Annotated in this window: 54 protein-coding genes and 1 tRNA gene (2 of these 55 running past the window's edge); 32 read left to right on the top strand and 23 right to left on the bottom strand. The window is 58.1% G+C overall.

What is annotated here, in order from left to right; genetic code table 11:
• The 4 genes from slmA to coaBC all read right to left on the bottom strand — a co-directional run.
• Positions 1–444, bottom strand: partial view of a nucleoid occlusion factor SlmA gene (slmA, locus tag G8764_RS15850; protein ID WP_166165642.1) — the 5' portion only. It extends 180 nt beyond the left edge of the window; 444 of the gene's 624 nt are visible here — the first part of the coding sequence; its start codon is at positions 442–444; its stop codon lies off the left edge, out of view.
• A 108-nt stretch (positions 445–552) separates the two neighbouring features.
• On the bottom strand, positions 553–1,452 hold the full coding sequence (argB, locus tag G8764_RS15845; RefSeq protein ID WP_166165641.1) for an acetylglutamate kinase: 900 nt from the start codon (positions 1,450–1,452) through the stop codon (positions 553–555).
• A gap of 24 nt (positions 1,453–1,476) precedes the next feature.
• Positions 1,477–3,876 carry a phosphohexomutase domain-containing protein gene (locus G8764_RS15840; RefSeq protein WP_166165640.1) on the bottom strand — a complete coding sequence of 800 codons (2,400 nt, stop codon included), beginning with the start codon at positions 3,874–3,876 and terminating at the stop codon, positions 1,477–1,479.
• A gap of 83 nt (positions 3,877–3,959) precedes the next feature.
• On the bottom strand, positions 3,960–5,153 hold the full coding sequence (coaBC, locus tag G8764_RS15835) for a bifunctional phosphopantothenoylcysteine decarboxylase/phosphopantothenate--cysteine ligase CoaBC (protein ID WP_166165639.1): 1,194 nt from the start codon (positions 5,151–5,153) through the stop codon (positions 3,960–3,962).
• 120 nt (positions 5,154–5,273) lie between these two features.
• Between coaBC and radC the strand changes: the two genes are divergently transcribed.
• The 4 genes from radC to mutM all read left to right on the top strand — a co-directional run bounded on the left by radC (position 5,274) and on the right by mutM (position 7,510).
• Positions 5,274–5,948 (top strand): RadC family protein, encoded by a 675-nt coding sequence (gene radC, locus G8764_RS15830; RefSeq protein ID WP_166165638.1) that lies wholly within the window; start codon positions 5,274–5,276, stop codon positions 5,946–5,948.
• A 229-nt stretch (positions 5,949–6,177) separates the two neighbouring features.
• The gene (gene rpmB, locus G8764_RS15825) at positions 6,178–6,414 is read left to right on the top strand and encodes a 50S ribosomal protein L28 (RefSeq protein ID WP_166165637.1); all 237 of its coding nucleotides are present in this window, start codon (positions 6,178–6,180) and stop codon (positions 6,412–6,414) included.
• Positions 6,415–6,425: 11 nt separating this feature from the next.
• Positions 6,426–6,593 (top strand): 50S ribosomal protein L33, encoded by a 168-nt coding sequence (rpmG, locus tag G8764_RS15820; protein ID WP_166165636.1) that lies wholly within the window; start codon positions 6,426–6,428, stop codon positions 6,591–6,593.
• A gap of 101 nt (positions 6,594–6,694) precedes the next feature.
• Positions 6,695–7,510 (top strand): bifunctional DNA-formamidopyrimidine glycosylase/DNA-(apurinic or apyrimidinic site) lyase, encoded by an 816-nt coding sequence (mutM, locus tag G8764_RS15815; RefSeq protein WP_166165635.1) that lies wholly within the window; start codon positions 6,695–6,697, stop codon positions 7,508–7,510.
• Between the two features lie 64 nt (positions 7,511–7,574).
• Here the strand turns inward: mutM and coaD are convergent, their stop codons facing one another.
• Complete coding sequence (gene coaD, locus G8764_RS15810; protein ID WP_166165634.1) at positions 7,575–8,054, bottom strand: pantetheine-phosphate adenylyltransferase; 480 nt, start codon at positions 8,052–8,054, stop codon at positions 7,575–7,577.
• Positions 8,055–8,165: 111 nt separating this feature from the next.
• A complete protein-coding gene (gene rsmD, locus G8764_RS15805) occupies positions 8,166–8,780 on the bottom strand; it encodes a 16S rRNA (guanine(966)-N(2))-methyltransferase RsmD (protein WP_243748838.1) in 615 nt (204 codons plus the stop codon).
• Between the two features lie 329 nt (positions 8,781–9,109).
• On the opposite strand from rsmD, the gene ftsY reads away from it, so the two are divergent.
• The 9 genes from ftsY to G8764_RS15760 all read left to right on the top strand — a co-directional run bounded on the left by ftsY (position 9,110) and on the right by G8764_RS15760 (position 17,676).
• Positions 9,110–10,063 carry a signal recognition particle-docking protein FtsY gene (gene ftsY / locus G8764_RS15800; protein ID WP_243748847.1) on the top strand — a complete coding sequence of 318 codons (954 nt, stop codon included), beginning with the start codon at positions 9,110–9,112 and terminating at the stop codon, positions 10,061–10,063.
• A 9-nt stretch (positions 10,064–10,072) separates the two neighbouring features.
• Entirely contained in the window at positions 10,073–10,762 is a 690-nt protein-coding gene (gene ftsE, locus G8764_RS15795; RefSeq protein ID WP_166165632.1) for a cell division ATP-binding protein FtsE, read from the top strand.
• Entirely contained in the window at positions 10,740–11,750 is a 1,011-nt protein-coding gene (gene ftsX, locus G8764_RS15790; RefSeq protein WP_166165631.1) for a permease-like cell division protein FtsX, read from the top strand. The genes ftsE and ftsX overlap by 23 nt, the downstream gene beginning before the upstream one ends.
• A 149-nt stretch (positions 11,751–11,899) precedes the next feature.
• Positions 11,900–12,757, top strand: coding sequence for an RNA polymerase sigma factor RpoH (gene rpoH, locus G8764_RS15785; RefSeq protein WP_166165630.1), 858 nt, complete (start codon positions 11,900–11,902; stop codon positions 12,755–12,757).
• Between the two features lie 276 nt (positions 12,758–13,033).
• Complete coding sequence (locus tag G8764_RS15780; protein WP_166165629.1) at positions 13,034–13,414, top strand: DUF423 domain-containing protein; 381 nt, start codon at positions 13,034–13,036, stop codon at positions 13,412–13,414.
• Positions 13,415–13,442: 28 nt separating this feature from the next.
• Positions 13,443–14,150, top strand: a complete 708-nt coding sequence (trmB, locus tag G8764_RS15775; protein WP_166165628.1) for a tRNA (guanosine(46)-N7)-methyltransferase TrmB — start codon at positions 13,443–13,445, stop codon at positions 14,148–14,150.
• Between the two features lie 161 nt (positions 14,151–14,311).
• Positions 14,312–14,953 carry a DUF2959 domain-containing protein gene (locus G8764_RS15770; protein WP_166165627.1) on the top strand — a complete coding sequence of 214 codons (642 nt, stop codon included), beginning with the start codon at positions 14,312–14,314 and terminating at the stop codon, positions 14,951–14,953.
• A gap of 71 nt (positions 14,954–15,024) precedes the next feature.
• Positions 15,025–16,119, top strand: coding sequence for an OmpA family protein (locus G8764_RS15765; protein ID WP_166165626.1), 1,095 nt, complete (start codon positions 15,025–15,027; stop codon positions 16,117–16,119).
• 462 nt (positions 16,120–16,581) lie between these two features.
• On the top strand, positions 16,582–17,676 hold the full coding sequence (locus G8764_RS15760; protein ID WP_166165625.1) for an OmpA family protein: 1,095 nt from the start codon (positions 16,582–16,584) through the stop codon (positions 17,674–17,676).
• A 131-nt stretch (positions 17,677–17,807) separates the two neighbouring features.
• On the opposite strand, the gene G8764_RS15755 is transcribed toward G8764_RS15760, so the two are convergent.
• Together G8764_RS15755 and G8764_RS15750 are read right to left on the bottom strand one after the other, a co-directional pair.
• Positions 17,808–18,665, bottom strand: coding sequence for a universal stress protein (locus G8764_RS15755; protein ID WP_166165624.1), 858 nt, complete (start codon positions 18,663–18,665; stop codon positions 17,808–17,810).
• A 135-nt stretch (positions 18,666–18,800) separates the two neighbouring features.
• The gene (locus tag G8764_RS15750) at positions 18,801–20,717 is read right to left on the bottom strand and encodes an ABC-F family ATP-binding cassette domain-containing protein (protein ID WP_166165623.1); all 1,917 of its coding nucleotides are present in this window, start codon (positions 20,715–20,717) and stop codon (positions 18,801–18,803) included.
• A 90-nt stretch (positions 20,718–20,807) separates the two neighbouring features.
• Between G8764_RS15750 and G8764_RS15745 the strand changes: the two genes are divergently transcribed.
• Positions 20,808–21,392, top strand: coding sequence for a TIGR02444 family protein (locus G8764_RS15745; RefSeq protein ID WP_166165622.1), 585 nt, complete (start codon positions 20,808–20,810; stop codon positions 21,390–21,392).
• Here the strand turns inward: G8764_RS15745 and G8764_RS15740 are convergent.
• Positions 21,389–22,069, bottom strand: a complete 681-nt coding sequence (locus tag G8764_RS15740; RefSeq protein WP_166165621.1) for a hypothetical protein — start codon at positions 22,067–22,069, stop codon at positions 21,389–21,391. The genes G8764_RS15745 and G8764_RS15740 overlap by 4 nt on opposite strands.
• A 208-nt stretch (positions 22,070–22,277) precedes the next feature.
• On the opposite strand from G8764_RS15740, the gene G8764_RS15735 reads away from it, so the two are divergent.
• Positions 22,278–22,790 carry a DUF4124 domain-containing protein gene (locus G8764_RS15735; protein WP_166165620.1) on the top strand — a complete coding sequence of 171 codons (513 nt, stop codon included), beginning with the start codon at positions 22,278–22,280 and terminating at the stop codon, positions 22,788–22,790.
• 94 nt (positions 22,791–22,884) lie between these two features.
• The gene (bamJ, locus tag G8764_RS15730) at positions 22,885–23,604 is read left to right on the top strand and encodes a BamJ family beta-barrel-assembly machinery protein (RefSeq protein WP_243748837.1); all 720 of its coding nucleotides are present in this window, start codon (positions 22,885–22,887) and stop codon (positions 23,602–23,604) included.
• On the opposite strand, the gene G8764_RS15725 is transcribed toward bamJ, so the two are convergent.
• The 5 genes from G8764_RS15725 to G8764_RS15705 all read right to left on the bottom strand — a co-directional run bounded on the left by G8764_RS15725 (position 23,591) and on the right by G8764_RS15705 (position 26,913).
• Positions 23,591–24,607 carry a WD40 repeat domain-containing protein gene (locus tag G8764_RS15725; protein ID WP_166165619.1) on the bottom strand — a complete coding sequence of 339 codons (1,017 nt, stop codon included), beginning with the start codon at positions 24,605–24,607 and terminating at the stop codon, positions 23,591–23,593. The genes bamJ and G8764_RS15725 overlap by 14 nt on opposite strands.
• 100 nt (positions 24,608–24,707) lie before the next feature.
• Positions 24,708–25,163 (bottom strand): sigma D regulator, encoded by a 456-nt coding sequence (rsd, locus tag G8764_RS15720; RefSeq protein WP_166165618.1) that lies wholly within the window; start codon positions 25,161–25,163, stop codon positions 24,708–24,710.
• Between the two features lie 115 nt (positions 25,164–25,278).
• On the bottom strand, positions 25,279–26,028 hold the full coding sequence (locus tag G8764_RS15715; RefSeq protein WP_166165617.1) for an LrgB family protein: 750 nt from the start codon (positions 26,026–26,028) through the stop codon (positions 25,279–25,281).
• 1 nt (position 26,029) lies between these two features.
• Positions 26,030–26,425: a CidA/LrgA family protein gene (locus G8764_RS15710; protein WP_166165616.1), complete on the bottom strand. Its 396-nt coding sequence runs from the start codon at positions 26,423–26,425 to the stop codon at positions 26,030–26,032.
• Positions 26,426–26,427: 2 nt separating this feature from the next.
• Positions 26,428–26,913: a disulfide bond formation protein B gene (locus G8764_RS15705; protein ID WP_166165615.1), complete on the bottom strand. Its 486-nt coding sequence runs from the start codon at positions 26,911–26,913 to the stop codon at positions 26,428–26,430.
• Positions 26,914–27,090: 177 nt separating this feature from the next.
• On the opposite strand from G8764_RS15705, the gene G8764_RS15700 reads away from it, so the two are divergent.
• Entirely contained in the window at positions 27,091–27,504 is a 414-nt protein-coding gene (locus G8764_RS15700; protein WP_166165614.1) for a flagellar basal body-associated FliL family protein, read from the top strand.
• A 205-nt stretch (positions 27,505–27,709) separates the two neighbouring features.
• Here G8764_RS15700 and gcvH read toward each other — a convergent pair whose 3' ends face one another.
• From gcvH to G8764_RS15685, 3 genes are all read right to left on the bottom strand, one after another.
• On the bottom strand, positions 27,710–28,099 hold the full coding sequence (gcvH, locus tag G8764_RS15695; RefSeq protein WP_166165613.1) for a glycine cleavage system protein GcvH: 390 nt from the start codon (positions 28,097–28,099) through the stop codon (positions 27,710–27,712).
• Positions 28,100–28,219: 120 nt separating this feature from the next.
• Complete coding sequence (locus G8764_RS15690) at positions 28,220–29,866, bottom strand: ABC transporter permease (protein WP_207951919.1); 1,647 nt, start codon at positions 29,864–29,866, stop codon at positions 28,220–28,222.
• A gap of 24 nt (positions 29,867–29,890) precedes the next feature.
• The gene (locus G8764_RS15685) at positions 29,891–30,940 is read right to left on the bottom strand and encodes an extracellular solute-binding protein (protein ID WP_166165612.1); all 1,050 of its coding nucleotides are present in this window, start codon (positions 30,938–30,940) and stop codon (positions 29,891–29,893) included.
• Positions 30,941–31,186: 246 nt separating this feature from the next.
• On the opposite strand from G8764_RS15685, the gene G8764_RS15680 reads away from it, so the two are divergent.
• From G8764_RS15680 to G8764_RS15665, 4 genes are all read left to right on the top strand, one after another.
• On the top strand, positions 31,187–33,208 hold the full coding sequence (locus G8764_RS15680) for an AsmA family protein (RefSeq protein WP_166165611.1): 2,022 nt from the start codon (positions 31,187–31,189) through the stop codon (positions 33,206–33,208).
• Positions 33,209–33,371: 163 nt separating this feature from the next.
• Positions 33,372–34,433, top strand: coding sequence for an A/G-specific adenine glycosylase (gene mutY, locus G8764_RS15675; protein ID WP_166165610.1), 1,062 nt, complete (start codon positions 33,372–33,374; stop codon positions 34,431–34,433).
• 101 nt (positions 34,434–34,534) lie between these two features.
• A complete protein-coding gene (locus tag G8764_RS15670) occupies positions 34,535–34,813 on the top strand; it encodes an oxidative damage protection protein (protein ID WP_166165609.1) in 279 nt (92 codons plus the stop codon).
• A 112-nt stretch (positions 34,814–34,925) separates the two neighbouring features.
• A tRNA-Phe gene (locus G8764_RS15665) sits at positions 34,926–35,001 on the top strand.
• 624 nt (positions 35,002–35,625) lie between these two features.
• On the opposite strand, the gene G8764_RS15660 is transcribed toward G8764_RS15665, so the two are convergent.
• Positions 35,626–36,348 carry an ABC transporter permease gene (locus G8764_RS15660; protein WP_166165608.1) on the bottom strand — a complete coding sequence of 241 codons (723 nt, stop codon included), beginning with the start codon at positions 36,346–36,348 and terminating at the stop codon, positions 35,626–35,628.
• A 120-nt stretch (positions 36,349–36,468) separates the two neighbouring features.
• Here G8764_RS15660 and G8764_RS15655 point away from each other — a divergent pair, with 120 nt between their 5' ends.
• The 10 genes from G8764_RS15655 (at position 36,469) to G8764_RS15610 (ending at position 47,945) form a co-directional block, all read left to right on the top strand.
• Positions 36,469–37,185 carry a transposase gene (locus tag G8764_RS15655; RefSeq protein WP_166165607.1) on the top strand — a complete coding sequence of 239 codons (717 nt, stop codon included), beginning with the start codon at positions 36,469–36,471 and terminating at the stop codon, positions 37,183–37,185.
• Positions 37,186–37,346: 161 nt separating this feature from the next.
• Entirely contained in the window at positions 37,347–39,593 is a 2,247-nt protein-coding gene (locus G8764_RS15650) for a S8 family serine peptidase (protein WP_166165606.1), read from the top strand.
• A gap of 425 nt (positions 39,594–40,018) precedes the next feature.
• Positions 40,019–41,392, top strand: coding sequence for a nucleotide 5'-monophosphate nucleosidase PpnN (gene ppnN / locus G8764_RS15645; RefSeq protein ID WP_166165605.1), 1,374 nt, complete (start codon positions 40,019–40,021; stop codon positions 41,390–41,392).
• Positions 41,393–41,733: 341 nt separating this feature from the next.
• Positions 41,734–42,726, top strand: a complete 993-nt coding sequence (locus G8764_RS15640) for a Gfo/Idh/MocA family protein (protein ID WP_166165604.1) — start codon at positions 41,734–41,736, stop codon at positions 42,724–42,726.
• A gap of 80 nt (positions 42,727–42,806) precedes the next feature.
• Positions 42,807–43,367 (top strand): DUF6151 family protein, encoded by a 561-nt coding sequence (locus G8764_RS15635; RefSeq protein ID WP_166165603.1) that lies wholly within the window; start codon positions 42,807–42,809, stop codon positions 43,365–43,367.
• 83 nt (positions 43,368–43,450) lie between these two features.
• A complete protein-coding gene (locus G8764_RS15630) occupies positions 43,451–45,433 on the top strand; it encodes an alkyl/aryl-sulfatase (protein WP_207951918.1) in 1,983 nt (660 codons plus the stop codon).
• 196 nt (positions 45,434–45,629) lie between these two features.
• Entirely contained in the window at positions 45,630–45,875 is a 246-nt protein-coding gene (locus tag G8764_RS15625; protein ID WP_166165602.1) for a diguanylate cyclase, read from the top strand.
• On the top strand, positions 45,868–46,791 hold the full coding sequence (locus tag G8764_RS15620) for a DMT family transporter (RefSeq protein ID WP_166165601.1): 924 nt from the start codon (positions 45,868–45,870) through the stop codon (positions 46,789–46,791). The genes G8764_RS15625 and G8764_RS15620 overlap by 8 nt, the downstream gene beginning before the upstream one ends.
• Before the next feature lie 234 nt (positions 46,792–47,025).
• Positions 47,026–47,427, top strand: a complete 402-nt coding sequence (locus tag G8764_RS15615; RefSeq protein WP_166165600.1) for a DUF2784 family protein — start codon at positions 47,026–47,028, stop codon at positions 47,425–47,427.
• 89 nt (positions 47,428–47,516) lie between these two features.
• Positions 47,517–47,945: a hypothetical protein gene (locus tag G8764_RS15610; protein WP_166165599.1), complete on the top strand. Its 429-nt coding sequence runs from the start codon at positions 47,517–47,519 to the stop codon at positions 47,943–47,945.
• A 375-nt stretch (positions 47,946–48,320) separates the two neighbouring features.
• Here the strand turns inward: G8764_RS15610 and G8764_RS15605 are convergent, their stop codons facing one another.
• From G8764_RS15605 to G8764_RS15595, 3 genes are read right to left on the bottom strand one after another with little or no spacing between them, the layout of a single operon-like run.
• Entirely contained in the window at positions 48,321–49,118 is a 798-nt protein-coding gene (locus G8764_RS15605; RefSeq protein WP_166165598.1) for a DUF1338 domain-containing protein, read from the bottom strand.
• Positions 49,119–49,133: 15 nt separating this feature from the next.
• Entirely contained in the window at positions 49,134–50,630 is a 1,497-nt protein-coding gene (gene amaB, locus G8764_RS15600; RefSeq protein ID WP_166165597.1) for an L-piperidine-6-carboxylate dehydrogenase, read from the bottom strand.
• Between the two features lie 21 nt (positions 50,631–50,651).
• Positions 50,652–51,782 carry a saccharopine dehydrogenase family protein gene (locus G8764_RS15595; protein ID WP_166165596.1) on the bottom strand — a complete coding sequence of 377 codons (1,131 nt, stop codon included), beginning with the start codon at positions 51,780–51,782 and terminating at the stop codon, positions 50,652–50,654.
• A 132-nt stretch (positions 51,783–51,914) separates the two neighbouring features.
• Between G8764_RS15595 and G8764_RS15590 the strand changes: the two genes are divergently transcribed.
• On the top strand, positions 51,915–52,346 hold the full coding sequence (locus tag G8764_RS15590; RefSeq protein WP_207951917.1) for an Lrp/AsnC family transcriptional regulator: 432 nt from the start codon (positions 51,915–51,917) through the stop codon (positions 52,344–52,346).
• Here G8764_RS15590 and G8764_RS15585 read toward each other — a convergent pair.
• A complete protein-coding gene (locus G8764_RS15585) occupies positions 52,343–54,880 on the bottom strand; it encodes a proprotein convertase P-domain-containing protein (protein WP_166165595.1) in 2,538 nt (845 codons plus the stop codon). The genes G8764_RS15590 and G8764_RS15585 overlap by 4 nt on opposite strands.
• Before the next feature lie 347 nt (positions 54,881–55,227).
• On the bottom strand, positions 55,228–56,504 hold the 3' portion of the coding sequence (locus tag G8764_RS15580) for a hypothetical protein (RefSeq protein ID WP_166165594.1). It continues 31 nt past the right edge of the window; the window shows 1,277 of its 1,308 coding nt (coding positions 32–1,308); its start codon lies beyond the right edge, outside the window; it ends in the stop codon at positions 55,228–55,230.

Below are 56,504 nucleotides of genomic sequence, written 5' to 3'. Positions count from 1 at the left end.
CCGCAGCCCCTCTCGCACCTCAGCTTCGCGCAAAATCTGCTTTATTTGGGTTTCCAATCGTTCAAAGAATTGCACCACCCGGGCGCGCAGGCGCTCGGTCTCACCGGTCAGGGCGTCGCCAGTGAGCAGGCGCGTGATACCGGGGTTGCGCTCGGTGAAGGACAGCAGCAGTAACAGGATTTTGTTGCACTTTTCCAGCGCCGGATTTGGCTCGGCCAGAATAAGAGTGACTCGGGAAAAAATGGTCTCTTCGATAAACTCCAGCAAGCCCTCAAACATCTTCGATTTACTGGGAAAGTGGCGGTAGAGCGCCGCCTCTGAAACACCGACTTCCCGTGCCAGTGCCGCCGTGGTAATGCGGGCACCCGGGGCCACTTCCAACATATGAGCCAGGGCCTGAAGAATCTGTTCGCGGCGCGAAACCTTGTTGCTGGACTTGGTCATAATGGCGACTGATTGACTGGATGCTATGTTTTTGGGATCGGGACAGTTGGGTGAGCCGTGTATTTTGGCCAATAGGCTCCCCGCCTGCAACGTGCGATTTATACTGTTTCAGTTTTTATTGGTGATCAGGGTACCGACCCCTTCGTCGGTAAAAATCTCCAGCAGCACCGCATGGTCCACCCGGCCATCGATAATATGAGCGCTGGTGACTCCGCCTTTGACTGCATCGAGGGCGCAGGATATCTTGGGCAGCATGCCACCGTAAATAGTTCCGTCCTCTATCAATTCGTCCACCTGGCGGGTGGTCAGCCCGGTGAGTACCTTGCCGGTTTTGTCCTGCAAGCCCGACACATTGGTCAGCAGCATTAACTTCTCCGCCTGCAGTACCTCGGCAATCTTGCCAGCCACCAGGTCGGCGTTAATATTGTAGGAGTGGCCGTCACGGTCTACCCCGATGGGGGCGATAACCGGGATAAAATTGCTGTTAAGCAGCATATCGATCACCGCCCGATTGATGGTCGACACCTCACCCACATGACCGATATCGATGATTTCCGGTGCCTCCATATCCGGCGTCTTGCGAGTCACCTTGAGTTTACGGGCATTGATCAACTGTCCGTCCTTACCGGTTACGCCAATGGCCTGGCCGCCGTTGCGGTTGATCAGGCTGACGATTTGCTTGTTGACCGAGGCCCCCAGCACCATTTCCACCACATCCATGGTAGCGCTGTCTGTGACTCGCATACCGTCGACGAACTCTGAATGAATATTGAGCTTTTTCAGCAGGTCGCCGATTTGCGGGCCGCCACCGTGTACCACCACCGGGTTCATGCCCACCAGTTTCATCAGCACGATATCGCGCGCAAAGCTGTTCTGCAGGGCCTCGTCGACCATGGCGTTGCCGCCGAACTTGACCACAATAGTGCGCTTGGTAAAACGCTGGATGTAGGGCAGGGCTTCGGTGAGTACATTGGCAACATTAATGGCTGCATCGCGACTGAGTGACATGAAATGATCCTGTGATCTGGAGTGTTAAAAGGGAAATTGCAGCGAGCTGTCGACCTTCGACAGTTCGCGTTTAAACAGGGCCTGGATAGCCTGCAATTCTTCTTCGCTGTCCGCCTCAAACCTGAGGGTCAGGGCCGCCGAAGTATTGGAGGCTCGCACCAGGCCCCAGCCCGTGGGGAATTCGACCCGCATGCCATCGAGGGTATTGGCGCTGCCATTTTCGAATTGGGCCTGTTTTTTCAGCTGCTCGATAAGGGCGAATTTATCGGCCTCGTTAACCGCTATCTTAAGCTCCGGGGTCGACGGTGGCGAGGGGAAACTGGCAAATAGCGAGTCGATGTCCTGGTCCCGCAGGGTCATGATTTCCAGCAGTCGTGCGGCTGCGTACATGCCATCATCAAAGCCGTACCAGCGATCCTTGATGAAAATATGGCCGGACATCTCTCCGCCCACCAGGGCGCCGGTCTCCTGCATCTTGGTTTTCATATTGGAGTGGCCGGTTTTCCACATGATAGGCCGGCCGCCGTAGCTGCTGACCAGGGCGTTCAATTCCCGCGTCGACTTCACATCAAACAGCACATCAGCTCCCGGATTGCCGGAGACGATATCCCGGGCAAACAGCATCAGCAGTCGGTCGGGCCAGATAATGTCGCCTTTGGGCGTTACCACCACCAGGCGGTCGCCGTCGCCGTCCAGGGCGACGCCGAGGTCGGCACCGCTGCTCTGCACTGTGGCGATCAGGTCCTGCAGGTTGGCGACGATGGTGGGGTCCGGATCGTGGTTGGGAAACCTGCCATCGACCTCGCAGTGCAGAGGCACCACTTCGCAGCCCAGCTCTTCAAACAGCAGTGGCGCCACCTCACCGGTGATGCCGTTGCCGGCATCTACCACCAGCTTGACGCTGCCGGCCAGGGCTACGTCGGAGAAAATACGATCGATATAGTCTGCAATTACCTGTTGTTCCAGGCGCTCACCGCGGCCCTGGAACAAGTCGCCGCTGCTCATGCGCTGCTTGATCCTCTGGACCCCTTCAGCCACCAGGGTTTTGCCCTGAATCACAATTTTGAAGCCGTTGTACTCGGCGCTGTTGTGACTGGCGGTCACCATAACCCCGCTGTTACTGGCCTCGAACTCGCACGTGGCGAAGTACAGCAAGGGAGTGGGCACAGCGCCCAGGTAGATCATCTGGCAACCGGTGCTGAGCACCCCTTCGATCAGCGCTTCGCACAGCTCGGGGCTGTGGCTGCGGCCATCGCGCGCCACATAGAGAGCGGTTTCCCCGGCGGCCAGGGCCTCACTGGCTACCGCCTGACCTACCAGCCTGGCAAACTCTGCGGTAATTTCCGTAGTGGCGATACCACGAATATCGTAGGCGCGAAACACGTTGCCGGGCAGTTCGATCGCGCTTGGGGGGCTTGCCGGCGGTTGGCGCTCGTCATTATCGTGCTCTTCGAGTACCAGGATTCCCGCATCTTCGCTGGATATCTGGATATCGAGAATGTCGCTGGCCCCGGCGGCAGCGGCTTTGCCCGGGTGCTTGCTGGCCAGGGTCGTCGCCCTGCTGGCGGCGACCTTGTGCCGCAGCTGCCAGACCAGGATCAGCAAGCCTGCGCCGATCAACACGTGAATGGCAATTAACAGTAGCGGGCTCTGCCGGGCTTCGGCGGCCAGTTTCGGTGAGGGCCGGAACTCTACTTGCCAATCGCTGCTGGCGACACTGACGGTGGCTGCCTGGCCGGCGTCACCACTGCCGGTCTGATAGATTACGAAGGGCCTGCCCGGAGTCTCGCGCAGCAGGCGGGCCTGGCCGAGAGACTGTTTACTGGCCATGGCCTGCAGCAGGGGCGCGGCGGGTAAGGCTGCCAGCACGGTACCGCTCACGGCGGCGTCCGCCGCGCTGGCTATTGGGCTGATAAGGAGCAGCTGCCAATCGTTTTCAACCCGTATCAACTCCGCCGCTACCGGGTCGCCCTGTTCGGCGCGGTTGATCATATCCTGCTCGATAAAACTCAGCGCCTGGTCGGCGCTGGCGGTCAGCCGGCGCTCCTTGCGATCGAGCCCGAACAGGCGAATCGACAGGGCTTCCGGGAAAGTGAGTTGCAGCGCAGTTAATGCGGTTGCGAGAGCTTCGGGGCGCCCGGTCTGGACGGCATTGAGCATTGAGTCTCGGCTGGAAAAACCGTCCAGCTGTTTCTGCTTGCCCTGAATGTAGGCGCCAATGACCTCTGCTCGCTGGCGGGCTTCCAATTGGCTAAGTTGAAGCAGTTGTTTCTCGCTCGCCGCGGCGACAAAAATGCGGTGGGTGTAGAGCGCGCTGGCGATCACAACCAGCACGACCAGCAGCATGATCGCCGCGGTCTGGCCAGGCAGGGCACCGCGCAAGGCTACCAGAGTATCGGTTCGAGCTTTTTGTTTCTCACCCACGTAAGGGATCCTTTATTTTCGGGCTGGGAGCGTTTGCGCAGCGGGTTGCCCACTGAAACATTCCCGTTTCTAGGTGTAACTGCTTATATAAGTTTAGCCAAATACGCGATTAATTCCCGTGCCAGCTGCGATTTGCTGGCTTGTGGCAGAGTGGTTTCGCCGTCCGCGGTTATTATAGTGACCGCATTCTGGTCGCTATTGAAACCGATGTCTGTGCGGGAGACGTCATTGGCAATGACCGCGTCCAGCTTTTTACGCACCAGCTTGTCCCGGGCGTAGTGAACGACATCACTGGTTTCCGCCGCGAAGCCGACGGTAAAAGGGCGCGGCTCACTGGCGGCAACGGCCGCGACTATGTCCGGGTTCTTGACCAGTTCAATGGTCATGCTGTCGCGTCCGGTCTTCTTGATCTTCTGTTCCGCCACGGTTGCCGGGCGATAGTCGGCAACCGCGGCGGAGGCGATAAACACATCGCAGCCGGCCAGGGCGTCGAGACTGGCCTGGTGCATTTCACGAGCGCTCTCGACATCGATGCGAGTACAGTGTTCAGGGGTTGCCAGGTTGCACGGACCACTGATGATCGTCACTTTGGCACCGGCATCGCGCGCTGCCGCAGCCAGTGCGTAGCCCATTTTGCCGGAGCTGTGATTGCTGATATAACGCACCGGATCGATGGCTTCGCGGGTGGGCCCGGCTGTGATCACCACAGATTTGCCGGCCAGTAGCCCGGTGGCAAAGCGGCCAGCGGTCAAGTGGGCCAGCTCACTGGCTTCCAGCATGCGGCCCGGGCCCACGTCACCACAGGCCTGGGAGCCCTCGGCCGGGCCGAAGCAGACTATGTTGCGACCCGTCAGTTGGGCCAGGTTGGCCTGGGTCGCCGGGCTTTTCCACATGGCCTGGTTCATGGCCGGGGCCAGGCAAATCGGTGCGGCAGTGGCGAGGCAGACGGTGGTCAGCAAATCGTCCCCGGCGCCGTTGACCAGGCGGGCAATAAAGTCGGCGCTGGCCGGGGCCACCAGCAGCAGGTCGGCCCAGCGGGCCAGCTCGATATGCCCCATGCCGGCCTCCGCCTCGGGGTCCAGGAGCTGGGTATGAACCGGATTGCCGGACAGCGCCTGCATGGTCAGCGGGGTAATAAATTGCTGCGCGGCAGCGGTCATAATCACCCTGACCTCGGCGCCCAGGTCCTGCAGGCGGCGCACCAGTTCGGCGCTCTTGTAGGCCGCGATGCCGCCGGTAACGCCCAGTAAAATTTGTTTGTTGGTCAGGGAACTCATGCTTTTTTCCAGCTGGTCGGAATCGGGGTGGGCGCCTAAACTGGCTTTGCCGCAAATACTGTCACAAGGTGAAGGCGGATTATAGGGAATCTTGTCTACGGATCACAGGGAGGAGTGCGCATGAGTATCAGGGATTGGCCGGAGCCGGAGCGGCCGCGGGAGAAATTGCTCAGCCGCGGCGCGGCGGTATTGTCGGACGCGGAGTTACTGGCGATTTTTTTACGCACCGGTTGCAGTGGTAAGTCCGCCGTCGACCTGGCCCGGGATTTACTGCACGAGTTCGGCGGCTTGCGCCAAATTCTCGACTCAGAGCAGGCGGCGTTTTGCGCCGCTCACGGTCTCGGTGCGGCCAAGTATGCCCAGTTGCAGGCAGTGCTGGAGATGGGTCGACGGCACCTGTCCGCGGTAATGGAGCGCGGCGAGGGCTTCTACAGCCCGCAGACGGTGAAGGATTATCTGCTCGCCGAGTTGCGCCACCAGTCTCGGGAAGTGTTCAGCATGTTGCTGCTCGACTCCCAGCACCGCTTGCTGGCTTACCGGGAGCTGTTCCAGGGCACCATCGACGGTGCCAGTGTGCACCCGCGGGAGGTTGTGAAAGCAGCGCTGGCGCACAATGCCGCGGCGGTGATCCTGGCCCACAATCACCCGTCGGGAGTAGCCGAGCCCAGCCAGGCCGATCAGCGCATTACCGAGCGTCTCAAGGAGTCGCTCGGGCTGGTGGATATACGGGTGCTCGACCATATGGTGGTGGGGGATGCCGAGGTGGTCTCCTTTGCCGAACGGGGTCTGATATAGGGCACAGGACCCGGAAGCTTGAATCTGACGCTCCGCTGGAGAAAATTGCGTAAAAAAACGCCAGAAGTTTGCTATTGGGGTAATGTTCTGGTATAAAACGCCGCTCTCCGCGACGGGCTCCGCTAAGCACGGGGTGGCATATCCGGTTTCACCCCGGTTACAGTCGCCGAATTACAGTTTTTCACCGTCGCTGCTGTGCAGTGATGAGCGATCTAAATGAGGCAAGAAAATGTCCAAGGTATGTCAGGTAACCGGTAAGCGTCCGATTACTGGTAACAACGTTTCTCACGCAAAAAACCACACCAAGCGTCGTTTTTTGCCAAATTTACATTCCCACCGTTTCTGGGTTGAATCCGAAAAGCGGTTTGTAAAGCTGCGCGTGTCCTCCAAGGGTATGCGTATTATCGACAAGAAAGGCATTGAAACTGTCTTGACTGAAATCCGCGGCCGCGGCGAAAGCGTTTAAGGAGTCTAACCATGGCAAAAGGTGCACGTGATAAAATCCGCCTCAACTCCAGTGCGGGTACAGGTCATTTCTATACTACTGACAAGAACAAGCGCAACACGCCTGAGAAGATGGAAATGAAGAAGTACGATCCCGTCGCTCGCAAGCACGTGATGTACAAGGAAGGCAAAATCAAGTAGGTGACTGCCTGGTGATTGCCTCCAAAACCCGGCTGCTGCCGGGTTTTTTGTCTCTGCAGCATGGCGCCGCCCGTCATTGCTGCCGGCATTGATCCACTGTCGTGCCTGAGCTGCCCGAAGTTGAGACCACCCGGCGTGGTATAGAGCCCCACGTCCTGCACCGCACTGTTGCGGCGGTGCGGGTGCGCCAGCCAATTTTGCGCTGGCCGGTGCCGGGGCACCTTGTTGCCACCCTTACCGGGCAGCGGTTGCTGGACCTGCAGCGGCGGGGCAAGTACCTGTTATTCCATTTTGCCAGCGGTCACTTGCTTGTGCACCTGGGGATGTCCGGCTCCCTGCGCATCGTTTCGCGGCGCGAGGACCCCGGCTACCACGACCACCTGGACCTGGATTTCGGTGAGCACAGGGTGCTGCGCTATCACGATCCGCGGCGCTTCGGTTCGGTGCTGTGGACGGACCAGCCCTGGCAACAGCACCCGCTGCTGAGCCAACTGGGTCCGGAACCACTGCAGCCGGAGTTCGATGCGGATTATCTCTACCAGCGCTCGCGCCGTCGCAAGCAGGCGGTGAAAACCTTTGTAATGGACAGTAAGGTTGTGGTCGGCGTGGGTAATATCTACGCCAATGAGGCGCTCCACAAGGCGGGAATTCGGCCGACTCGCGCCGCCGGGGCTATCTCCAGGCAGCGCTACCAGCGCCTGGTGGAGGAAATCAAGTCCACTCTGGCCCAGGCTATCGAGCAGGGTGGCACTACCTTGCGCGATTTTGTCGGTGGCGATGGCAAACCGGGTTACTTCAAGCAGCAGCTAACCGTCTACGGGCGTGCAGGTGAGCCTTGCAAGGGCTGTCGGCGACCGCTGCAGGAGTTGCGCCTGGGGCAGCGAGCCACCGTTTACTGCAGTCACTGTCAAACCTAGCCTGGCAGTTTCAGGCAGCGAGGCTTTGGCCTGGCATTTGCGGGGCTGGGGTGTGGTCGCAATATCAGTTGCCGTATTTTTCGTTCAGTTTCTCCATCACCAGTGGGTGGACGAATTTGCTGACGTCGCCGTCCAGTGAGGCGATCTCGCGCACCAGCGATGATGAGATATAAGACAGGTGTTCCGCCGGGGTAAGGAAAATACTCTCCATGCCTTTGGAGAGCGCGCGATTCATATTCGCCAGCTGGAATTCGTATTCGAAGTCGGATACCGCCCGCAATCCGCGCAACACAGCGGTGGCGTTCACCTTTTTGAAAAAGTGTGCCAGCAGGATATCAAAGCCGATCACCTGGACGTTGTTGATGTGGCCCAGCACTTTTTCTGCCAGCTCCACTCGCTCCTCCATGGTGAACAGGGGATTTTTACGGGTATTGGCAGCAATTGCCACGGTGACGGTGTCGAACAGGCGACAGGCTCTCTCCACCAGGTCGACATGGCCGTTGGTGATGGGATCAAAAGTGCCGGGGTAAACCACGTGTTTCATCAGCGTAATCTCACATTTGTGCGGTATTGTCGCGCATTGTCGCATGGTAGCAGGGGCGGGATGTTATACAATTTGGACGAAGAGTACAAAACCCGGGCGTTTTACAGGTAGTCAGCTCCCCCCGGAAACGAGTCGATAGAGCCTTATACATACCTCCCCGGCGCGCTTTTCCCGGTGCAGGTGCCAGCTTTGCGGCACCACGAGGGCGTAGTCGTGGGGCGCTTCTATATAGACCAGGGCGGTGGTGGAGAGCCAGTGCTTCGCTGTCAGCAGTTCGATAACGGGCTGCCAGAGGTCGGCGTCAAAGGGCGGGTCCAGGAACACCAGGTCATAGCGGGCGGGCGGCGTTTGTTGCAGCCACTGCAGGGTGTCGGCCTGGGCCAGTTCGGCATTGTCCGCGGCCAGCAGCGCCAGGTTGGCGGCCAGTTGGCGGGCGGCCTGCGGATTGAGTTCCAGCAGTGTGGCGCTGGCGGCGCCGCGGGACAGAGCTTCCAGCCCCAGGGCCCCGGAGCCACTGAACAGATCCAGGCAGCGAGCTCCTTCTATCTCTCCCAGCAACCAGTTAAACAGGGTTTCGCGGATGCGGTCGCCGGTGGGGCGCAGGCCGGCCACGGGTGCAAACATGAGGCGCCGACTGCGCCATTTACCAGCGATGATGCGCAGTTGGTGCAGCGCCCGCTCGGGCGGTTTGGCGCTGCTTTTGGGGCGGTTTTTACGACCGTTCAAGCGGGACTCCGACTGGGGTAAGTGACGCAGCGCAAAGGGCTGACACGACAAAGGCTGCAAGCGGCCAAGTATGCCGGTAAAATGCTGCGCTTTCAGCATTTGGCTGTATTGTAACGGGATTGAGGTAGGCAGTGACCAGCGAAGCAACTAAATCGACAGCGAGTTCCGGCAGCGGGCCGAATTTCTGGCAGCGTAATTTCCCCACCTTTATTCGCCTGTTCCTGTTCCTGTTCGGCTGGATGGTAGGCCGTCGACCCGAGTCGGAGCAGTCAGCGCCAGTCTCGGCCGAGCGCCAGCCGCCGCCAGGCAATCGTGATGACGGCGAGGTGATGCCCGCGGAAACAGCACCCGCTGAGCCTCAACTCAACCTCTGGGCGCGTATGCAACAGGGGTTGTCGCGCACCAGCAGTAACTTTGCCGAGGGGCTGGGCAACCTGTTCCTGGGTAAAAAGGAAATTGATGAAGAGTTACTGGAAGAAATTGAAACCCAGTTGCTGATGGCCGACGTGGGCTATGAAGCTACCAGCGAAATCATTACCCGCTTGACTGAAGCCTCCGAGCGCAAGCAGCTGGCCGATGCCGATGCTCTCTATGCTGCCTTGAAGCAGGCGCTGGCGGATATGTTGGGTAAAGTGCAGTCACCGCTGCAGTTACCGGCGCAAAAGCCCGCAGTAATTCTGGTGGTTGGGGTCAATGGCGTTGGCAAGACCACCACCATCGGCAAGCTGGCCAATCGCTATCAGCGCGAGGGCAAGAGTGTGCTGTTGGCCGCAGGGGATACCTTCAGGGCGGCCGCAGTGGAGCAACTGCAAATCTGGGGTGAGCGCAATAAGGTACCGGTGGTGGCCCAGCACACCGGCGCCGACAGCGCCTCGGTTATTTTTGACGCCATTGACTCGGCCCGGGCCAAGGGCATTGACCTGGTGATTGCCGATACCGCCGGCCGTTTGCACAACAAGAGTAACCTGATGGAGGAGCTGGCCAAAGTGAAACGGGTCATGGCCAGGCTGGATCCCAGTGCTCCCCATGAAGTACTGCTGGTGCTTGATGCCGGCACTGGCCAGAACGCTATCAGTCAGGCCCAGGAATTTATCGAAGCGGCCGGGGTAACCGGGTTGGTGCTGACCAAACTGGACGGCACCGCCAAGGGTGGGGTTATCTTCGCCCTCAGTCGCAAGTTCAACCTGCCAGTGCGTTTTATCGGCGTCGGTGAGGGGCTTGATGATTTGCAGCCATTTGTCGCAGAGACCTTTGTTAAAGCCTTATTCAACGAGAGTAAGTGATCACTTTTTATGATTCGATTCGACGAGGTCAGCAAGCGCTATCCGGGTGGCTACGAGGCTCTGGACAGGGCCAGTTTTGAGGTGGCAAGGGCCGAGTTTGTGTTCCTGACCGGTCACTCGGGCGCCGGCAAGAGCACCTTGTTGAAATTGATCATGCTGATGGAGCGGGCTTCCCAGGGGCAGGTGCTGGTGGACGGCAAGAATCTGAACCGCCTGTCGGCGCGGCAAATTCCGCAGCTGCGCCGGCGTATCGGCGTGGTGTTTCAAAACCATCAACTGCTGTTTGATCGCAGCGTTTACGACAACGTCGCACTGCCATTGGTGATCGAGGGCTACGCGCCGAAGGAAGCCGCGCGGCGGGTCAGGGCGGCGCTGGACAAGGTCGGTTTGCTCAATAAAGAGAAGCAGAACCCGATTGTGCTATCCGGCGGCGAACAGCAGCGGGTTGGTATTGCCCGGGCTGTGGTCAACAAGCCCAGATTGTTGCTGGCGGATGAACCTACCGGCAACCTCGATCCGGCCCTGTCGGCGGAGATCATGACCCTGTTCAAGCAGTTCAACGACGTCGGCGTTACCGTTTTGATCGCCAGTCACGATGTGGCCCTGATCAGAAAATTGAATAAACGGGTCCTGGGCCTCAACCAGGGTCAATTGGTCCACGATGGAGTATTGGCAAATGCGGCCGCCGGTAAAAACTAAAACCCGGGCTGCTGCGCGACCTGCCACCAGGAGTGAAGCCGGGGCCAGGGCACGCAAGCTGGGGGTCGGCGACCGCTGGCACAGCTACCTGGATCACCACCGCAGCAGCGCCGGTGACAGTCTGCGGCGCCTGCTGGCCACCCCCCTGCAGAGCCTGATGACCTGGATGGTGATTGCGGTGGCGCTGGCACTGCCGGCCACCCTGCTGGTAGGCATGGACAACCTGCGCAGTCTCGGCCAGCGCTGGGACGGTGCGCCCAAATTGAGCGTATTTGTCAGCGCCAATGCCCGGGAGCCGGCGATCACTGACCTGCGCCGGCAGCTGCAGCAAAATCCGCTGTTGGCTGAGGTCACGTTTATTACCCCGGAGCAGGCATTACAGGATTTTGAGCGGGAGTCGGGCATGGGGCAGGCGCTGCGCCTGCTCGATAGCAATCCGCTGCCGGCCACATTCCTGCTGGTGCCGGCACTGTCGGTGCCGCCGCAGGAGTTGATCCAGCTGGGCGACAGCTTGCGCGCCTCAGCGGTGGTGGACGACGTAGTTTTCGACCGCGACTGGGTGGAGCGCCTGCACCGGATCCTGGCCCTCGGCACCCAGCTGGTGTGGGTGCTGGGCGGCCTGCTGGCACTGGGAGTATTGCTGGTAATCGGCAATACCATCCGCCTGGCCATTGAAAGCCGGCGCGATGAAATCATTATTATCAAACTGGTGGGGGGCTCCAATGCCTTCGTGCGGCGCCCCTTCCTGTATACGGGGTTCTGGTACGGCTTTGCCGGGGGCGTTCTCGGGTTGCTGTTGCTGCTGTTGCTGCTGCTGTTACTGGCCGGCCCGGTATCCTCCCTGGCGGCTGCCTATCAAAGCGATTTTCGGCTGCTGGGTCCCGACCTTACAATTGCCCTGCTGATGCTGGGGGGTGGCGCCCTGATGGGCTGGCTGGGGGCCTGGCTTGCGGTCAGCCGCCACCTGGGGGAGATCGAGCCGAGGTAGGTCTCCAGTACTCTGTTGAAATGATCTAACTTGTTGACTTTAAAAGACTTTATCGTCGAGTGCGGAACTTTTGCAAAAGTTGGAAGTCTTACCCGCAGAGTGCTAAACTCTCCGGGTTTAAATTTAACGTCTTGAATAGAGGATGTCGTATGGGAACTAGCTTACAGCCTGCAGGTTTATTGGCGCCGGGGGCTAACCTTAACGCCTACATGCAGACCGTAAACGGTTTTGCGGTTTTGTCAGCGGAAGAAGAAAAGCAGCTGGCGGAAGACCTCTATTACCGCGATGACCTGGAAGCTGCACGGCGCCTGGTACTGGCGCACCTGCGTTTTGTGGTGCATATCGCCAAGAGTTACTCTGGTTATGGACTGGCTCAATCCGATCTTATTCAGGAAGGCAATGTCGGCCTGATGAAGGCGGTCAAGCGCTTTAATCCTGAAAAGGGTGTGCGATTGGTATCCTTTGCCGTGCATTGGATCAAGGCCGAGATGCACGAATTTATCCTGCGCAACTGGCGTATCGTCAAGGTCGCCACCACCAAGGCGCAGCGCAAACTGTTTTTCAATCTGCGCGGTGCCAAAAAGCGTCTGGCCTGGTTGACCAATGATGAAGCCAAAGCCGTTGCCGAAGACCTGAATGTTGATCTCGACCAGGTGCGGGAAATGGAGGGCCGTTTGTCTGCCTACGATGCGGCTTTTGACGCCGGCACAGATGACGATGACGACACCGCCTACCAGGCGCCCGCTTATTACCTGGAGGATCGACGCTACGACCCGGCCACCCAGCTGGAAGATGCAGACTGGGAAGACAGCAATGTCAGCAGCCTGGTAGTTGCGCTGGAAGGGCTGGATGAGCGTTCCAGGGACATCATCCAGCAGCGCTGGTTGAATGAAGAGAACAAGGCCACTCTGCATGACCTCGCTGCCAAGTACGGCGTCTCGGCAGAGCGTATTCGCCAGCTGGAAAAAAACGCCATGAAGAAAGTGCGTGTGGCGATGGAAGCTTAGGAAAAAGATCGACAGGACAGTCTGCAGTGAGGTGCCATCAAGGCGCAAAAGCAAGGTTCGGGGGCTCGACCTAAAGCTCCGATTACTGAATATGCAGTACTAAAAATTCCGTTGTAAAAAGCCGCGTTTACCCGCGGCTTTTTTTTGCCTGCGGCAGGCATGGCGAGCGGCGCCTTGACGGCCGCTGTCTTGATTCGCTGCCTGGTACCGCAGCTAGCCTGTCAATTTTTGACGTGGGGCAATACAATGCCGGCTTTATTGAGTCAGGATAGGACTATGGTCAAACCGTTTGTGGTAATAGCGGCAGTGAGCGGGCTGCTGGCGGTGGTATTGGGAGCCTTCGCCGCCCATGGATTGAAGGGCAAAATAGAGGCGCCGTTGCTGGCAGCGTTTCAAACCGGCGTCCACTACCAGTTCTACCACACCCTGGCGCTCTTGCTGCTGGCATTGTTGTCGCTGCATCTACCCCAGTCCGGGGCGCTCTACTGGAGCGGCTGGGCGTTTATCGCCGGCATAGTTTTATTTTCTGGCAGCCTCTACGGTTTGGCCCTCGGTGGCCCGAGCTGGCTGGGCCCGATAACTCCGCTGGGCGGTTTGAGTTTTATACTCGGCTGGCTCTTGCTGCTGTTGGGCAGTTGGCGCTTAACGGATGTCTAGTCCAATCGTGGAGAGAGAAGCAAAGACGATGAATGATACCCTGGACTTCAAGCCGGAATTCAAAAAAAAGGCCATTCGCAGCTATGTGATCCGCGGCGGTCGCATTACCGCGGCGCAGAAAAAGGCCTTCGATCTCTACTGGCCGGACTATGGCTTGAGCCTGTTCGATGGTCCTCTGGATATTGCCACCTGTTTTGGTCGCGAGGCGCCAGTGGTACTGGAAATTGGTTTTGGCATGGGGGATTCGCTGCTGCATATGGCGCGCAACGAACCCGAGAAAGACTTTATTGGCATCGAAGTCCACCCGCCGGGAGTTGGCTGCCTGATTAATAACGCGGGCAAAGAAGGGTTGAGAAATCTGCGTATCTATATGGCTGACGCCCTGGATGTACTGCACGATTGTATCGCCGACGCCAGCCTGGATCGCTTCCAGCTGTATTTCCCGGATCCATGGCATAAGAAAAAGCACAATAAGCGCCGCATCGTTCAGTTACCATTCATTGCTGCCTTGCATAATAAGCTCAAACCTTCGGGTATCATACACATGGCAACCGACTGGGAAGCTTACGCAGAACATATGATGGAAGTGTTGACCCTGTCGCCGGGGCTGGTCAACGTCGCCGGGGAATACCTGTTTGCACCGCGGCCAGACTATCGGCCGATCACAAAATTTGAAAAGCGTGGTGAAAAGCTCGGGCACGGTGTCTGGGACCTGGTTTTTCAAGTCCAGCGCTGACACCTTTTGTCGTGTAAAGCCGCAACATAAGGGTTTTCTAATTAATTTTTTTGTGCGTTAATCCACTTGTGAACGGCGACAGCACCTTGAGGTGCCGTGTAAAGCTGCAGTTCAGCGATGAAATTTTTCAAGCTGGCTTAATGTAATATTGGGGACAATTCATGTTGGCGCGATATCTGTTGTTGACGATACTGGTGGTGGGGCTTGCCGGTTGCGCAAAGACCTATTACAGCGCCATGGAGACCATAGGCTTTCACAAGCGGGATATTCTTGTCGACCGAATTGATGATGTCAAAGAGGCGCAGCTTGACGTCAAGGAGCAGTTTGCCTCAGCGCTGGAACGGTTTTCCCACGAACTCAATTTTGACGGCGGTGAGCTGGAAAAAACCTACAAGATCATCAGCGAGGAATACGAAGCCAGCCAGGAGCGCGCGGATAAATTAAGCGCTCGGATCGAGAGCGTGAACGAGGTGGCGGAAGCCCTGTTTGACGAGTGGGAAGATGAACTGGATGAGTACACCAGCAGCAGTTTGCGTCGTGACAGTGCCGCGCAGCTGAAGGACACTCGGCGGCGCTATCAAACCATGTTGACGGTTATGCGTCGCACAGAGCGGAAAATGGCCCCGGTCCTGGATACCCTGCGGGATCAATCCTTGTACCTGAAACACAACCTTAATGCCCGCGCCATTGCCTCTCTTAAAAACGAGTTTGGGAGTTTAAAGAAAGATATTAATTTGCTTATCAAAGATGTAGAAGCTTCAATCGCCGCGGCAGAGTCGTTTATGGCGACCCTCAGGCAGTGAAGGGATTTCAACAGAACTCGCCTGCGCGAGTGCAATTAACTAAAAAAGAAAAAACAGCAAGGAGAAGTACCATGAAAACTACATTCAACAAGTTGGCCGCTGCCATCGGTGTAAGTTGTTTGATAGCCGCTCCCACCGTGCTCGCCGAAGGTTCAAAATTTGAATTGAACGGCGCCGTGGGCCACTACCTTTTTGATGATGATCGTCGCTTGACCGATGAGCCATTCTGGGGTCTGGGGGTAGGTTACGCCATCGACCCCACCTGGACCGTCGAAGCCTGGTGGACGAAAGCTAATTCATCGTTCTTTGGCGTTGATGTAAATCCGGAAGAAATGCGCCTTGATGCGCTCTATCACCTGGAAGAGCAGAACGGACTTACCCCGTATTTCGTCGCCGGTATTGGCGATGTGACCTACGACGTGAAGAACAGTGCTGACCCCCACGAGACCCGTATCAACCTGGGTGTGGGCTTGAAGAAGGCGCTGACTGATCACCTCAACTTGCGCGGCGACGTGCGCATGTTTAACAGCCTTGACGAAGAGATGACCGATTTCGGTATCCAGTTGGGCCTCAACTACGCCTTCGGCAAGGCCACCCCCAAGTTTATCGACAGCGATGGCGACGGTGTTGAAGACGGCGCTGACGCCTGCCCCAACACTCCGGCCGGTGCCAGTGTTAACGCCCAGGGTTGTCCGCTGGATAGCGATGGCGACGGCGTCTACGACTACAAGGACAAGTGCCCCAACACGGCCAGAAACCTGAAAGTTGATGCCAGCGGTTGTCCGGTGAAGCTGACCAAGGCCGTATCCATCGAGCTGAAAGTGAACTTTGACAACAACAGCGCCGTGGTCAAGCCTGAGTACCTGGCGGAAATCAAGCGTGTATCTGACTTTATGCGCCAGTACGCCAACACTGTAGTGGAAATCCAGGGTCACACCGACAGCAGTGGTGCCGCTGACTACAACATGCAGTTGTCCCAGCGTCGTGCCGAAGCTGTTGCCAAGAAACTGGTGAGCGAGTTTGGTGTTCCGGCCGGTCGTGTGACTGCCAAGGGTTATGGCAAGAACATGCCAGTAGCCAGCAACTCCACCAAGGAAGGCCGTGCTGCCAACCGTCGGGTTGTTGCTCAAGTCCAGACCAAGGTAGAGACCATGCAAACTCGTTAATCCGTCAGCGGGTTGATGGTTAAACCAAAGCCGCTCACGCAAGTGGGCGGCTTTTTACTTTTCCGGTGTAACAACTATTCCAGAGGTAAGGGAGTGACGACTGCCAGGCCGTCCACGTCGAAGTGATGCAGTTCGTAAAAACCAAAAAAGTATTCAAAAAACCCTGGCGTTCAGGTTTCATTCAGAGAGGTTCTGCATAATAGGCACCAATCTTCTGGATACAATCAGTAACCCCCATGTAAAACCCACATCTAATAACAACCTGTCACATACCTGGGTCATCAGCTGCCAACGAAATGCGCTTGATGGGGCCAGAAAAAAGAATCTTTCTTTATTTAACTGTTTAGAAGCTTCAATCGCTCTGGAGGCGTCGTGCTTAACGACACCCGGGCGGTGAAAGGAAAACCGTAATTCGCTCAGGCGAAAAATTTTATCACTATGAAAATTGTAAGGAGAAGTTTCATGAAAACTCAATTTAACAAGTTGGCCGCTGCTATCGGTATAAGTTGTCTGGTAGCCGTTCCGACCGTGTTCGCCGAAGGTTCAAAAATCGAATTGAACGGCGCCGTGGGCCATTACCTGTTTGATGATGATCGTCGCTTGACTGACGAGCCATTCTGGGGTCTGGGTGTAGGTTACGCCATCGACCCGAACTGGACCGTTGAAGCCTGGTGGACGAAAGCAAACTCATCGTACTTTGGCGTTGATGTAAATCCGGAAGAAATGCGCCTTGACGCTCTCTATCACCTGGACGAGCAGAATGGCATTACCCCGTATTTCGTCGCCGGTATTGGTGATGTGACTTACGACGTGAAGAACAGTGCTGATCCACACGAGACCCGCATTAACCTGGGTGTAGGCTTGAAGAAGTCACTGACTGATCACCTGAACTTTCGCGGCGACGTGCGTATGTTTAACAGCCTTGACGAGGAGCAGACCGATTTCGGTATCCAGTTGGGCCTGAACTACGCCTTCGGCAAGGCCACCCCCAAGTTTATCGACAGCGATGGCGATGGTGTTGAAGACGGCGCTGATGCCTGCCCCAACACGCCGGCCGGTGCCAGTGTTAACGCCCAGGGTTGTCCTTTGGATAGCGATGGCGACGGCGTCTTCGATTACAGGGACAAGTGCCCCAACACCGCCAAGAACCTGAAAGTCGATGCCGATGGCTGTCCGATCAAGTTGACCAAGGCCGTATCCATCGAGCTGAAAGTGAACTTTGACAACAACAGTGCTGTGGTCAAGCCTGAGTACCTGGCGGAAATCAAGCGTGTGTCTGACTTTATGCGTCAGTACGCCAACACTGTAGTGGAAATCCAGGGTCACACCGACAGCAGTGGTGCCGCTGACTACAACATGCAGTTGTCCCAGCGTCGTGCCGAAGCTGTTGCCAAGAAACTGGTGAGCGAGTTTGGTGTTCCGGCCAACCGTGTGACTGCCAAGGGTTATGGCAAGAACATGCCAGTAGCCAGCAACTCCACCAAGGAAGGACGTGCTGCCAACCGTCGGGTTGTTGCTCAAGTCCAGACCAAGGTAGAGACCATGCAAACTCGTTAATCCGCCAGCGGGTTAACGGTTAAATAAAAGCCGCTCACGCAAGTGAGCGGCTTTTTATTGCTTGGTACTTTGACTGCCCAGGTATTCATAAACGCCGTTGTAAGGCGGAGCAAGGCGGTTGGTCGCACCGCCTAATTGACCACCAGGATGTCCATATCCAGTTGATCCAGCACTTTCTCCGCGGTGTTCCCCAGCAGCGCGGCGCGCAAGCCACGGCGGGCAACCGTGCCGATGATCAGCGCATCGGCGCGCAGCTCGCTGGCCATTTCAATGATCACGTCCCGTGGATTGCCCTTCTTTATATGCACCCGCTCTGGGTCGACGCCGAAGCGCGCGCCGACAGCGGCTTCATTGGACAGCTCGTCATCGTCGTCCTGCAAGAGCTGCAGCGCGTCCGCGGCGTCGGACCTGTGTTCCAGCGCCGCGATGATGTGCAGTTGTGACTGGGTTGCCTGTGCCAGGCGCTGCGCCTCTTTCATGATGGCGCTGTTCAAGGTCTCGTGCTCCCCGTCGTTGGCGTCGAGGGCCAGTGCTGCCACCAGGGTTTGCTCCATCCAGGGGGCACTGTCCTTGACCAGCAGGGTGGCGCAGGGCGACTTGCGCAAGAGGGTGTAGTCCGACGACTTCTTCAACTGTCGCTGCAGGCGACTGTGGTACATGGAGGATTTGATCACCAAATCTGCACCCACCCGGACGCAAGCGCGGACCACCGACTCTTGCCAGTCCTGGTTCCAGTAGGCTTCTGTGGTCACTTCCAGGCCTTCGGCGCGCAAAGGGGCTGCCAGGGCTTCCAGGGCCTCCCTGTTTTCCTGCAGCAGAGTATGTTTGGCCGCCTTGCGCGAGCTGAACTCCCCGATATCTTCCAAATAATCACAGCAAAATAAATGCAAGCGCCCGCAGCTGTCCACGGCGATTTGCTCGGCTCGCTTCAGGGCTTTTTGTTCGCTGGTGGTGGGGTCGATCACGACCAAGAGGGTTGCTGACACCATAACCTGACTCCTGTGGTAAGTTGTCACAGTACTTCGTCAATATGTCACAGTGCCCACAACAAGGACAGGCTGAAACCGCGCAGGTTTGTTCCAGATCAATAAACGCCGGTTTATTCGCGGGGGTAGTAGCAGGGATTACTCCGCCAGCGCCTGGTTTAGTTCCGCTTCCATGGCTTCGTACTCCTCACTCAGTTCCATCCAGCTCTCTTCAGCGGCGGCCAGCTTGGTGCGCAGTTCCCCCTGCTGCTGCAGCAGTGCTTGCAGGTCGCTTTTGCGCTCACTGGTGTAGAGGCTGGTATCAGTCAGTTGCGTTTCGAGCTGGTTAAGTTGCGCCTGCCATTTGTCCACGGCTTTCTCTGCCGCCTGGACTTTTTTGCGCAATGGCTGCAGCTGTTGGCGCAGGGCAGCGCTCTGTTGCCGCTGTTGCTTGCGATCGGTTTTGTTCTCCCTGTCATCCGTGCCGGTGACGGATCCGGGTGCCGGTTCCTGGCGCTGCTGCAGCCAGCGGTGATAGTCATCCAGGTCGCCGGCAAAGGCTGTCACCTGGCCTTCGGCCACCAGCAGGAAATCGTCGACGGTGTTGCGCAGCAAATGCCGATCATGGGAGATGACGATTATGGCGCCATCGTAGGTTTGCAGGGCCAGGGTCAGCGCTTCGCGCATTTCCAGGTCGAGGTGGTTGGTGGGTTCATCCAGCAGCAGCAAATTGGGTTTTTGCCAGGCGATCAGTGCCAGCGCCAGGCGCGCTTTCTCGCCGCCGGAAAAGTGTCGGATGCCATCAAAGGCGCGGTCGCCCTGAAAGCCGAAGCTGCCGAGAAAATTGCGAATTTGTTGTTCGCTGGCCTGGGGCGACAGGCGCTGGATATGCAGCGCCGAGCTGGCCTCCAGGTCGAGCGCCTCGAGCTGGTGCTGGTTAAAGTAGCCGATGGCCAGGTGTTCGCCACAGGTGCGTGCTCCGCCCAGCAATTCGATATCACCTACCAGGCTTTTTACCACGGTGGATTTACCGGCCCCGTTGGGCCCCAGTAAACCGAAGCGACTGCCGGGCTCGATGCGCAAATTCACCTTGTCCAGAATCGGTTTGCCGGGGTAGCCCAGGGCGGCGTCGCTTAGCTGCAGCAGCGGCTGTGAGGTGCGCTCGGCGCAGGGAATGGTAAAGCTGAACGGCGAATCCACGTGGGCCGGGGCGATGATTTCAAGACGCTCGAGGGCTTTCAGCCGGCTCTGTGCCTGGCGCGCCTTGCTGGCCTTGGCGCGGAAACGGGCGACAAAGCGCTCGATTTCCGCCACCTGGGTTTGCTGGCGTTGGAACATCTGCTGCTGCTGGGCCAGCTTTTCCGCCCGCTGGCGCTCGAAGGCCGAGTAGTTGCCGTTGTAAAGCTGCAGCTTTTGCCGGTCCACGTGGACAATGTGTTTGACGGTATTGTCGAGAAAATCCCGGTCGTGGGAAATCACCAGCAGGGTGCCGCGAAACTGCTGCAGGCGCTGTTCCAGCCACCAGGTGGTATCGAGATCCAGGTGGTTGGTGGGCTCATCCAGCAGCAGCAAGTCTGCAGGGCACATTAAAGCCTGCGCCAGGTTGAGGCGAATTCGCCAGCCACCGGAAAAATCACTGACGGCGCGCTGGTCGTCGCCGGGACGAAAGCCGAGGCCATGCAGCAGCGCCTGGGCCCGGGACTCGGCGGTATAACCGTCGATGATTTCAAAATCGGCGTACAGCTTGGCCAGCTCTTCGCCCTGCTCCGGCGGGGTGCGGGCGATGCGGGTCTGCAGTTCACGCAAGCGGGTATCACCGTCGAGTACGTAATCCAGCGCCTGCCGATCACTGTGGGTGATCTCCTGGGCCATGTGGCCAATACGCCAGTGCGACGGCACCGAGCAGTCGCCCTGATCCGGAGCGAGATGCCCGGTCAACAACTTGAACAGAGTGGTCTTGCCGCTGCCGTTGGCTCCGATCAGCCCCACCTTGTGTCCGTCGTGCAGGCGCAGGGAGGTATCTTCCAGCAATATCTTGCTGCCCCGTTGTAAACTCAGCTGGTTCAGTGTAATCATCGGTGTTTTAAATATTGGCAGTTATCGAGTTAGCGGAGTCGGCCTGCACCGCGGCAGGGGCTTCAGGCTGGCGGTAACCGGATTAAATGGATGCCATTGAAAAAGGTGCAGATACCCCGCCGTTCCCTGTGGCCATTTAACCTCGCACTTTACCAGACTCCCGGTATGGAGTCGCTATGCATTGAGCTGCAGGATCGGCACGGAATCAATGTCAATGTCCTGTTGTGGGCGCTGTGGCTGGACCAACATGGCGTGCCCTACCGGAGAGATTTTTACGACCGGGCGCAGCGGACTATTCATCCCTGGCACAGTGCTGTTGTAGTGCCGCTGCGGCGCTGGCGGCGGCGCCTGCCCAAGGGTCGATTCACGCTGGGTCTGCGGCGCCAGGTCGGCAAGCTGGAATTATGGGCGGAAAAAAAAGAGCTGGCCCGATTGCAGCGGCTGACAGCGGAGTTCGAGCGCGAGTTACTGCTGCAGTCGTTGCCCGCCAGCTTCGACGCTAGCAGTGCCAACAAGAGCTACGCGCGCGAGGTGCTGGCTGACTGCCTTGACAACTATCAGGTGCGCTTGCGCGAGGTGCTAGTACGTCGGGGTGATGCCGCTGCCAGTGCACTGCAACGGTTGCAGCGACCGCTCCCAACTAGTGACGGGAGCGGTGGCGCGGACAAGATCTAATCGTCACCAAACAGGCTCGGGCTGGTCGCCGGGCTGTCAGCGGGCTCGGGGCTCTGCACTGCAGGCGCTGCCGTTAATGGTGCCGCTGCCAGCTGCCCGCTGGCGCTGCTTTTGGGCGCTGCACTGTTCGCTGCCTCAGCGGCAGCGTTGCCGTTGTTGGCGGCCGAGCGTGCTTTCAGCATGCGTTTGATGTTCTCTCTTTTGAGTGTGCTTTTCTTGCGTACCGGGGCCTTTTTGGTCGCTTTGGCGCGGGATTTCTTCGCCGCCGCTTTGGCCAATTCTACCTCTGCCTTGGCTGCCGCTTTGGTCACAGCCATAGCGACTTTGTAAGACTGCTTGAGTGTGGCGAGTTCGCCCTTGGCGGCGGCCACCGCTTCTTTCGCTTCAGCTAATAGCGCTCTTTGGGCACTGACCAGTTCTTTGCCGCGCTCTACCCGGGTAAGGTTGGCTGCGGTTTTCTTGCTTTTCAGGCTGGCCTTGGCCGCGCTCAGTTTGCTCTTTGCTGTATCCAGTTTCTTGCTCGCCGCGGCCTGTTTTTTGGTGGCCGCTAGCACGGCTTTTTCTGCGTCGGCGAGTTTTTTAATGCGGGCTTTTTCCAACTGGGTGTTCAGTTTTGCCAGCTGTGCTTCGAGGTCGGCAACCGGATCGACCGGACTTTTGGCTTTACGAGCGGCCATTGAATCTCCTCCATTATTGCAGGTGTGAATGACAGGTGTAGATTTATCCTGCGCATGATACTCGTATCGAAGCGGTTTTTATACGCTTGCCCAAGGCAGAAATATAAACGGAGTGGCGGAAAGTTTTCGCTCGGCGCGGAGGTCGGCTAAGATATAGATGTGATCTAAATTCATAAACCCGGTGATGGGCTGGCGGGCGCCGAGACTCATGAAGCTGTATCTGAAATTCCTGGTCTGTATCCTGGTCATTGGCCTGGCGGCACCGTTCTTCCTCAAGCGTGCCGACGGTCGGCCGTGGATGGACGCCGGGCAACTGCTGCCCGACCTTGCCGCCTGGCGCCAGGCGTTGCAACCCTACTGGCGGGCACTGACCGAGACGGGGGCGAGCGACGCGGCCGAAGTTGCCGTGCCGGCGGGATCCCAGCGGGTATACAAGTGGCGGGCGGCGGATGGCAGCTGGAATTATTCCGACCAGCGACCGGACGCCAGTCTGGATACCGAGGTCCAGTCGGTCATTGTCAACCCGTATACCAACTTGATAAAAGGCATCGAACTGCCGTCAAGGTCACAAAACCAGACTGAGAACAGTGTGGCTGCGCCGCCAGATGGGTTACCATATCCGCTCAGCGTGCAACCGTCACAAATTAAAACCCTGCTGGAAGACGCCAGGGAAGTGCGGCAGCAAAGCGAGCAGCGGCAGGAATTATTGGAAAAAATTTAATCCGCCATGAACGACTGCGCTATCTTCTGGTCAGAAGACGCAGTATTAATCGATCGCCTCCGCGGCGAATAGTATAAAACATCAGGAAACCAATATGTCCCGAAAGCTTTTTATGGGTGCTGCCATGTCGGCGGCGCTGACCATCGCCGCTGTGCCGGCTACTCTGGCCGCTGAAATGACGACCCTTACCGAGCGTGTCAGTTACGTGCTCGGTTACAACATCGGTCAAAACTTCAAGCAGGACCAGGTGGATATCGACATCAAGGTGTTTGCCCAGGCGCTCGCGGATGTGGAGGCGGGCAAGGAGCCCAAACTGACCCAGGAAGAGATGCAGATGGCGATGCGCTCACTGCAGGAGTTGATGCAGGCCAAGCGCAACCAGGCCATGCAAGTCGTTAGTGAAGCCAACCAGAAAGAAGGGCAGGCATTCCTGCAAGCCAACGCCAAGAAAGCCGGCGTGGTCACCACTGCCTCCGGCTTGCAGTACAAGGTATTGACCAAGGGCACCGGCCCCAAGCCAACCGCGGCCAACCAGGTCACTGTGCACTATAGCGGCAAGTTGCTCGACGGCACTGAATTCGACAGTTCCTACAGCCGCGGTGAGCCGGCCACCTTCGGCGTTACCCAGGTGATTCCAGGCTGGACCGAAGCGCTGCAGTTGATGTCTGAAGGGGCGAAGTGGGAAGTGTACATTCCATCCAACCTGGCCTATGGCCCAGGTGGCGCCGGTGGCGACATTGGTCCCAACGCGACCCTGGTGTTTGAAATCGAATTGCTGAGCGCTAACGCCAACGCCAACGCTAACCCCCAGTAAGGCGATGCACGAAACCATCGGATGCCACCGCAATATACTGGTTGGCGTTCTTGCCAAAGCCCACCGCCAGCACCGCTGCTCCGGTGGGCTTCCAGGCGTCCCGCTTAGGTAATTGCCAGCGCTGCAGCTGCTTCAGGCTGCGCGTGTCCCACAGTTGCACCGTCTGGTCCGGCCGCCCGGTGAGCAGCAATTTGCCATCCTGGCTAAAGCTCGCTGCGGTAAAGCGAATACCGCGGTTGAGTTTTTCTGCCGCCAGCGGCACTTCACCAATGACCTTGCCACTGCGCGTGTGCCAGAGCAGCGCCTTGTCGTATTTTGCCGCCGACAGGGCCAGTTCCCCGTCGCCACTCAGAGCCACCATCTGCACGTCGTCGTCGTGCATAATTTGCTGCAACGGGTTACCACTGGCCACGTCCCACAGGGTTGCGCTGTAATCCTCGGAGCCGGTCAGTGCCAGCCGACTGTTGTCGCTCAGGGCAACGCTGCGCACCCGGTTTTTCAGGTGAAAGGTGCGCTTGATGCCGCCGCGCTGGATATCAAACAGCACCGCGGTGTGGTCGGCGAGCCCGAGCAGGGCAAACTCGCCATTGGCACTCAGTGCCACCGACAGGATTTCGCCGGGGGCATTCCAGTAGCGGGTCGCCTGTCCGTCCTGCAGGCTCCAGAGCACCATGGTGTAGACGTCTGCGGTCAGTGCCCAGCGGCCGTCGGCGGAAAAATCACTGGCGATAATGGTGGTCTGCTCGCCTGCCTTGTGGTTCCAGTCGTAGAGTCGCTCGCCATCGCGGAGGCGCCACAAGCTGCCGCCGTGATGGATCGAGCCGATGCTGGCGTACTCGCCATCCGCCGATACGGCAGCGGCCTGGGCGCCTTTGACAGCCACTTCAATACTGGAGCTCGGCGGCTGGCCGGAGCTGCAGCCGAGCAGCCAGCCAAGCAGCACTGCGGCAGCAGCCGGCAGACTCAAACTGCGGCGCAGGGAAAAACTAAACGGGGGGTTCATGACACGGGTTCCTGCTGATAAATAACGCCCATGGCGGCCGCTAATGGTTAGCGGCGGCAGGGTGCAAAGTTAGACGGTGTGTCTTCTACCGGACACTACATTAGTGTAGTCGGTCTTTGTGGGCGTTGTGCAGGACTTCGATCATTCGATCTTCGGCTTCAAAGCGGGTGGCCAGGGTTTCACCCAGCTGGGACAGGTCCTGGGCAAGGCTGCTCAGGTCATCGGTTTCCTGGTACTTGTCGTTAAAATCGAGGATGTGCTCGGTGGTGTTGTCGATGTCGGCAAACAGTCCCTTGGCCTCGGCCAGCGCCTTGTCGTTGGCGAAGTCCTTGCCCTCTTTGATGAGCTTGTCGTAAATCTCAAAATGGCCTGCAGAAATATAGTCCACCAGCAATTGGCAGGTACGCTGCAACTTGGCGGCGGCCTGATCGCCGTCCGGTTCATCCGAGAGGCTGCAGTAATCGACCAGCAACAACTGTCGCTCGCGCAGCCAGCGGTCAATGGTGTCATTGACGCCACCCCATTGTTCTCGGGCCGATTGCAGATCTTCAAGCATGGCGTTATTCCTCGGACTGGATTGTTGTATTTGTGCTTCCTTACCCAGCATTGTACAACGGATTCAGGTCCCGCGGGATGACCGATTTGGCCATTCGCCGGGCGCGCGTCGGCGCTTAGAAAAGCCGCACTGCGTAGGGCAGGGTCAAGGCGCTGAAAATGCCGGTCAGGCCCATACTGAGAGTGGCAAAGGCGCCGGCGGTCGGGTGTATCTCAAAGCTGCGGGCTGTGCCGATGCCGTGGGCATTAAGGCCCAGGAGCACTCCCTGCAGGCGCATATCGCGCAGCTGCAACAGGTAAAATACCAGCGGACTGAGCAGGGTGCCGATGACGCCGGTAAAGACCACCACACCGGTGGTGAGGGTGGGCAGGGCGCCGATATTCTCGGCGATCCCTATGGCGATGGGGGTGGTAACGGATTTCGGTGCCAGTGACAGCAGCACCAGGCGGTTGGCGCCCACCAGCCAGGCAATGCCCACAGCGCTGAGGGCCGCCACGGCGCTGCCCAGCAGCACCGTCAGCAGCACCGGCAGGGCCAGCTTGCGGATGTGGTGAAACTCCTGGTACAGGGGAATAGCCAGTGCCACGGTGGTGGGTCCAAGCAGGAAATACAACAGTTGATTGGCGGCCACATAGTCGCGGTAGGGGATGTCGCTGAGCCACAGCAGCAGGGCGATAAACGGCGCACTGGTGGCAATCGGGTGGACAATGGCGCGCCGCCCGCAGCGCTGGTACAACCACAGCGCGGCCTGGTAGCAGGCCAGGGTCAGCAGCAGCCACAGCAGGGGGTTGCTTGGCAGGGAGTTACTTTGCAGGAAATTGTCTGGCAGGAAATTGTGCGGCAGCAGGCCCCGGATAGCGTCCATACTATTGATCCGCCGGGTTGCGGGCAGGGTTTCGGACTTGAGTGCGGGTTTGAGTGGAGTCTGGACTGCGAGCCAGTGACTTGAGCAGCCAGCCGCTGAGCAACATGGCAACCAGGGTGCCTGCCACCATGGCGCTGATCAACGCCGGCAGGTACTGGTGCAATTCGGGGGGGAGAAAAAACAGGCCTACACCGGCGGGCAGGAAAAACAGGCTCAGGTACTGAATCAGGTTGTGGCTGACCACACTCAGGTCTTTTGAGGGGCCACCTTTTATCGCCAGCGCCAGCCACAGCAGGATCATGCCTGCGACCGGACCGGGCACGGGGCTCTGCAGCAGTGCAACCAGGGTCTCCCCCAGCAACTGGAACAGCAGTATAACGATTACGCCCTTGAGCATGACTATTTGCGCAGCATCTGCCAGGCGTAAATGCCGATCAGGCCGGCAAAACATACCGCCACCCAGGCCGGCATGCTCAGGCCCAGCAGGGACCAGGACACGTCGGCGCAATTGCCATCGCCCTGTAACAGCAGCGAGAGTGCCTGCTGCAGCGGGAAATTTTCCAGCATATAGCCGAGGCCCGGTCCGCACGCCGGCACCTGGTCTTCCGGCAGGCTCTGCAGCCAGACGTGGCGCAGCGCTACAGCGCCACCCACCGCGGCGCAGACAATGCCCAGCAGGCTATACAGGCAGCGACCGAGGCGGGCGGGGTTGTGCAATGCCGCGAGCAGGGCCACCAGGCCGGCGGCGATAACGAAGATGCGCTGGGTGATGCAGAGCGGGCAGGGGTGCATATCCATGCCGTACTGGAAGTAGAGAGCGATCAAGATTAGGCCGACGCAGCCGAAGAACATAAGAAGAAAGGTGGAGCGAATACTGGGGATCATTGTATGTCCTCGCGAAAATCGGGCTACACTAGGATAAAAAGCTGTGTAACTCAATGGGTTATCGGTATCAGTGGCTAGTTGGCGGCGAGCGGGGTGTAAACCGCCAGTGCCGAATAGCAGGGCCCGAGACAAACAAGATCAGACTATCGAAAGTCGAACAAATTCAGAGGAGACCATGTGTTGAGGAAAAATTTCTGGCTGCTGCCGCTATTGTTGCTGCTGGCCGCAGGCTTGAACGCCCAGGAAGAGGGCGAGGCCAGTGGCGCAGTACGGGCGATTTACATTCCGCTGAAGCCGCCGTTTGTGGTCAATTACGGCGGCCCCGGGCGCCTGCGCTATATGAAAGTGGAAGTATCGGTGCGCCTCGCCAACCCCGGTGCGGCCAACTCCATTCGCCACCATATGCCCTATATTCGCAACGATTTAATCTTGCTGTTCAGCCGCCAGAACGAGGAAACCCTGGACACCGTCGAGGGCAAGGAGCAATTGCGGCAGCAGGCCAAGGCGGCAGTGGAGCGGATTCTCAAGGAAGAGGATGACGAAGACGGGCTGATGGATTTGTACTTTAACCAGCTGGTGTTGCAGAAGTAGGCGCCAGGCCTGGTACCGGGATAGTTCCAGAATTTTTTTTTTCGGGATCGAAACAGGTATAGGTGCTAGTGCAAGTGGGGCTGGGCGAGGTTACGGGCCTGGCCGGCTGCCGACATTCTGCCGGCAGCCACGGCGCTCGACCGGCGCCTCGTTAATTACTATTTACGCTAGCGGCGCTCTCTAACAACGTCGCACGCAACAGCGATTATTCGTCGTCGCAGACGGCCTGGTAATCGGCGGCGCTGAGAGCGGCGTCCAGTTCGGCTACATCGGTGGGCTTGACCTTGAAAAACCAGCCTTCGTCGTAGGGGGATTCATTGACGGTTTCGGGGGCGTCTTCGAGGGCTTCGTTGACTGCGATCACTTCACCTGTGACCGGCGAGTAGATGTCGGAAGCCGCCTTCACAGACTCCACCACCCCGGCCTCTTCGCCGATGCTTACCGAACTGCCCACTTCCGGTGTCTCCACATAGACCACATCGCCGAGGGCTTGCTGGGCGTGATCGCTGATGCCAATGGTGACGGTACCGTCTTCTTCTACTCGGGCCCACTCGTGGCTACTCAGGTATTTCAGTTCCGGGCGAACTTCGCTCATGGCGTATTCCTCAAAAATCAGGTTTGGGCAAATTTGTGCATGGCGGGTGCCGCTCAACGGGGTGGCCAGTGCGTCAGGCGGGCTAGTTTAGCGGTTTTTAAATCGCGGTGAAATGCCCTATCACGCTTCCGCGCCGCGGCTGCGACGAATCATGATGATCACCGGCGGAATGCTGATGATTACCAGGGTCAGGGCGGGCAGGGCAGCCCGCTCCCACTCCCCTTCTGCGGTCATCTCGTAGATGCGCACGGCCAGGGTGTCCCAGCCGAAGGGGCGCAGCAGCAAGGTGGCCGGCATTTCCTTCATGGTGTCCACAAACACCAGCAACAGGGCGGTGAACATGCCCGGGGTCAGCAGCGGGATGTAGATGCGGCGCAATACCTGCCACTGGCTGGAGCCGAGGGTTTGCGCCGCCTCCTGGTAGCTGGGCTTGATGCGCTCAAACGCCGACTGGATGGGGCCGAAGGAGACGGAGAAAAAGCGGATCACATAGGCCAGCAACAGCGCCAGCAGACTGCCCACCAGCAGTTGCTTCGGTGGCAGGCCAAGCCAGTCCCGCAACGGGGCGATGATCTGTGCGTCCACCGCCGCAAAAGCCAGCATGATGCCCACCGCCAGCACCGAGCCGGGCAGGGCGTAACCGAGGGTGGCAATGCGCTCCGGTGTGTTGAGCTGGTGCCGGTTTTCCAGCTTTTGCTGGTAGGCCACTAATAGCGCCAGGCTGGCGGTGATTGCTGCCGCCAGGCCGCCGAGGGTAAAGGTGTGATTGATGAGGCGCCAATAGAGTTCATTCATATCGGCAGCGGCGGTTTCCCACACCCACAGTATCAACTGGGCCACGGGTACCAGAAAGGCAATCAGTACCACGCAACTGCAATAGGCACTCGCTAGCCAGGCTTTGCCGCCGCGCAAGTGATAGCGATCGCCGGCCTGGCGCCGCTGGCTCTGGTGCAGGCGCACATTGCCGCGGGCGCGCTGCTCGCCGTAGAGGGCCAGGGCGACGAACAGCAGCAACAGGGAGGCGAGTTGCGCTGCAGCGGTGAGACTGAACAGGCCAAACCAGGATTTGTAGATGGCAGTGGTAAAGGTGTCGTAGTTGAAAATCGCTACGGCGCCAAAATCTGCCAGCGCCTCCATCAGGGCCAGCGCGGTGCCGGCCGCGATCGCCGGCCGCGCCATGGGCAGCGCCACCCGCCAGAAACCGCGATAGGGGCTCACGCCCAGCAGGCGCGAGGCGTCGAGCAGGTTGCGGCCCTGGGCCAGGAAGGCGCTGCGCGCCAGCATATAGACATAGGGGTAGAGTACCGTGGTCATGACAAATACCACTCCGGTGCCGGAGCGGATATCGGGAAACCAGGCGCCGCTGCCGAACCACTGCCGCCAGAGTGTTTGCAGCGGCCCGCTGTAACTCATCAGGCCGAGGGCGACAAACGCCACGACGTAAGTGGGGATCGCCAGTGGCAGCATCAGCGCCCAGTCGAGGTAGCGCCGGCCGGGGAATTCGCAGATGGATACCAGCCAGGCCAGGCTGACCCCGAGCAGGATGGTCCAGGCGCCCACCCCGACCAGCAGGAAGGCGGTATTGCGCAGCAGCCGCCCCAGTTGGGTATCGATCAGGTGCTTCCAAATCTCGGTCTGGTCGCTGCCCCAACTCAGGAAGATGACCGATACGGGCATCAATACCAGCAGGGCCACCAGCATCGACCACAGCTTCCAGCCCCGCCGGTGTGCAGCGGATGAGGCGTAACGGCTCAGGGTCTGGGCCATGGGGTCGAGTCGCTGGCGATCAGTTTAGAAATAGCCGGCCCGGTCCATCAGCTTGACCGCCTCCCCTTGCAGCCGGCCGGCGGCTTCGACGTTGAGAGCGTCAGCTTTGAAGTCACCCCAGGAGCGCACTTCGGCGGAGGCCGGCACCGCCGGGTTGGCCGGATACTCCTGGTTGATCTCGGCAAACTGCCCCTGGGCCTCGGTGGAAGACAGCCACTCGAGGAACTTTTGCGCTTCTTGCGGCTGCTTGGCGTATTTGGTTACGCCGGCACCGGACACATTGATGTGGACGCCGCGGTCGGCCTGGTTGGGCCAGAACAGGGCCATTTTCGCGGCCGGATTGGCCTTCTTCAGGCGGCCGTAGTAGTAAGTGTTTACTATCGTGACATCGCACTGGCCGGCGAGCACGGCTTCCATGGCGGCGTTGTCATTGGAGTAGGGTGCGGTGGCCAGGTTCTCGACCCAGCCCTGCACCACTTGCTCGGCTTTGGCCTGGCCCAGGCTCTGGATCATGCTGGCCACCAGCGACTGGTTATAGACCTTCTTTGAGGTGCGCAGGCACAGGCGACCATTCCAGCTGCTGTCCGCCAGCGCCTCGTAGGTGCTCAGCTCCGCCGGCTCGACCCGGTCGGTGGCGTAGGCGATGGTGCGGGCGCGCACGGACAGGCCGGCCCAGCGATTTTCCGGATCGCGCAGGGTGGCCGGGATATTGGCTTCCAGCACGGGCGATTGCAGCGGCTGAAACAGGTCCAGTGAAGCTGCCAGCCACAGGTTACCCACATCGACAGTGATCAGCATATCCGCCGGCGTGGCTTCACCTTCCGCCTTCAGGCGCTGGATCAGCGGGCCGGCCTCGTCGGTGATGTAGCGGATTTTAACTCCGGTCTCTGCGGTGTACTGTTCAAACAGCGGCTTCACCAGGTGTTCGTTGCGTGAGGTGTAGACCGTAATGGTGGGCTGCTTGGACGTGGCATTTGCACTGTCACCCTGGTTGCTATCACAGCCGCTGAGGAACGCGGTCAGAAGCAGGCTAAATATGAGAGCGAGTGGTGAGCGCAGTAGTGACAGGCGCATAGGTTCCCCTGGAAAGTGCAATATAAGAAGATGGTGAAATAGGCCACGAATGATAGTGATTCTTATTTGTGCTTGCAATTGAAGTTTTGGTTTTCTTTGTTGCAGATCAATAGGGCCAGGCTGCCAGAGAGGGTTTGGCGGCGCCGGCGGCAACTTGTTACACTCTCGCGGCTGCGCTGCGGCGGCCGGTCGGTTTGAGAGTTTATGTCCCGCTGGCATTCACCCTGCTCCAGAGAATTAATAATCATGTCGCGAATCTTCAAGCTTGTGGCCGCCCTGGTGGGCATTCTGCTGCTGTTACTGGCGGCACTGGTGTTCTATATCACCCAGCTGTTTGACCCCAATGTGCTCAAGCCGGAGCTGGAAAAGCTGGCTCGGGAGCGGGGCATTGCCCTGTATATGCCGGGACCGATCAGCTGGCAGTGGTATCCGTACCTGGGGCTGACCCTGGACAATGTCCGCGTGGGCGCTGAACCCCTGCTGGCGGTCGAGCGCCTGAGCGCGCGCCTCGAGATCAGGCCCCTGTTACAGCGGCGGGTGGTGATCAGTGCACTGACCGTGAGCGGAGCGCAACTGGACCTGCACCGCAATGCCCGGGGCGTGGCCAACTGGGAAGAGTTAAGTGAGGCCATGGCAGCTGCCGACGCCGCGGCAACGAAAGCAACCGCTGCCAAGCCAACTGCCCCCACTGAAGCGGAGCCGCCGGCTGGCCAGAGCCTGCAGCTGTCCATTGTCGAGTTGCGGGTCGATGGCGGCCGCGTGCTCTATCGGGATGAAGCGGCCGCCACCCGGGTGCAACTGAGCGACCTCGAGCTCGAGGTCGACAACCTGGCCCTCGGCGGCGAGACCTTCCAGATAAGGCAGGGGGCAAAAGTGCAGTTCAATGACCTGGCGCCGCTGCAGATTGGCATCGAAGGGCAAGCGGGGTTTGATCTGCGGCAGCAAATCCTGCTGCTCGACAAGATCGAACTGCAGGCCAGCGCCGGCAAACACCCGCTCAATCTCAGCCTGAGCGGGCAGGTTGCACTGCAACCGCTGGCGCCCGAGCTGGCGGTAACACTCTCGCCTTTTGCCCTGCGGCAATGGCTGCCGGCGCTGGGGGTGAGCCTGCCGGTCATGGCGGCAGATGATGCCCTTAACCGCATTGGCCTGAGCGCTGCCATAAAAGGGGCAGAGGGCAATTGGCAGGTGAATGATTTGGCCCTGCAGCTGGACGAGTCCACGTTTAGCGGCCAGCTGCGGCTCAGTGACAGCGGCGCGATCAAACTGGGGCTGCGCGGCGACCGCTTTAACCTCGATCGCTATCTGCCGCCAGCGGCGCCGGAAACAGCCGTGGCTGGGGCGCCGGCGGCGGAACAGCCGCTGGATTTCAGTGCCCTGCAGGATCTGCAGGCGCAGCTGGAGCTGGCTGTCGACCAGTTGCAGGCGCGACAACTTCAATTCAGCGCGGTGCAGTTGACCCTGGCCGCGGCCGCCGGGCAGGTGTCCCTGTCGCGTTTCCAGGCCGGTTTCTACCAGGGGGCACTGCAGATGCAGGCCAATCTCGACGCGCGCAAGCCCGCCGCGGTGTTCAATGCCAGCGGCCAGATCAACAGTGTGGCGCTGCAACCGTTACTGCAGGCCCTCGCCAGCGAGGCCCGTTTGTCCGGCGCTATCAGCGGTAACTGGAGCGCCAACAGCAGCGGCAGCCGGGTGTCCGAGTTGCAGCAAAAACTGGCCGCCAACCTCGACCTGAACGCCGCCAGCCTGTTGCTGGCGAGCGTGGATGTGGAACGCAGCGCCTGTGAACTGGCCGCGCTGGTCAACACAGAAGCAACACCGGAACTGGCATGGAAAGGCGCCACCCAACTGCGCGATATCAGCCTGCAAGCCAGCGTTCAGGGGGAGCAGGTCAACCTCAAGCAGCTGCAGGCCGGGGTGGAAAATCTGGCCCTGAGCGGCAAGGGCAAACTGGACTACGGCAGCGGCAGTTTCGAGGTGCCGCTGGAGGTGCAGTTTGTCGGCGAGGTGGATGCCAGCCGCAAGTGCCAGGTGCGCGAGCGCTGGCGCAACAAGCCGTTACCGCTGCGCTGCAAGGGCAACCTCAACGAGCTGTCGGCGCGCACCTGCCTGCCGGACCGCAAGCGCCTCGACGACCTGCTGCGCGACGAGTTGAAAGATCGCGCCCAGGATAAAGTGAAAGAAGCGGTGCAGAAAAAACTCGGCACTGAGAAGGGCGAGGCGGTGGACCAGATTCTGCGCGGTATTTTTAATCGTAAAGACAAATAACCGGACATCCATGTGAGCGACTTAACTGGACACCCATGGGTATTAACTGGACACCCAATTGAAGCCATGCAACTAAGTACCTGGACACCCATGGTACGCAAATAGCTGGATATCGAGGTTAAGCCACTAAATCAGAACCAGCCAACGAGAGTAGAAATTGCCTTTGAATAACGATCACTTTGTCGAGCGCGTGCTGGCCTGGTTTGACCAGCACGGGCGCAAGAACCTGCCCTGGCAGCAGCGACCCAACGCCTACCGGGTGTGGGTTTCGGAGATCATGCTGCAGCAAACCCAGGTGGCCACGGTCATCGACTACTACCAGCGCTTTATGGCCCGCTTCCCGGATGTGCAGGCGCTGGCGGCAGCACCGGTGGACGAGGTGCTGCACCTGTGGACCGGGCTCGGCTATTACGCTCGGGCCCGCAACCTGCACGCTTGCGCCAAAACCGTGGTCGAGCAGCACGGCGGTGAATTCCCCGCTACAGTTGCAGAGCTAGAGGCTCTGCCCGGTATCGGCAAATCTACCGCCGGCGCCATCGCCAGCCTGGCCCTGGGCCAGTGCGCGCCGATTCTCGATGGCAACGTCAAGCGGGTACTGGCGCGCTATTTTGCCGTACCCGGCTGGCCCGGCCAGTCCGCGGTGCAGGCGCGCCTGTGGCAGGTGGCAGAAGAATTGACCCCCGCCAGCCGCTGCGACAATTACACCCAGGCCATGATGGACCTGGGCTCGCTGGTCTGCACCCGCAGCAAGCCGGCTTGTTCGCTCTGCCCGCTGCAAGCAGACTGTGTCGCGCGATTGCAGGGCAACCCCACCGATTACCCCGGCAAGAAGCCGAAAAAAGACAAGCCGGTCAAAGCCGTGCAACTGCTTATGCTGCGCAACCCCGCCGGTGAATGGCTGCTGGAACAGCGCCCGGCCAGCGGCATATGGGGCGGCTTGTGGAGTTTTCCGGAGCTGGCGCCAGAGGCCGACGGTCGCGATTACTGCCGCGACGTTTTGCAGGCCGGGGTGACCCGGCTGCAAGCCTGGAGCGAGTTTCGCCACACCTTCAGCCACTATCACCTGGACATCACCCCGCTGGAGATCGAGATCGACAGCCTGCCGGCGGCGGTCGGCGAGCGCGCGGTTTGTTGGTATGATGTGCACCAGCCGCCGGCACTGGGCCTGGCCGCGCCGGTGAAACTGCTGCTGCACAAGCTGCGGCAACTGGAGCCGTTGCTGTAGTTGCGTGTTAGCTGGGCGGTAGCCGGGCGATCGATGGCCGCATCGGTAAATTGGCCGCATCGGAAATCCTGAATATTAACCCTTATCACTGGAACCACTCTATGAGCCGCAAGGTCTTTTGTCGCAAGTACCAGCAAGAACTCGACGGGCTCGACGCGCCGCCGTTCCCGGGCCCCAAGGGCCAGGCCCTGTATGAAACCGTCTCCCGCCAGGCCTGGAGCGAGTGGCTCAGCCACCAGACCATGCTGATCAACGAAAAACACCTCAACCTGATGGACCTCACCGCCCGCGCCTACCTGGCGGAGCAGCTGGAGAAATTCCTCGACGGCGGCAGCTACGACAAGGCCGAGGGCTTTGTGCCCGAGGGCGAAGACAAGTAAATCGGTAGATTTCAGTAACTTGGCAAAGAAATCCGCCGCGGGGGTCTTGACTCCCATCCGGTGAACGGGTTTAATACGCGCCTCTTGAGGATGCCAGATCTTTCAAGAAGTTGCCCAGATAGCTCAGTCGGTAGAGCAGGGGATTGAAAATCCCCGTGTCGGTGGTTCGATTCCGCCTCTGGGCACCATCATTTCAAAGGCCTAGCCAATCGCTAGGCCTTTTTTGTATCTAGCCCATTAAGTGCATTAAGTGGGGTCAGATGAGACTTTCATAAGTGGGGTCAGATGAAACTTTTGTCTTCGCCTTCTTGCAACCCCGAACGAGTCTGGTGCTATATCAGCGATGATGCAGGTGCTCGGCCGACGCTATGTCAGGTTCGTTAATCGTGAGCATTATCGTAATGGCGCCTTATGTGAAGGCAGGTTCAAATCCAATTTGGTCCAATTAGACACTTTTTTATTGGTTTGCCAACGATATATTGAGCGAAACCCTGTAAGGGCGGGCATGGTTGACGATCCGGCTGACTATATCCGGTCGAGCTACCAGGCTATGTCTTGGGGAAAGCGATAAAAATGCATTCACCCCATCAGGAGTATTTAGCATTAGGGCAGTTAGATGCAGGAAGAGCCCAAGTTAATCGAGAGCTACTTCGATCCCATGTTGATGTCAATTTAACGACCGAAATTACGCCTGCTTTGAACAAAGGGATGGCATTAGGCAGCGATCGCTTTAAGGATGAACTTGAAAAGCTCCATGAGCGCAGGGTCAGCCCGGCGAAGATGGGTGGGCCAAGGTTTATAGGCCAAAAGTTTCATCTGACCCCACTTAATTGAAATTTCGATTTGCCAATCACCAGGAAAATGGCCGTAGATATGCCGGCAGATCCGAACACCATGCACATTACCATGATCTGGTAACGCGCCGCGATTAAAGGTGACACGCCGGAAAGAATCTGGCCGGTCATCATGCCTGGCAGGGATACAAGGCCCACCGCAAACAGGGAATTAATAATTGGAATCATGGCCGCCTGAAACGCTGTATTTCTTGCACTCGTCCAGTCCATTTTGTGATTTAACTCGGCCTGCAAACGCTCCGCTGCCAGACTCACACTGTTCATGGAGTTGGCGAATATCATGCCGGCCAGTGGGATCATGGTTTGGGGCAGGAACCAGGGGTCGGTGGCCAGTACGCCCTGCGTCACAAGTCCGAGCGTGAACACTCCCCCGATCAGTATCGCCAGAAAAGAGCTGGTGAAGAGGCTGTTGCGCATCTCACCTGCCGCGCCCAGGGCAATCCAGCTGGACGCTGCTACCATCACCGCCAGAATCAGCACTATGACCATGGCGCTGTCGGATTCGAAAATATAGGCCAGAAAATAACCAATCAGCAGCAACTGCGCCAGCATTCGACCGATGGCATACACGGCCCTGTTTGCCGCAAGGCTCCATTTGAACATGATCGCTATCGCCGCCAGTACCGGGACGAAAGCAATCGCCAGGTTCAGCAGGGGAATGTTCTGGATCGTATTGGTCATGTGTAATTCCTTAATAAGTGGGGTCAGATGAAACTTTTGTCACCTCACTCCCTGCCGGTTTGCATTCTGCCAATTAATCCGTAACCTGTTCTTTCTGTTATTGGTTAAAAGGAATTAACCATGGCTAGATTACCAAGGCTCAGCCCTGTGGGTATCCCACAACATATTATCCAGCGAGGCAATAACCGGCAGCCTTGTTTTGCTTCCGAGCAAGACTTGGCGGTGTATGCCAGTTGGCTGTCGGACTATGCCGCCCAGTATCAAGTCTTGTTGCATGCCTGGGTCTTTATGACTAATCATGTTCACATTCTAGCCACCCCGAACGAGCCTGGTGCTATATCAGCGATGATGCAGGCGCTTGGTCGGCGTTATGTCAGGTACTTTAATCGCGAGCATCATCGTAGTGGCACCTTGTGGGAGGGCAGGTTCAAATCCAACTTGGTTCAATCAGACACTTATGTATTGGTTTGCCAACGATATATTGAGTTAAACCCTGTAAGGGCGGGCATGGTTGACGATCCGGCTGACTATATCTGGTCGAGCTACCAGGCTCATGCTTTGGGGAAAACGATGAAAATGCATTCGCCCCACCAGGAGTATTTAGCATTAGGACGGTTGGATGCAGAAAGAGCCCAAGTTTATCGAGAGCTATTCCGATCACATATTGATGTCAATTTAACTGCCGAAATTACGTCTGCTTTGAACAAAGGAATGGCATTAGGCAGCGATCGCTTTAAGGATGAACTTGAAAAGCTCTATGAACGCAGGGTTAGGCCGGCCAAGATGGGTAGGCCGATGGTTAATAAGCTAAAAGTTTCATCTGACCCCACTTTGTGAATTTTTCACACTCCGAAGCAGCAATTTTTCACGGTCTTCCACCGCGCACAAGTTCACTATGAACTCGCTACCCGCGGGTGTTGCTCTATGGCGCTGGCGGTGAGCCGGGCGGGCAAGAAGCCGGCCTGACTTTCATTCACTTGCCGCGGACGGTCATCGCCATGAAAAACTCACAAGTTGTTGCCAGCAAAAATGTCGCTATAAATACGGTTCTCAAGCCACTCACCCAGGCGGTGTTGATTGCGATGTGTTGCAACGCAACTGCAACACTGGCGGATACGGATATTAAAAAAGAAGTTCCGGTTGTGGAAAGGGTGGTCAAGATAGACCCGATTCTGGAACGCCAGGCGCAGAAGCGCTCGGTGTTGTCAGTGATCATCGTGTTTGGCGAGCAGCCGCAGCGCGAAATTGCGCGTCGACTGAACGCGCGCTACGAGCCTGAAATTGATGCCCTGGCGGCCAAGGTGCGTGCCATTTACGACCGCTACCTGACCCGGGATTCTATCGCCAGTAAGGATGAAGAAATCAAGCACAGCGAATTGCTGGCCCAATATGTGAACAAGACCGACCGCGCAGAAATCCTTGCGCTCAATAAAGAGCGCGAGCAACTGGTGCGCCAGTTGCGCCAGAGAATAGCAAAACAATCGGCTGCCGCGATCCGGAAGAGCCAGGAACCCTACATTGATCTGCTGCAGAGCTACGGCGTAAAAGTGCAGCAGCGCCTGGTTACACTCAACGCCGTTGGCGCCAAAATTCCAGCCAACATACTCAAGGAAATCGCCAGCATCGATGGTGTTGCCGAAGTGGTGTATAACCGCCCCGGCAAGCCTGAGTTGAGCAACCAGGCCAGCTCGCTGGGTGCGCCCAGTTGGTGGTCTACCGGCTTTGACGGTGGTATCTGGGATGTGGGCGTACTTGACTCCGGTGTACTGGAAACTCACGACGCCCTTAAAAGCCACACCTTTTACGAAAACTACGCGCCCAATGGTAACCACGGCACCGGCGTTGCCTGTATGTACGGCAGCACCAACAACACCAACAAGGGGCTCGCTTTTGGGCTAAACAGTATAATCGTTGATAACGCCGGCAATGAGGCCACGTCTATGGCCGGCGCTGACTGGATGCTGCGCTCGGCGGGGGACGACCCCGAAGTAATCAACTACTCCTGGGGCAACGGCGCCGCCACCGGCAGTGACTGGCACGCGTTTTCGCGCTTCGTCGATGCGGTGGTGTACGACTACAACACCAACTGGGCCAAGTCCGCTGGCAACAATGGCTTTGGCACCAATACCATGACCGTGCCGGCCAACAACTATAACGGCCTCACAGTTGCCAATATGTGGGATAACAACACCGTATCGCGCAGCGACGATGTAATCTGGGGAACCAGTAGTCGCGGTCCCACTGTGTTGAACCGGAAAAAGCCGGACCTGGTGGCGCCCGGTAATCAAACCATGACCTGTAACAACAGCGGCGGCTACTCCAATCTCGGTGGTACCAGTTCGGCGGCGCCGAAAGTGGGGGCCGGTACCCTGCTGTTGACCGATGCGGGTAACTGGGACCCGCGCTCGATCAAGGCGGTGCTGATCAATACTGCGGATTCCTGGGAGGACAACAACACCCAGACTACCGCCGACGACGGCGCCAAGGTCGGCAAGGAGTGGAACAAGACCTATGGCTGGGGCTACCTGGACCTGGGCCACGCCCATTTTCATCGCAACGATTATTTCACCGGCAGTGTCAAGCCCAAGGGCCAGAGCGGCGATTACAAACTCTACAAGGGGCATATGTACAAGGGTGACAAAGCCACCCTGGTGTGGGAGCGTGACGTGGATTACAACAACGCTGCTACGCCCACCAGTTACCGCTCACTCTCGGACCTGGACCTGAAACTGTACGCCAAAAATTCTAACGCCCTGCTGGACTCGGACACCACCATTCGCGACAACGTGCACCAGGTAGCCGCCAGCGCCAGCCAGCCGGTGGTGGTCAAGGTGTACGCCTACAGTTCGTCTTTCGACGGTGCCAGCAGGGAGAATTTCACCCTCGCCACCGAAGAGAATTTCTCGCCGGCCACCGGGCCGCAGCTCACTACCAGCGTTGCAACAGCGTCGCGCATACTGCGCAACTCGATTTTCGTTTACCGGGTGACGGTTAGAAACAGCGGCGACCTGGATGCGCACGACCTGAAGGTGCGATTGAAGTTGCCGCGCGGATTTTCCCTGGTGTCTGGTGCTGCTAATCGCTCCCTGCGCACCCTGGCCGATGGCACTAGCAGAACGTTTAGCTGGAAGATCAGGGCACCTTTATTTGCACCCGCCACCAGCCGCATTCGGGTACTGACCTCCAGCAACTCCTACGGCGAGCAATTCAATACGGCGGCGACGAAAAAAATTGCTGTCTACTAATCCATTTTTTATAAACTGAGTTTTATTTTGAAGATCCCTGGCGACTACCGCCGGGGATTTTGTGTTGGCAAAGGCAAAGGCAAAAAGCTCGCATCATTTTATGCGTGAGGCAAATTTCTTCTGCCACTATCGACGCCATGGATCATTTCATTACGTTCGTAAATGAACCTTGTATACTGTTGCAGTGCCTTAGCCGCGGGCATCTCCCTTGCAGTACAGCAGCAATTAAACTCACCGGTAAATTTCCGGGCCGCGGTAACATTTCATAAATACAATTCAGGTACGCTTAACCAGGCGTCGCTGGCAGCCATGAGCCGGATCTTCGTCTATTCACTCAAAGCTCAATAGCACTCGATATTCTTCGGTCATGGTTATAGACTCATCCCAGATCAAACTCAAAAACAATAAACAGGCCCGCTACTGCAATGGAGAAGATCCCCCACGCCATCATTCATCCGTTCAAGTCCCTCAACCTGCTGTCGCGGGAGGAGATTGAACGCCTTACCAGCACCCGTCCCGATCTGTTCGAACTTTTTCGCAACTGCGCCCTGGCGATCCTCAATACCGACAGCAACGAGGATGACGCTACCCGCATTTACGCCAGCTTTGCCGACTTTGATATCCGCTTGGCGCCCCGCCCCCGCGGCCTGAGGCTGGAAGTCTTTAACGCGCCGGCCCAGTCGTTCGTGGACGGGCGCATGATTCGCGGTATCCAGGAGCACCTGTTCTCCGCCCTGCGGGATATTGTCTACACCGACATCAAGATCAACACCAGCCAGTCGCAGTCGCCCCAACCTGGCCAGATCACCAATAATGTCTTCCGTATTCTGCGCAACGCCCGGGTGGTGCGACCGGATCTGCCGCCGCGCATGGCGGTGTGCTGGGGAGGGCATTCGATTTCGCGGCAGGAATACGACTACGCCAAGCAGATCGGTTATGAATTGGGGTTGCGCGGCGTGGATATCGTCACCGGCTGTGGTATTGGTGCCATGAAGGGTCCCATGAAAGGTGCCGCGGTGGGGCACGCCAAACAGCAGTATCGCGAAGGACGTTATATCGGCATCAGTGAACCGGGCATTATCGCCTCGGAGTCGCCCAATGCCATAGTCAACGAGCTGGTGATTATGCCGGATATCGAAAAGCGGCTGGAGGCGTTTGTGCGCCTGGCCCACACTATCGTGGTGTTTCCCGGTGGAGTGGGCACCGTGGAGGAAATTCTCTACCTGCTCGGTATAGTCATGCAGCCGGACAACCGCGAATCCATTCCGGTGGTGTTTGCCGGGCCGGAAAGTGCGCGTGAGTATTTTCATTGCCTGGAAAGCTTTCTGGTGGAGTGCCTTGGTGAACGAGTACGGCAATATTACCAGTTGTTTATTGGCGAGCCGGAGACGGTCGGGCGCGCAGTCAAACAGTCGATTCAGGAAGTCCATACCCGACGCCGTCGCTCCGGCCAAGCCTATTATTTTAATTGGGAGCTGCAAATCGACCAGTCGCTGCAACAGCCGTTTTTACCGACCCACGAAAATATGGCAGGCCTGCGACTGGATCCGCGCCTGCCTGCTCATGAACTGGCAAGCGAATTGCGCCGCGCTTTCTCTGGCATGGTGGCCGGCAATCTCAAGCCCTTCGGGGTGCAGCAGGTGAAAGCTCACGGTCCCTATCGATTGCATGGCGATCCGAAGCTGATGCAGAGCATGGACACGTTTTTGCAAATACTGGTGCGCGAGAAACGCATGAAACTCGACGATGGCGGCAGCGAGTATCGGCCCTGTTACCAGATTGTAAAGCCCGCTGACTGAGCACCTTTTGATGCCGCTGCGCCTGATATTAAGCAGGATATAGTTACCTAATTATCACTAAAGCCAAGCGTCGTCCAGCTGGCACTATGGTAGGCCTGGCCCCTGGAGCCAGGCCGGGAGAAAAGCTGATGTCCCAAGGTTTAAGAGGTATATGTCTACTATCGCCGAGAGCTGGCTTATTCATAGGGGTAATTAGGTATAGTTAAGTGATTCTATTTATCGTAAAGGGGATTCGATCCCGCTCCAAGTAAGCAGCGGAAGGCACACGGGCCCCTTACTTTGTTTGCCGTCATTTCCGGCGCAGTTGGTCCGCCGGGGCTAGCGCATTAAAAGGAGAAAATATGAAGGTTGCATTAATAGGCATGGGAATGGTCGCCGCCACTCACCTGGCCGCAATTGAAGCGTCAGGCATTGTAGATCTCGCCGGTGTGTACGTGCGTGACCCGGCCAAGGCCGGAGGCTTGCACAGGTTTGGCTCGGTGCAGGAGATTGCTGACGACCCAACGGTTGATTTTGCGATTCTCCTGACGCCACCCTCTACCCGGGCCGAAATGGTTACAACTTTGGCCAGGGCCGGCAAACCAGTTTTGATGGAAAAACCGATCGAGCGCTCCCTGGCAGGGGCCAGGGCGGTGGTCGCAGCCTGCGCCGGCATCCCCACCGGCGTGGTGTTTCAGCACCGCTTTCGGCAGGACGTCTCCAGGTTGGCCTCGATGCTAAAGGCGGGTGATTTGGGTGAGGTGGCGATGGTCGAAGTCATTATCCCCTGGTGGCGCCCGCAAAGTTATTATGATGAACCCGGTCGCGGAACCTTTGCGCAGGACGGCGGCGGCGTGTTGATCACCCAGGCGATTCACGTGCTGGATTTTGTGATGTCACTGTTGGGACCGGTAAAGGCGGTGCAGGCGATGGCGCGTACAACGGCGCTTCACAATATGGAGACCGAGGACTTTGTCGCCGGCGCTCTTGAGTTTGACTCTGGCGTCGTTGCATCGCTAAGCGCTACCACGGCCAGCTTTCCGGGCGGCAGTGAGGTTCTGCGGATTCACGGCTCGCAAGGCTCGGCGCAACTGTCAGGCGGCGCGCTGGAAGTCAAATGGCGGGACGGCAGCACAGCGGAGTTTGGCGATGCCGGCGGCAGCGGTGGCGGCGCCAACCCGATGGCGTTCACCCATGCGTGGCATCAGGGCGTGATTGAGGATTTTGCCACCTCCCTGAGCGAAGGGCGCCCCGCGCGAGTCACCGCACAAGAGGCTTTGTCAGTCCACGCGCTTATCGAGGCACTGCTGGCGTCATCTACGCAAGGTCGCAGGGTTGAGGTGGAGAACGTCTGATCCGGTCAAAGAGTGTTCCGATTCACCGGCGGCATTTGCAAGCGCAGTTTTTTTATTGAAATATTTTCGGGAATATCACTATGAATATAACTTGCGATTGCGGTGCCTTTGTCGCCAGATTGGAATCCTTTCCGAAACATACGCCGGGGCGGTTGGTGTGTTACTGCGATGACTGCCAGGCTTATGTTAAAAAAATCAAGTGTTCCGATGTGTTGGATGACTATGGCGGAACGGAAGTTATCCCCGCTTACCCGAAGGAAGTTGAGATTGTTCAAGGTCTCGATCAATTGAAATGCTACCGCCTGAGTGAGCATGGAACCTATCGCTGGGCGACGTCATGCTGCAACTCCCCCATCCTGAACACTCGCCCGGGATTTCCTTGGGCAGGAATATTGCACACGGCTTATACCCGTCGCAATCCAACGGCATTATCCCCATTGGGTGAAGTCAAAAGTCGTATCTATGGCAAGTACGCGTTGCCTGGGGCGCCGTTCAGAATTTCCAATACAATAGGCTTTAGGGATATGTTGGTTGTGATGCCGTTTATTCTGAAGGGGAAAATTCTGGGGATGGGTAAAGAGTCACCCTTTTTCGGGCCAGATAATTCAACTCCCCTATGTGTGCCAGAGTTATTACCTTAAAAATCCGCGCCTGAATTGCGCGACAATACCGGCCAGTGGCAAGGCCGGCCGGAGGGCGACTGCACACAGAGAGGATAATAACTATGCCAATAACTATGACTTTCAACCTGTCCACCCCCAAGCGCCGAATCCTGGGGTTGCTGCTCGCCACTACTGCAACCTTCAACGCCGGGGCAGGGCAGCCCGCCTCCGAACACACAGCGAGCAAGAATCGCGCGCTTATTGGCAGCCTGCCGTTCGACGATGAGCGCGACTTCGAGTTCGCCACTCGCGGCTTGATCGCCAGGCCCGATGTTATGCAGATCCGCAACGAGGCGGGTGAGCTGATCTGGGACATTACCCGCTTCACCTTCCTGGCAAAGGACCGGCACCTGGATACCATTAACCCCAGCCTGCAGCGCCAGGCGGTGCTGAACATGAACTACGGCCTGTACCAAGTCACCGACGGCGTCTACCAGCTACGGGGCTTTGACCTGGCCAATATCACCTATGTGCGGGGTGAGACCGGCTGGATCGTGTTCGACCCGTTGACCGTGCCGGAAACCGCCAGGGCGGCACACGCATTCGTCAGCCGCCATTTGGGCGAGCGGCCCATTAGGGCAGTGGTCTACAGCCACGCCCACGCCGACCATTTTGGTGGCGTGCGCGGCATCGTCACCCAGGCGGAGGTCGACAGCGGTGATGTGGCAATTATTGCCCCGCGGGCGTTTATGGAGCACGTGGTCAAGGAGAACCTGCTGGCTGGTAATGCCATGATCCGGCGCGCGTCCTACCAGTATGGCAATGTGCTGCCGCCGTCACCCACCGAGCGGGTGGATGGCGCCCTCGGTAAGGGGTTGCCGCTGGGGCGGGTCTCGCTGATAGCGCCGACGCGGGTGGTGGAAGAGGATATCGAGACCCTGGTGGTCGACGGGGTGACGATGGTGATGCAAAACACCCCGGATACCGAATCGCCGGCGGAAATGAACACCTGGCTGCCCCAGTTCAAGACCCTGTGGGTGGCCGAAAATGTGGTCGCCGGGCTGCACAACATCTACACCCTGCGCGGTGCCCAGGCCCGCGATGCCCAGGGCTGGAGCAAGTACATCAACCAGCTGATCCACCGCTTCACCGACAATGTGGAGGTGATGATGGCGTCCCACCATTGGCCCCGCTGGGGGCGTGAAGAAATTGTCGACACGCTGGAAAAACAGCGGGATATGTACGGCTTTCTGCACGATCAGGCACTGCACTGGGCCAACAAGGGGGTGACCATCAACGAGATCCACAACCAGTTTGTGGTGCCGCCGGAACTGGCCGACGAGTGGTACAACAAGGGCTACCACGGCAGCTACAGCCACAATGTTCGCGGCGTGATCAACAAGTACATCGGTTACTACGACGGCAACCCGGCGACACTCAACAAGCTCAGCCCCGCCGCTGCCGGCAGCAAGTATGTGGCGCTGGCCGGGGGCCCGGACAAGTTGCTGGCCGAGGCCGGAAAAGCCTACGCTCGGGGTGAGTACCGCTGGGTGGCCGAGCTGGTCAACCACCTGGTGTTTGCCGAGCCCGGTAATCGCGCCGCCCGGGAGCTGCAGGCGAACGCCTTCGAACAGTTGGGCTACCAGGCAGAAAACGCCGGTTGGCGCAACGCCTACCTGGTGGCGGCCTCGGAGCTGCGCCACGGCATGCCCAGTGTTATCAACGCGGTGCAGATGGGGGCGGATCTGCCCGCCGCGGTGGATACGGAGCTGATGCTCGATTACCTGGGTGTGCGCCTGAACGCGGAGCGGGCCCGGGGCCACGCCATCACCATCAATCTGCAGTTGCCCGACCGGGGCGAACAATTTGTGCTGGCGCTGAAGCACTCCCACCTGAATAACCTCAGGAATGCCCGGGCTGACGACGCGGATCTCAGCCTAACCCTCGACCGCGCCGCGCTGGACCAGCTGTTGCTGGGCGCCGACTCCCTGACTGACTTGTTGGCCTCCGGGGCAGCGACCGCAAGCGGCAACCCCGAGGTATTTAACCAGCTGCTGGCCATGCTGGATAACTTCGATTACTGGTTCGAGATCGTGCGACCCTAGCCCCGAAGGGGGCTGCCGCTTTTATCTGCAGTGAATGCAAACCATCCGCACTCTCGAAAAGTAAAGTGCGCAAGCAGACATCGATAGTAATAGCTGCTTTGCCTTGCTGTTACAGTGCGCTAACATAATTGACCTGTAGTGATTAAGCCGTTCTATTTTTATGTAGGCTTCCGTCCGCTATGGTGTCGCTACTGGCATGTTGGGGGAATCTTTCAACCAACGGATCAAAGCCGGGTTGAATATCGGCAACAAATTAAGTCAGCGCCTGGCTGACGAGGCGATCGATCTGGGACAGGGTGAATCTATCACACAGAGTGTGAGTGCCGGGCTCGCAACACTGGAGCAAGACAAACTTTTGGAAAATTTTGTCTCTCGTGCCGACGGCGCTTTGTACGAGGCAAAGCGCGGGGGCAGGGATCAGGTGCGCAGCAGTGATGCCTGATAAGACTACTCCACAACATGAAGTTGGGAAGCCGTCTGGATTCTCCGCGGAGTTGAACAGAGAGAATTTTTTTTCAAAACCCAAACTCGCCATCACCACAGCAGTGGTGATGGTAGCTTTCGCCGCTAATTCAATACTTTGTCGAGAGGCGCTTGCCTCTGGATTGATAGGGGTTGCGGATTTTACGCTGGCACGATTGGCTTCAGGCGCCGCGATACTTTGGCTGCTGGTAGCGTTTAAACGCAGGCGCTTTGCGATCGCTGGTGACTGGCTATCCGCTGCTGTACTCTTCGGTTACGCCTCCTGCTTTTCATTCGCCTACGTGGCCCTGAGTGCCGGAACCGGTGCTTTGCTGCTGTTTGGCGCTGTGCAAATCACAATGATTTCCTATGGACTTGTGTCTGGTGAACGATTGACGGCATGGCAATCAATGGGAGCACTATCTGCATTCGCAGGTTTGGTTTGGTTTATGCTGCCGGGCGTTCAGGCACCGCCGATAGCAGGGGCACTATTGATGATTGCTGCGGGCGTATGCTGGGGTATCTACTCGCTGCGAGGCAGAAACGCCAGCGACGCAACTGTCGCTACTGCCGGCAATTTCGTCCGCTCGCTGCCGCTGGTAGTTGTTTTGTATCTGTTGGCTTCGGGAGGAGGTGAACCGGCAGCCGGGCTGGGCTGGATCTACGCTTTGGCATCCGGTGCGCTGGCGTCCGGACTGGGTTATGCCCTTTGGTACTCGGTGCTTCCTTCATTGTCGGCTGCAACATCGGCGACCGTTCAGCTAAGTGTGCCATTGATTGCGGCCGCTGGCGGTTGGATTTTTCTGGCAGAGGCTTTGACAGCTCGATTGCTGGTTGCTTCAGCGATTGTGCTTGGTGGAATTTTTATTTTTATCAACAGCAGGCGTCGTGCGTAAGAGGCTATACGTAAGCCACCCAACCGGAACGCTGCAGACGGTGTTATCGGAGCTCTGGCCACTGGGCTGAATATCCACCATAATCGGCTGATAACTTGACCTGCAAAGGCTTTAATTCGGTCCTTATGCATTCCGGCACTTTACAGCTGGCCCCGAACTTTATTACGGCCGGAAGTTCAACCTGATAATCGGTGTGTCGTGTGCTCTACAGCGTTCTGCTTGAGGTAGAAAATCGTGTCAAAGGAAACGTTGTTCCTTCTGTTGGCGGATGCGATTTTAGTTGTGCACGTAATGTTTGTGTTATTCGTGACGCTTGGCCTTTGCGCCATTTACCTCGGGTACTTTTTAAGCTGGCATTGGGTTAAAAACAGAGTCTTTCGTATAATTCATTTGCTCGCTATTGGTATTGTCGTTCTGCAATCATGGGCAAGTGTCATTTGTCCTTTAACCAGTTGGGAAATGGCGTTGAGAGAAGCAGCCGGTGCTGAGGTCTATTCAGGCTCTTTTATTCAACACTGGTTACACAGCTTGCTTTACTACAGTGCACCGGATTGGGTATTCGTTGTGCTTTATACGCTCTTCGGCGGCCTGGTTATCGCAAGCTGGTATCTGGTGCCGCCGGCGCGCATGAGGTAACAGGAATCTGGTAAAGAACTGTTTTTTCTGCCACTCCGGTGTGAACGCCGGTAATTGAAACTGGATGGCAAATTAAAAAGGAAAATAAAATGAAACCAATAATACTGTTGGCAATTCTGGTTGCCTTGACTGGGAATGTAGCTGCAAGTAGCGTTTGTGAAATAGCTTCGAGTGAATTTATAAAAGCTGTCGAGGTTTACCAAAAAGAAGGCAGCACGGCCTTTGTGAAACGGTTGCTGAAAAACGGGCCGTTGGAAAACGACACAAGGTCGTTGAGCCAGGCACAGTCTTTAGGGCAAATCGAGCAATTTTTTGGCTCGGTAGAAACAGCGTCTATTTTGAGCGCGAAAGAATTGGGGTCACGATCGTGCTATATCATAGGCATACTGGAGTACCAGAACGGCCCTGCGTTTGCCGTTGCCAACTACTACAACGGTGTCAGGGGTATCGGCGCGACCTCGATGTTTTTTCGAACTGAGCCGGAAAAGATTTTACCCAAGCAGTTTCTGGTCGAGTGAAAATATAAAAATTCAGAGTGGCTAAAGCTGTTTTTTCTGATAATTGACTGCAATTGGTCTGCGCCGCATATATGGGGCAGTACCAGTATGGTCTATTAACTAGTACAAATTCATAACTCGAATTTACCGCGACTACCGCGTCGTCAGTGATAGAACCGTAAACTGATAGAACCGTAAACTGATAGAGCCGTGAACAGCCATATCAAAGCTGCGCCAGAAGTTGCAGCCACTGTTACCGGGTGAGGAAATCATTTATTCCGTTTACGGCATGGGCTACAAGTTTGAACCCGTGACAGGGTGAGCTCACGTTTCATTTGCAGCTCAAGTTAATAACTCGCCAGTTACAAATCACCCATTGTAACTCACCCTTTGTAACTACATCGCCGCCGTCGATTCAAAAATCTTGTCGGCATTGGCGCTGACGAAACCCTGGTAGAGTACGCCGTTGGCGTCGGGGTAGCGCTTGGCAAATTCGTAAAAGCAGGTGGGTACACTGTGTTTTTCGCCGCCGGCAAAGGTCACTTCCATGCGCTCCGCCATGGTCGATCCCTGTTCCAGCAAACACTCGGGCGAGCCCTTGACGCGGCCGCCGCTGCTGTTGATGGTAAAACCGGCGTCTTCGACCCGTTGCAGTAGTGCGCGGATATCCTGGCTGGAGGTGAGGTGGTTGATGCTGACCGTGAAGTGATTGACGCGCAGGCCGATAGTCACCAGCCAGGCGGCGTATTCACTTTCAGCCAGCAGCGTTTGGTAGTCCTGCAAGCTGGGCATGTCCCAGTGGCGACCCGACCAGAAAATGGCGGGTGTTAATAGTGTCATTTCGATTTGCGCGCAATAGCGAGCGAGAATGGCCTGGGCCTTGTTACTTAGCTTGTGGCGCTCCAGTTCGGACAGGAAGATTTTCGGTACTTTCGGGTCCGGGTGAATATAGCTGCGGGCACGGACTTTCTTTTCGATAAACTGGTAATCTTCCTGCACCTTATAACCCATCCCCAGCACAACGGGTTGCAGTGCCGTCAGGTCGAGCGGGCATTCAGCAAAGGTGCGGAAGGCGACATGGTCGTTGATCACTTCGACGTCGGTCTGTAAAAACAACTGGCGAATGGCACTAGCTTGCGGGGCGATGGCCAGGTAATCCTGCCACAGCGTTGCAAAAAATGTTTGCACGTTCATAGCAACCTCGCTTGCTCACAGGTTGAATTCAATTCCCTGCGCCAGCGGTAATTCGCGGGAATAATTCAGGGTCGAGGTGACCCGGCGCATATAGCCTTTCCAGGCATCCGAACCGGATTCGCGACCGCCGCCGGTTTCTTTTTCGCCGCCAAAGGCACCGCCGATCTCGGCGCCACTGGTACCGATATTGATATTGACGATGCCGCAGTCGCTGCCCGCTGCGGAGCGAAACAATTCCGCTTCGCGCAAGTCGGTGGTGAATATCGCGGACGACAAACCCTGGGGTACGTCGTTGTGTTGTTCGATGGCCGCCGTCAATTCCTGGTAGCGATGGATATAGAGAATCGGGGCGAACGTCTCCGTTTGCACGCTGCGGCTGCCGTCCGGCATCTCCACCAGCGCCGGCTTGACGTAGTAGCCGTCGGGGAATTCATCCGCCAGCACCCGCTCGCCACCAAAGACAGTGACTCCGGCCTTGCGGGCGCTGGCCAGGGCGGCTTGCATGGCGTCAAAGGCGTGTTTGTCGATCAGCGGCCCAACCAGGTTGGCCGGCTCCAGTGGATCGCCAATGGGCACGCTGGCGTAGGCCTGTTGCAGGGCGCTGAGCAGCGCCGGGTAAATGTTTTCGTGCACAATCAGGCGCCGGGTGGATGTGCAACGCTGGCCGGCGGTGCCGACGGCGCCGAAGACAATGGCCCGCACCGCCATGTCCAAATCGGCGGAGGGGGCCACAACAATGGCGTTATTGCCACCCAGTTCGAGGATGGCGCGGCCAAAACGGCTGGCGACCGCCGGGCCGACCTTGCGTCCCATGGCGGTACTGCCGGTGGCGCTGATCACCGGCACGCGCCGGTCATTGACCAGTTGCGCGCCCACGGTGCCGGCGCCGATCAGCAGTTGCGATAAGCCATTGGGCACGTCACCCAGCTCGGCCATGGCCTGCTGCAAAAGTTTCTGGCAGGCGAGCGCGGTGATGGGGGTTTTCTCCGACGGTTTCCAGATCACACTGTTGCCGCAGACGATGGCCAGTGCCGCGTTCCAGCACCACACCGCGACCGGGAAATTGAACGCCGAGATGATGCCCACCGGGCCGATGGGGTGCCAGAGTTCAGCCATGCTGTGGCCGGGTCGCTCGGAGGCGATTACCAGGCCGTGCAACTGGCGCGACAAGCCCACCGCAAAGTCGCAGATATCGATCATCTCCTGGACTTCGCCCAGCCCCTCCTGGTAGATTTTGCCGCACTCGAGAGTCACCAGCGCGCCCAGCGCTTCCTTGTTCTCGCGCAGCTTGTTGCCCAGCACGCGGATCAATTCGCCGCGCCGCGGTGCCGGCACTGTGCGCCACTGTTCGAACGCCTGCCGGGCGCTGGTGATGGCCGCCTCAATATGCTCGGCATCGCTGCTCGGCAGGATACCAATTGGTCCGCCGTCGATGGGACTGCACACCACCAGGTCGCCGGCGTTAACGGCATCTTGCAGATCGAGTTTGGTGAGGATGTCGACGCTGTTCATAAACCACTCCTGTAACAGTTTTTATTCAACAACTTCCGCTGCGGTGGCACTGGCCGCGCCGCCTTCGGGTTCAGCGGGCTGTGCGTAATACTTGCCAAAGCGGTTGTTGATAAAGTCGCTGAACAAAATATCCTCCTGTTTGACGAAGCCCTGCTGCGGCAGCTTGCCCGCGGCGAGCAGGTCCAGCACCGCGCAAATGGAGGCCGCGGTGGTGATCTGGATGGCGCTGAACAATTGCCCGTTAAGGGTCTTGTTGTAGACCTTGTGGGCGTAGGACTTCTGCACCAGGTGGCCCTTGTCCTTGCCACTGACATTGACAAAAATCAGCACCACATCCTGGTAGGTAATGGGCAGGGCGTTTTCCAGGATGTCCTTCATGAGTTCCGGGCGGTCGCGCAGGCGCAGGTCCTGCAGCAACAGTTTCATCACATCCCGGTGACCGGGGTAGCGCACGGTGCGGTAGTTCAGGTTGCGCACCTTTCCCGCCAGGGTATCGCACAGGGTGCCGAGCCCACCGGAGGTGTTGAAGGCCTCGTAGTTGATGCCGTCGAGGGAGAAGGTCTCGATATCTTCCAGCGGCGCCACATCCACCAGTTTGCCCTCGACTATGGCCTCGCAGGGCTTGCAGTACTCGTTGATCAAACCCTCGGTGGACCAGGTCAAATTGTATTTGAGGGCATTGGTGGGGTATTTGGGCAGGGCACCGACCCGCATATGCACGTTTTCCAGCGAGTCGAACTGCTTGCTCAAATCGTAGGCGACGATGGAAATAAAGCCCGGCGCCAGGCCACACTGGGGAATCAGGGCGCGCTCGGATTGGTGCGCCAGCGAGCGCACCAGCTGGGTGCTGGCGATGTCTTCGGTGAGGTCGAGGTAGTGAATTCTGGCCGCCACTGCGGCCTCAACGATGGCGCGGGTGAGATAGAAAGGCCCGGCGTGGAGGACCGCGTATTTATCTTGCATGGCCTGCTGCAGTGCGCCCTGGTCGCTGGCATCGAGCAGCAACTGCTCGACCCCGGCCCGGGCCGGCAGATGATGGAGGCTGGCCTGGTCTGCGTCCGCCACGGTGACCCGGTAGTCGCCCGAGCTGACCAGCAGCTCGGTAATGGTGGCGCCGATTTTACCGGCACCGATCAGCAGTATATTGTGCATCGCCCACCTCCTGGCAGCTCCCGGACAGGGGTCACTGCCACTGCAGATTAATACGGGACAACGCCATTTGTAACAGCTAAACTGCGCAAAAAGGTCAATATTCTTTATCACTTCGACGATAAGTCCGCCACTATGATTATGGATGGGAACGACAAGCGCCTGTTGCAGTTACTGCGCGATAATGCCCGCCAAACCACCACCGAGCTGGCGCGCCAACTGGGCCTGTCCCGCACCACGGTAAAAGACAAGATTGCCCGGCTGGAAGCGCGCGGAGTGATCACCGGTTACACCATTCGCAGTGGTGAGGATTATCAACAGAACTGGATCAGGGCCCAGGTGATGATTGTGGCCGACGCCAAACAGGGTGCTGCGGTGATTCGACAGATGAAAAAAATCGATGCCGTGCACCGGGTTTATACCGTCAGCGGCATCTACGACTTTATCGTCGAGGTGAAGGCCGAGTCCACCCAGCAGCTGGATGCGGTGCTGGACCAGCTCGGCGCTATCGACGGCGTTGAAAAAACCCTGTCCTCGGTGCTGCTGTCCTGCAAGTTTGAACGCTAACTGGCGTAGGTGAGTTGCAGCGACCAGCGCCGTAAGGTGCCGGTGTCGAGGCCTTCGAGATCGGCGACTCGCAGTACCCAGTTGCCCTGCACCGGTTCGCCGGTAAGGGCGGCCAGGGCCGCAGAATTACCGGAGCTCAGCTGCAGCAGTAAATTGCGGGTGCGGCCGCCAGCCCTGTCGTGCAGCAGGGTGCGCTGCCCGGATGGCGCCAGCAGCTCCAGCCGCAGATCGCCGATGTAGGTGTGCTCAATGTCCACCTCAACAGCCAGCGCCTGCACCGTGCCTTGTTCGCTGAAATTGAGGCTGCTACCAATGCCGGCGGCGTCGGCGTCGGGAATGGGGCGCGGGGTTGTATCCTCACGGCTGGCTTGCAGGTTGCGCGCTGCCAGTTCCAACTCCAGGCTCCAGCTGTTGAGGGTACCCACGTCGCTGCCGGCCAGGTCGGAAACTCGCAGGGTCCAATCGCCGTTGATGGGCTTGCCAATCAGTGGTGCCAGCGCCTCGCTGGAGGCGGCGTCATAGGTGACTTTCAGGTGGTCTTCGCCCCTGCCACTGCGATTGTGCAACAGGGCCCGCTGGCCCTGGGGGTTGATCAATTCGACCCGTAAATCACCGCGGTAGGTGTGCTCAATATCCAGCGCCACTTTGATCGCCCGGGCCACGCCGGGGCGCGCAATACGCAGCACACTGGCGATACCGGCGGCATCGTTGTCGGGAATAGCCAGTTTCGGTTTGGCTTCAGCGCGCACCACCGATTCGGCTTTATCCAGTTCGATGGCCAGGCCCCAGCTGTTGAGGGTGCCGGTATCGGCATTGGCCAGGTCGGTAACTCGCAAGCGCCAGCGGCCCTTGGCGCTGCTGCCAAGCAAATCCACCAGAGCGTTAACGGCCGCCGAGGACCAGGTCTTGCGCAGGTCATCGCTGTTGCCGCCTGCGCGGTTGTGCAAGGTGACGGCCTGCCCGGAAGGGGCGATCAGCTCGACCCGCAAGTCGCCGACGTAAGAGTGGGAGATATCCACACTGACGGCGATTTGGCGCACAATGCCGGCGCGGTCACTGTCGATAACGCTCTCAATACCGCCGGCGCTGTTGTCGGGAATGGCTTGCCTGGGCTCAGCGCCCAGTTGCAGTACATCGGTATTGGAGGTTTGCTCACCGGCGAATTCAACTGCCAGGGAAATGATGCCGGAGCCCGCTTCGCGCTGGATGTTTTTCAGGCTGATGCCGGAATCCTCGCCGTCGGGAAAGCTGGTGGAGATGGTGCCGCGGTCGGTCAGGTCGGTGCGATTGGAGCTGCCCGGAAACGGATCGCCGGCGTCGCCGGTATTCCAGTCGTTGGGGGTTTCCAGCTGGCGCCGGCCATCGGCTTGCACCAGCAGCAGGGCCGGTTTTTCCGGGGCGAACATATCGGCGCTTTCGTCGATCTTCCACACCAGCAAGCCCTCGCCGGGCAGGTCGGAATCGAAACCGGATTTGGCGCGATTTTCCAGCAGCAAATACTGGCCGCGGCGGTATTTCGGGCTGACGATTTTCAACACTTCACCAGTATTGGCGGTGTAGGGCTTGAGGCTGAATTGGCCGGAGCTGTGCACCTGGGTGACGGTGATCCAGTTGTGTTGGGTCTTGTGTAGCGCCGCCGGGTGGCAGGGGCGATGGCCATTGCCGTTGTAGGAGCCACCGGCCATCAGGTCCCAGCTGCCGGAGCCGTCCCACTCCTTGCCGTCCTCGCCGTAATTGGGGTCGTAAAAGTCCTCCCACTGAAAGGCCAGGTGTCCCAGCTCGTGGGCGCAGACCCCCACCTTGCAGTCGTGGGGTACGGTCAGGTAGGTGCTGGCAAATAAATTGGGGGCTACCTCGATGGCCTGGCGCATATTCCATTTGTGCGACCAGATATGGTTGCCGCGAATATTGGGGTGCAGGGTCTCGGCGCCAAGACCGGCGTGGATGATAAACAGCGCCGTCACCGTGCCGTCGTCGAGGGCGTTGAGATTTTGCTCAAACACCACGTTGGCCTGCAGTGCCGCGCTTACGGCATCCTCCACCATGCGCGGCGCATTGCGCGGATAGGAGCGCCACTCGGTACCGGACTCGCCGTTGCAGTAAAAACTGTAGTTGTTGGGCAGGCGCAGCCAGCCGTGCACAGTGCCGCGAATGTCCACCTTGCCCAGGGTCAGTTCGCGATAGTAGTCGCGCATGCTGCCGGTGGGGTGGCTGTCTTTGGAAAACAGCAGTTGCTGGTAGTGGGACACCGGCAGGTTGCCGGGGCGGTCGGGAAAATCCACCAGCAATACTTTGATCGGCAGCGGGCCCAGGATTGGCTTGTCGGGCACGGAGATCAGCTCCAGCCCGTGGTGCCCGGCGCGCATGCCGGCGGCGTCGTCCATACCGTGCACGTCGGCGGCGGGGTTGGTGTAGCCGATACTCTGCAAGTACTGGCCAAAGGTAATGCCGCTGCCCTGGGCGATGCGCAGGTAGTCGGCGTAGATTTGGGCCATGATTTCGGGGGAGGGGGGAACGCGATGTAATTTGCTCATAACCAGGTATCCCTTCGCTGAACAAAGTGTGAAACTAATTGTTGTTAGAGTTGGGCCAGGTACTGCACCAGATCCTGAACAATGTACTAACTAAATTAATGTACTAACGAAATTAATGTACTGACTCATGTTTCGAATTATATAGAGCGCAGTACAGTGAACAGGGCTTGGAACAAGGCTTTGCAGCAGGTGCGGAATAAACGACTCGGCACGCTGTTTTCAGCATAAACCCCTGCTATTTGAATAGCCACCGGTTTCGATGCTTGCACCGGGTGGGGGAAAAATTTTGGCGTTGATATTTTCTTTTATATTCTTTGCAGCGACTACCGGGCTCAATCGATAGTCGATCAGGTCGATGGCAGGGCCTCGTTGTCAGTATTGATTTGAGTGACCTTGAGTCCTGCCGGGTTGGCCTGTTGATAATACTTTTTCAGCCGCGACTGGGCGGGGCGTTTTCCCGAGCTGGAACGCTGGCCGGCTTGAGGTTTGAAAGCCGCTTCGCCGTCGCCCTGCCACTGGCGTTGCAGCGGCTGCAGGTAGTGGGCATTGAGCAGGTGGCCCCAGCCATCCTCACAGACAAAGCGCTGGCCGGCGATGCGGGTGCTGCCCGGGCCCGACGGGGGGGCAAACAGGCCCAGCCGCGCTACCAGGTCCTTGCTGTTGCCAAAGTGCTCCATATAGGGTGCTGGCTGTTGGCCTTCCAGCAGCACTGGCATGTCGGTGGCGCAGGTGGCAAAGCAGTAAATTTCCAGCTTTTTTAGCTCGGCAAGAGTGAGTGCCGGTAGCCCCAACACCGAGTCGGCAGACCAGTCCAGCCAGTATTGTACCGAATCGACTAATTGCTGTTTGCCGCTGCGGCTGACCTGGTCCAGGTTGGCCAGCAGGCCGCCGGCGGGTCCGCTGGCCTGTTGCATCACCCGGACAATGGGCTTGTGCAGGCTCGCCAGTGAACTTTTCAACAGGTCGGCGGCGCAGCGGGCCTCGGGGCTCGATTCGGCTTCCGTGTCGCTCGCTTGGGTGGCGACCTGCTCTTCCAGCAGTTGCCGCAACATGGCCACAAACACCGCGGCCAATATCGTGCCCTGGGAGTGGGCGATCAGTACCACACGGTCGATATCCGGTCGCTTCAATTCGGAGTAAAAAGCGGGGAACAGTTTCTGTACTGCTTCGGTAGCACCGAGCCAGCCTTTGCCCACTGCACATTCCGCCAGGTCGAGCATAAAGCCGTGGGTCTGGTTGTGTAATAACGTCAATTGGCGCCCGAACAAGCGGTACAGGTAGTCGGCATTCAGCTCGGCGACGGCCCGGTCGGCGCATATGCCGTTGACAAACATCCAGGACTCGTTGGGGTAGTTACTGCCGGCGCTGGAGGTGGCGGGGTACAAACCGGTCGAGGAGGTGCGAAACAAACCCGTGCGGGTGACCAGCGGCGGCAGCCAGTCGGGCTTGCCGGGCCAGGCCGGGAGCAAAATGGCCCTGGCGGTGGCCAGGTTGGCGGGGAAGTGTTCCCGCTCCATCAATTGCAGTTCGGTATTGGCATTGTTGCTGCGTTTCCAGCTGCTGGTGTTGCCGAGCAGGGAGCGCAGATAGTTGGGGGGTGAAAACTGCAGTGCCCTGGCAATAT

Origin of the sequence: Pseudomaricurvus alcaniphilus, assembly GCF_011440395.1 — a bacterium.
In the GTDB taxonomy this organism is placed as follows: domain Bacteria; phylum Pseudomonadota; class Gammaproteobacteria; order Pseudomonadales; family Cellvibrionaceae; genus Pseudomaricurvus; species Pseudomaricurvus alcaniphilus.
This window is presented reverse-complemented; position numbering and strand designations above follow the sequence as displayed.

What these genes read in the sequence shown, in the direction of transcription:
- argB (WP_166165641.1), bottom strand. Translation starts at nt 1,452, where the DNA reads ATGTCACTCAGTCGCGATGCAGCCATTAATGTTGCCAATGTACTCACC.
- coaBC (WP_166165639.1), bottom strand. Translation starts at nt 5,153, where the DNA reads ATGAGTTCCCTGACCAACAAACAAATTTTACTGGGCGTTACCGGCGGC.
- radC (WP_166165638.1), top strand. Translation starts at nt 5,274, where the DNA reads ATGAGTATCAGGGATTGGCCGGAGCCGGAGCGGCCGCGGGAGAAATTG.
- rpmB (WP_166165637.1), top strand. Translation starts at nt 6,178, where the DNA reads ATGTCCAAGGTATGTCAGGTAACCGGTAAGCGTCCGATTACTGGTAAC.
- rpmG (WP_166165636.1), top strand. Translation starts at nt 6,426, where the DNA reads ATGGCAAAAGGTGCACGTGATAAAATCCGCCTCAACTCCAGTGCGGGT.
- coaD (WP_166165634.1), bottom strand. Translation starts at nt 8,054, where the DNA reads ATGAAACACGTGGTTTACCCCGGCACTTTTGATCCCATCACCAACGGC.
- ftsY (WP_243748847.1), top strand. Translation starts at nt 9,110, where the DNA reads ATGCCCGCGGAAACAGCACCCGCTGAGCCTCAACTCAACCTCTGGGCG.
- ftsE (WP_166165632.1), top strand. Translation starts at nt 10,073, where the DNA reads ATGATTCGATTCGACGAGGTCAGCAAGCGCTATCCGGGTGGCTACGAG.
- ftsX (WP_166165631.1), top strand. Translation starts at nt 10,740, where the DNA reads ATGCGGCCGCCGGTAAAAACTAAAACCCGGGCTGCTGCGCGACCTGCC.
- rpoH (WP_166165630.1), top strand. Translation starts at nt 11,900, where the DNA reads ATGGGAACTAGCTTACAGCCTGCAGGTTTATTGGCGCCGGGGGCTAAC.
- G8764_RS15780 (WP_166165629.1), top strand. Translation starts at nt 13,034, where the DNA reads ATGGTCAAACCGTTTGTGGTAATAGCGGCAGTGAGCGGGCTGCTGGCG.
- trmB (WP_166165628.1), top strand. Translation starts at nt 13,443, where the DNA reads ATGAATGATACCCTGGACTTCAAGCCGGAATTCAAAAAAAAGGCCATT.
- G8764_RS15770 (WP_166165627.1), top strand. Translation starts at nt 14,312, where the DNA reads ATGTTGGCGCGATATCTGTTGTTGACGATACTGGTGGTGGGGCTTGCC.
- G8764_RS15765 (WP_166165626.1), top strand. Translation starts at nt 15,025, where the DNA reads ATGAAAACTACATTCAACAAGTTGGCCGCTGCCATCGGTGTAAGTTGT.
- G8764_RS15760 (WP_166165625.1), top strand. Translation starts at nt 16,582, where the DNA reads ATGAAAACTCAATTTAACAAGTTGGCCGCTGCTATCGGTATAAGTTGT.
- G8764_RS15755 (WP_166165624.1), bottom strand. Translation starts at nt 18,665, where the DNA reads ATGGTGTCAGCAACCCTCTTGGTCGTGATCGACCCCACCACCAGCGAA.
- G8764_RS15750 (WP_166165623.1), bottom strand. Translation starts at nt 20,717, where the DNA reads ATGATTACACTGAACCAGCTGAGTTTACAACGGGGCAGCAAGATATTG.
- G8764_RS15745 (WP_166165622.1), top strand. Translation starts at nt 20,808, where the DNA reads ATGCCATTGAAAAAGGTGCAGATACCCCGCCGTTCCCTGTGGCCATTT.
- G8764_RS15740 (WP_166165621.1), bottom strand. Translation starts at nt 22,069, where the DNA reads ATGGCCGCTCGTAAAGCCAAAAGTCCGGTCGATCCGGTTGCCGACCTC.
- G8764_RS15735 (WP_166165620.1), top strand. Translation starts at nt 22,278, where the DNA reads ATGAAGCTGTATCTGAAATTCCTGGTCTGTATCCTGGTCATTGGCCTG.
- bamJ (WP_243748837.1), top strand. Translation starts at nt 22,885, where the DNA reads ATGTCCCGAAAGCTTTTTATGGGTGCTGCCATGTCGGCGGCGCTGACC.
- G8764_RS15725 (WP_166165619.1), bottom strand. Translation starts at nt 24,607, where the DNA reads ATGAACCCCCCGTTTAGTTTTTCCCTGCGCCGCAGTTTGAGTCTGCCG.
- rsd (WP_166165618.1), bottom strand. Translation starts at nt 25,163, where the DNA reads ATGCTTGAAGATCTGCAATCGGCCCGAGAACAATGGGGTGGCGTCAAT.
- G8764_RS15715 (WP_166165617.1), bottom strand. Translation starts at nt 26,028, where the DNA reads ATGGACGCTATCCGGGGCCTGCTGCCGCACAATTTCCTGCCAGACAAT.
- G8764_RS15710 (WP_166165616.1), bottom strand. Translation starts at nt 26,425, where the DNA reads ATGCTCAAGGGCGTAATCGTTATACTGCTGTTCCAGTTGCTGGGGGAG.
- G8764_RS15705 (WP_166165615.1), bottom strand. Translation starts at nt 26,913, where the DNA reads ATGATCCCCAGTATTCGCTCCACCTTTCTTCTTATGTTCTTCGGCTGC.
- gcvH (WP_166165613.1), bottom strand. Translation starts at nt 28,099, where the DNA reads ATGAGCGAAGTTCGCCCGGAACTGAAATACCTGAGTAGCCACGAGTGG.
- G8764_RS15690 (WP_207951919.1), bottom strand. Translation starts at nt 29,866, where the DNA reads ATGGCCCAGACCCTGAGCCGTTACGCCTCATCCGCTGCACACCGGCGG.
- G8764_RS15685 (WP_166165612.1), bottom strand. Translation starts at nt 30,940, where the DNA reads ATGCGCCTGTCACTACTGCGCTCACCACTCGCTCTCATATTTAGCCTG.
- G8764_RS15680 (WP_166165611.1), top strand. Translation starts at nt 31,187, where the DNA reads ATGTCGCGAATCTTCAAGCTTGTGGCCGCCCTGGTGGGCATTCTGCTG.
- G8764_RS15670 (WP_166165609.1), top strand. Translation starts at nt 34,535, where the DNA reads ATGAGCCGCAAGGTCTTTTGTCGCAAGTACCAGCAAGAACTCGACGGG.
- G8764_RS15660 (WP_166165608.1), bottom strand. Translation starts at nt 36,348, where the DNA reads ATGACCAATACGATCCAGAACATTCCCCTGCTGAACCTGGCGATTGCT.
- G8764_RS15655 (WP_166165607.1), top strand. Translation starts at nt 36,469, where the DNA reads ATGGCTAGATTACCAAGGCTCAGCCCTGTGGGTATCCCACAACATATT.
- G8764_RS15650 (WP_166165606.1), top strand. Translation starts at nt 37,347, where the DNA reads ATGAAAAACTCACAAGTTGTTGCCAGCAAAAATGTCGCTATAAATACG.
- ppnN (WP_166165605.1), top strand. Translation starts at nt 40,019, where the DNA reads ATGGAGAAGATCCCCCACGCCATCATTCATCCGTTCAAGTCCCTCAAC.
- G8764_RS15640 (WP_166165604.1), top strand. Translation starts at nt 41,734, where the DNA reads ATGAAGGTTGCATTAATAGGCATGGGAATGGTCGCCGCCACTCACCTG.
- G8764_RS15635 (WP_166165603.1), top strand. Translation starts at nt 42,807, where the DNA reads ATGAATATAACTTGCGATTGCGGTGCCTTTGTCGCCAGATTGGAATCC.
- G8764_RS15630 (WP_207951918.1), top strand. Translation starts at nt 43,451, where the DNA reads ATGCCAATAACTATGACTTTCAACCTGTCCACCCCCAAGCGCCGAATC.
- G8764_RS15625 (WP_166165602.1), top strand. Translation starts at nt 45,630, where the DNA reads ATGTTGGGGGAATCTTTCAACCAACGGATCAAAGCCGGGTTGAATATC.
- G8764_RS15620 (WP_166165601.1), top strand. Translation starts at nt 45,868, where the DNA reads ATGCCTGATAAGACTACTCCACAACATGAAGTTGGGAAGCCGTCTGGA.
- G8764_RS15610 (WP_166165599.1), top strand. Translation starts at nt 47,517, where the DNA reads ATGAAACCAATAATACTGTTGGCAATTCTGGTTGCCTTGACTGGGAAT.
- G8764_RS15605 (WP_166165598.1), bottom strand. Translation starts at nt 49,118, where the DNA reads ATGAACGTGCAAACATTTTTTGCAACGCTGTGGCAGGATTACCTGGCC.
- amaB (WP_166165597.1), bottom strand. Translation starts at nt 50,630, where the DNA reads ATGAACAGCGTCGACATCCTCACCAAACTCGATCTGCAAGATGCCGTT.
- G8764_RS15595 (WP_166165596.1), bottom strand. Translation starts at nt 51,782, where the DNA reads ATGCACAATATACTGCTGATCGGTGCCGGTAAAATCGGCGCCACCATT.
- G8764_RS15590 (WP_207951917.1), top strand. Translation starts at nt 51,915, where the DNA reads ATGATTATGGATGGGAACGACAAGCGCCTGTTGCAGTTACTGCGCGAT.
- G8764_RS15585 (WP_166165595.1), bottom strand. Translation starts at nt 54,880, where the DNA reads ATGAGCAAATTACATCGCGTTCCCCCCTCCCCCGAAATCATGGCCCAA.